General features: G+C 63.0%; 53 protein-coding genes and 1 riboswitch (2 of these 54 only partly in view). Of the genes, 21 read left to right on the top strand and 32 right to left on the bottom strand.

The window, feature by feature from the left end:
• Positions 1-20, bottom strand: the start of a protein-coding gene (gene ald, locus QRN04_RS04620) for an alanine dehydrogenase (RefSeq protein ID WP_284974983.1). The gene continues 1099 nt to the left of window position 1, outside the view; only the first 20 of its 1119 coding nucleotides appear in the window; its start codon is at positions 18-20; its stop codon lies off the left edge, out of view.
• 209 nt (positions 21-229) lie between these two features.
• On the opposite strand from ald, the gene QRN04_RS04625 reads away from it, so the two are divergent.
• Positions 230-1444 carry a PucR family transcriptional regulator gene (locus QRN04_RS04625; protein ID WP_284974984.1) on the top strand — a complete coding sequence of 405 codons (1215 nt, stop codon included), beginning with the start codon at positions 230-232 and terminating at the stop codon, positions 1442-1444.
• A 144-nt stretch (positions 1445-1588) separates the two neighbouring features.
• Here QRN04_RS04625 and QRN04_RS04630 read toward each other — a convergent pair whose 3' ends face one another.
• Positions 1589-2740, bottom strand: a complete 1152-nt coding sequence (locus QRN04_RS04630) for a hypothetical protein (RefSeq protein ID WP_284974985.1) — start codon at positions 2738-2740, stop codon at positions 1589-1591.
• 2 nt (positions 2741-2742) lie between these two features.
• Positions 2743-2892, bottom strand: a riboswitch (cyclic di-AMP (ydaO/yuaA leader).
• A gap of 195 nt (positions 2893-3087) precedes the next feature.
• On the opposite strand from QRN04_RS04630, the gene QRN04_RS04635 reads away from it, so the two are divergent.
• Positions 3088-4152 (top strand): ATP-dependent DNA ligase, encoded by a 1065-nt coding sequence (locus QRN04_RS04635; RefSeq protein ID WP_284974986.1) that lies wholly within the window; start codon positions 3088-3090, stop codon positions 4150-4152.
• Between the two features lie 20 nt (positions 4153-4172).
• Here the strand turns inward: QRN04_RS04635 and QRN04_RS04640 are convergent, their stop codons facing one another.
• From QRN04_RS04640 to ptsP, 4 genes are all read right to left on the bottom strand, one after another.
• On the bottom strand, positions 4173-4433 hold the full coding sequence (locus QRN04_RS04640; protein ID WP_284974987.1) for a DUF6480 family protein: 261 nt from the start codon (positions 4431-4433) through the stop codon (positions 4173-4175).
• A gap of 122 nt (positions 4434-4555) precedes the next feature.
• The gene (locus QRN04_RS04645; protein WP_284974988.1) at positions 4556-5386 is read right to left on the bottom strand and encodes an alpha/beta fold hydrolase; all 831 of its coding nucleotides are present in this window, start codon (positions 5384-5386) and stop codon (positions 4556-4558) included.
• Entirely contained in the window at positions 5383-5811 is a 429-nt protein-coding gene (locus QRN04_RS04650) for a helix-turn-helix domain-containing protein (protein ID WP_284974989.1), read from the bottom strand. Before QRN04_RS04650 ends, QRN04_RS04645 begins: the two co-directional genes overlap by 4 nt.
• A gap of 127 nt (positions 5812-5938) precedes the next feature.
• Positions 5939-7639, bottom strand: coding sequence for a phosphoenolpyruvate--protein phosphotransferase (ptsP, locus tag QRN04_RS04655; protein WP_284974990.1), 1701 nt, complete (start codon positions 7637-7639; stop codon positions 5939-5941).
• Positions 7640-7767: 128 nt separating this feature from the next.
• Between ptsP and QRN04_RS04660 the strand changes: the two genes are divergently transcribed.
• From QRN04_RS04660 to QRN04_RS04670, 3 genes are all read left to right on the top strand, one after another.
• Complete coding sequence (locus QRN04_RS04660) at positions 7768-8490, top strand: TetR/AcrR family transcriptional regulator (RefSeq protein WP_284974991.1); 723 nt, start codon at positions 7768-7770, stop codon at positions 8488-8490.
• 66 nt (positions 8491-8556) lie between these two features.
• On the top strand, positions 8557-10557 hold the full coding sequence (locus QRN04_RS04665) for a PTS mannitol transporter subunit IICBA (protein ID WP_284974992.1): 2001 nt from the start codon (positions 8557-8559) through the stop codon (positions 10555-10557).
• Entirely contained in the window at positions 10557-11705 is a 1149-nt protein-coding gene (locus QRN04_RS04670) for a mannitol-1-phosphate 5-dehydrogenase (protein WP_284974993.1), read from the top strand. Before QRN04_RS04665 ends, QRN04_RS04670 begins: the two co-directional genes overlap by 1 nt.
• A gap of 88 nt (positions 11706-11793) precedes the next feature.
• Here QRN04_RS04670 and QRN04_RS04675 read toward each other — a convergent pair whose 3' ends face one another.
• From QRN04_RS04675 to QRN04_RS04690, 4 genes are read right to left on the bottom strand one after another with little or no spacing between them, the layout of a single operon-like run.
• Positions 11794-12555, bottom strand: a complete 762-nt coding sequence (locus tag QRN04_RS04675; RefSeq protein WP_284974994.1) for an ABC transporter permease — start codon at positions 12553-12555, stop codon at positions 11794-11796.
• Positions 12552-13361 (bottom strand): ABC transporter ATP-binding protein, encoded by an 810-nt coding sequence (locus QRN04_RS04680; RefSeq protein WP_284974995.1) that lies wholly within the window; start codon positions 13359-13361, stop codon positions 12552-12554. Before QRN04_RS04680 ends, QRN04_RS04675 begins: the two co-directional genes overlap by 4 nt.
• Positions 13358-13723 (bottom strand): DUF1048 domain-containing protein, encoded by a 366-nt coding sequence (locus QRN04_RS04685; RefSeq protein WP_284974996.1) that lies wholly within the window; start codon positions 13721-13723, stop codon positions 13358-13360. The genes QRN04_RS04680 and QRN04_RS04685 overlap by 4 nt, the downstream gene beginning before the upstream one ends.
• Position 13724: 1 nt before the next feature.
• Positions 13725-14054: a PadR family transcriptional regulator gene (locus QRN04_RS04690; protein ID WP_284974997.1), complete on the bottom strand. Its 330-nt coding sequence runs from the start codon at positions 14052-14054 to the stop codon at positions 13725-13727.
• 164 nt (positions 14055-14218) lie between these two features.
• Between QRN04_RS04690 and QRN04_RS04695 the strand changes: the two genes are divergently transcribed.
• Together QRN04_RS04695 and QRN04_RS04700 are read left to right on the top strand one after the other, a co-directional pair.
• Complete coding sequence (locus QRN04_RS04695; protein WP_284974998.1) at positions 14219-14662, top strand: MarR family winged helix-turn-helix transcriptional regulator; 444 nt, start codon at positions 14219-14221, stop codon at positions 14660-14662.
• A 24-nt stretch (positions 14663-14686) separates the two neighbouring features.
• Entirely contained in the window at positions 14687-15913 is a 1227-nt protein-coding gene (locus QRN04_RS04700; RefSeq protein ID WP_284974999.1) for an MFS transporter, read from the top strand.
• A 62-nt stretch (positions 15914-15975) separates the two neighbouring features.
• Here QRN04_RS04700 and QRN04_RS04705 read toward each other — a convergent pair whose 3' ends face one another.
• Together QRN04_RS04705 and QRN04_RS04710 are read right to left on the bottom strand one after the other, a co-directional pair.
• Entirely contained in the window at positions 15976-17445 is a 1470-nt protein-coding gene (locus QRN04_RS04705; RefSeq protein ID WP_284975000.1) for a sugar porter family MFS transporter, read from the bottom strand.
• Positions 17446-17648: 203 nt separating this feature from the next.
• Positions 17649-19301, bottom strand: coding sequence for an MDR family MFS transporter (locus QRN04_RS04710; RefSeq protein WP_284975001.1), 1653 nt, complete (start codon positions 19299-19301; stop codon positions 17649-17651).
• Between the two features lie 226 nt (positions 19302-19527).
• On the opposite strand from QRN04_RS04710, the gene QRN04_RS04715 reads away from it, so the two are divergent.
• Positions 19528-20826 carry an MFS transporter gene (locus QRN04_RS04715; RefSeq protein WP_284975002.1) on the top strand — a complete coding sequence of 433 codons (1299 nt, stop codon included), beginning with the start codon at positions 19528-19530 and terminating at the stop codon, positions 20824-20826.
• A gap of 17 nt (positions 20827-20843) precedes the next feature.
• Here the strand turns inward: QRN04_RS04715 and QRN04_RS04720 are convergent, their stop codons facing one another.
• The 3 genes from QRN04_RS04720 to QRN04_RS04730 form a co-directional block, all read right to left on the bottom strand.
• Positions 20844-22118 carry an FG-GAP-like repeat-containing protein gene (locus QRN04_RS04720; protein ID WP_284975003.1) on the bottom strand — a complete coding sequence of 425 codons (1275 nt, stop codon included), beginning with the start codon at positions 22116-22118 and terminating at the stop codon, positions 20844-20846.
• A gap of 149 nt (positions 22119-22267) precedes the next feature.
• Positions 22268-23419: an FG-GAP-like repeat-containing protein gene (locus QRN04_RS04725; RefSeq protein ID WP_284975004.1), complete on the bottom strand. Its 1152-nt coding sequence runs from the start codon at positions 23417-23419 to the stop codon at positions 22268-22270.
• Between the two features lie 51 nt (positions 23420-23470).
• Positions 23471-24595, bottom strand: a complete 1125-nt coding sequence (locus QRN04_RS04730) for an FG-GAP repeat domain-containing protein (RefSeq protein WP_284975005.1) — start codon at positions 24593-24595, stop codon at positions 23471-23473.
• Between the two features lie 264 nt (positions 24596-24859).
• Here QRN04_RS04730 and QRN04_RS04735 point away from each other — a divergent pair, with 264 nt between their 5' ends.
• The 3 genes from QRN04_RS04735 to QRN04_RS04745 all read left to right on the top strand — a co-directional run bounded on the left by QRN04_RS04735 (position 24860) and on the right by QRN04_RS04745 (position 27535).
• Positions 24860-25468 (top strand): TetR/AcrR family transcriptional regulator, encoded by a 609-nt coding sequence (locus QRN04_RS04735; RefSeq protein ID WP_284975006.1) that lies wholly within the window; start codon positions 24860-24862, stop codon positions 25466-25468.
• A 258-nt stretch (positions 25469-25726) separates the two neighbouring features.
• Positions 25727-26926, top strand: a complete 1200-nt coding sequence (locus QRN04_RS04740; RefSeq protein ID WP_284975007.1) for an NAD(P)-dependent malic enzyme — start codon at positions 25727-25729, stop codon at positions 26924-26926.
• 105 nt (positions 26927-27031) lie between these two features.
• Entirely contained in the window at positions 27032-27535 is a 504-nt protein-coding gene (locus tag QRN04_RS04745) for a DUF456 domain-containing protein (RefSeq protein ID WP_284975008.1), read from the top strand.
• A 12-nt stretch (positions 27536-27547) separates the two neighbouring features.
• Here QRN04_RS04745 and QRN04_RS04750 read toward each other — a convergent pair whose 3' ends face one another.
• A complete protein-coding gene (locus QRN04_RS04750) occupies positions 27548-28495 on the bottom strand; it encodes a polysaccharide deacetylase family protein (protein WP_284975009.1) in 948 nt (315 codons plus the stop codon).
• Positions 28492-30051, bottom strand: a complete 1560-nt coding sequence (locus tag QRN04_RS04755) for a purine-cytosine permease family protein (protein WP_284975010.1) — start codon at positions 30049-30051, stop codon at positions 28492-28494. Before QRN04_RS04755 ends, QRN04_RS04750 begins: the two co-directional genes overlap by 4 nt.
• A gap of 109 nt (positions 30052-30160) precedes the next feature.
• Between QRN04_RS04755 and QRN04_RS04760 the strand changes: the two genes are divergently transcribed.
• Positions 30161-31621 carry a PucR family transcriptional regulator gene (locus QRN04_RS04760; RefSeq protein WP_284975011.1) on the top strand — a complete coding sequence of 487 codons (1461 nt, stop codon included), beginning with the start codon at positions 30161-30163 and terminating at the stop codon, positions 31619-31621.
• 12 nt (positions 31622-31633) lie between these two features.
• Here the strand turns inward: QRN04_RS04760 and purU are convergent, their stop codons facing one another.
• Genes purU through glyA form a run of 7 tightly spaced genes read right to left on the bottom strand, consistent with a single transcriptional unit; the run spans position 31634 to position 40513 of the window.
• The gene (purU, locus tag QRN04_RS04765; RefSeq protein WP_284975012.1) at positions 31634-32530 is read right to left on the bottom strand and encodes a formyltetrahydrofolate deformylase; all 897 of its coding nucleotides are present in this window, start codon (positions 32528-32530) and stop codon (positions 31634-31636) included.
• A 2-nt stretch (positions 32531-32532) separates the two neighbouring features.
• Complete coding sequence (locus tag QRN04_RS04770) at positions 32533-33924, bottom strand: L-serine ammonia-lyase (protein WP_284975013.1); 1392 nt, start codon at positions 33922-33924, stop codon at positions 32533-32535.
• Entirely contained in the window at positions 33924-34568 is a 645-nt protein-coding gene (locus QRN04_RS04775) for a sarcosine oxidase subunit gamma (RefSeq protein ID WP_284975014.1), read from the bottom strand. The genes QRN04_RS04770 and QRN04_RS04775 overlap by 1 nt, the downstream gene beginning before the upstream one ends.
• Positions 34561-37506: a 2Fe-2S iron-sulfur cluster-binding protein gene (locus QRN04_RS04780; protein WP_284975015.1), complete on the bottom strand. Its 2946-nt coding sequence runs from the start codon at positions 37504-37506 to the stop codon at positions 34561-34563. Before QRN04_RS04780 ends, QRN04_RS04775 begins: the two co-directional genes overlap by 8 nt.
• Positions 37507-37508: 2 nt before the next feature.
• On the bottom strand, positions 37509-37874 hold the full coding sequence (locus QRN04_RS04785) for a sarcosine oxidase subunit delta (protein ID WP_284975016.1): 366 nt from the start codon (positions 37872-37874) through the stop codon (positions 37509-37511).
• A gap of 27 nt (positions 37875-37901) precedes the next feature.
• Positions 37902-39122: a sarcosine oxidase subunit beta family protein gene (locus QRN04_RS04790; protein ID WP_284975017.1), complete on the bottom strand. Its 1221-nt coding sequence runs from the start codon at positions 39120-39122 to the stop codon at positions 37902-37904.
• Positions 39119-40513: a serine hydroxymethyltransferase gene (gene glyA / locus QRN04_RS04795; RefSeq protein WP_284975018.1), complete on the bottom strand. Its 1395-nt coding sequence runs from the start codon at positions 40511-40513 to the stop codon at positions 39119-39121. Before glyA ends, QRN04_RS04790 begins: the two co-directional genes overlap by 4 nt.
• A gap of 152 nt (positions 40514-40665) precedes the next feature.
• On the opposite strand from glyA, the gene QRN04_RS04800 reads away from it, so the two are divergent.
• From QRN04_RS04800 to QRN04_RS04815, 4 genes are all read left to right on the top strand, one after another.
• Positions 40666-41337 carry a GntR family transcriptional regulator gene (locus tag QRN04_RS04800; RefSeq protein ID WP_284975019.1) on the top strand — a complete coding sequence of 224 codons (672 nt, stop codon included), beginning with the start codon at positions 40666-40668 and terminating at the stop codon, positions 41335-41337.
• Positions 41338-41550: 213 nt separating this feature from the next.
• Positions 41551-42906, top strand: a complete 1356-nt coding sequence (locus tag QRN04_RS04805; RefSeq protein WP_284975020.1) for an MFS transporter — start codon at positions 41551-41553, stop codon at positions 42904-42906.
• Positions 42907-42934: 28 nt separating this feature from the next.
• On the top strand, positions 42935-44191 hold the full coding sequence (locus QRN04_RS04810; RefSeq protein WP_284975021.1) for an aminopeptidase P family protein: 1257 nt from the start codon (positions 42935-42937) through the stop codon (positions 44189-44191).
• Between the two features lie 83 nt (positions 44192-44274).
• Positions 44275-45108, top strand: coding sequence for an IclR family transcriptional regulator (locus QRN04_RS04815; RefSeq protein ID WP_284975022.1), 834 nt, complete (start codon positions 44275-44277; stop codon positions 45106-45108).
• 105 nt (positions 45109-45213) lie between these two features.
• Here QRN04_RS04815 and QRN04_RS04820 read toward each other — a convergent pair whose 3' ends face one another.
• On the bottom strand, positions 45214-45690 hold the full coding sequence (locus QRN04_RS04820) for a DUF4383 domain-containing protein (RefSeq protein ID WP_284975023.1): 477 nt from the start codon (positions 45688-45690) through the stop codon (positions 45214-45216).
• Positions 45691-45847: 157 nt separating this feature from the next.
• On the opposite strand from QRN04_RS04820, the gene QRN04_RS04825 reads away from it, so the two are divergent.
• On the top strand, positions 45848-46819 hold the full coding sequence (locus QRN04_RS04825; RefSeq protein ID WP_284975024.1) for a hypothetical protein: 972 nt from the start codon (positions 45848-45850) through the stop codon (positions 46817-46819).
• 3 nt (positions 46820-46822) lie between these two features.
• On the opposite strand, the gene QRN04_RS04830 is transcribed toward QRN04_RS04825, so the two are convergent.
• Positions 46823-47470, bottom strand: a complete 648-nt coding sequence (locus QRN04_RS04830) for a LysE family translocator (RefSeq protein ID WP_284975025.1) — start codon at positions 47468-47470, stop codon at positions 46823-46825.
• Positions 47471-47571: 101 nt separating this feature from the next.
• Here QRN04_RS04830 and QRN04_RS04835 point away from each other — a divergent pair, with 101 nt between their 5' ends.
• Entirely contained in the window at positions 47572-48027 is a 456-nt protein-coding gene (locus tag QRN04_RS04835) for an Lrp/AsnC family transcriptional regulator (RefSeq protein WP_284975026.1), read from the top strand.
• Positions 48028-48033: 6 nt separating this feature from the next.
• Here QRN04_RS04835 and QRN04_RS04840 read toward each other — a convergent pair whose 3' ends face one another.
• Complete coding sequence (locus QRN04_RS04840) at positions 48034-48492, bottom strand: Lrp/AsnC family transcriptional regulator (RefSeq protein ID WP_284975067.1); 459 nt, start codon at positions 48490-48492, stop codon at positions 48034-48036.
• 402 nt (positions 48493-48894) lie between these two features.
• Between QRN04_RS04840 and gluQRS the strand changes: the two genes are divergently transcribed.
• On the top strand, positions 48895-49782 hold the full coding sequence (gene gluQRS, locus QRN04_RS04845) for a tRNA glutamyl-Q(34) synthetase GluQRS (RefSeq protein WP_284975027.1): 888 nt from the start codon (positions 48895-48897) through the stop codon (positions 49780-49782).
• A 39-nt stretch (positions 49783-49821) separates the two neighbouring features.
• On the opposite strand, the gene QRN04_RS04850 is transcribed toward gluQRS, so the two are convergent.
• The gene (locus QRN04_RS04850) at positions 49822-50433 is read right to left on the bottom strand and encodes a TetR/AcrR family transcriptional regulator (protein ID WP_284975028.1); all 612 of its coding nucleotides are present in this window, start codon (positions 50431-50433) and stop codon (positions 49822-49824) included.
• A gap of 117 nt (positions 50434-50550) precedes the next feature.
• Here QRN04_RS04850 and QRN04_RS04855 point away from each other — a divergent pair, with 117 nt between their 5' ends.
• Both QRN04_RS04855 and QRN04_RS04860 read left to right on the top strand, forming a co-directional pair.
• Positions 50551-51339 (top strand): SDR family NAD(P)-dependent oxidoreductase, encoded by a 789-nt coding sequence (locus tag QRN04_RS04855; protein WP_284975029.1) that lies wholly within the window; start codon positions 50551-50553, stop codon positions 51337-51339.
• A 70-nt stretch (positions 51340-51409) separates the two neighbouring features.
• Entirely contained in the window at positions 51410-51946 is a 537-nt protein-coding gene (locus QRN04_RS04860) for a phosphohydrolase (RefSeq protein WP_284975030.1), read from the top strand.
• 30 nt (positions 51947-51976) lie between these two features.
• Here the strand turns inward: QRN04_RS04860 and QRN04_RS04865 are convergent, their stop codons facing one another.
• The 4 genes from QRN04_RS04865 to QRN04_RS04880 form a co-directional block, all read right to left on the bottom strand.
• Entirely contained in the window at positions 51977-52852 is an 876-nt protein-coding gene (locus tag QRN04_RS04865; protein ID WP_284975031.1) for a fumarylacetoacetate hydrolase family protein, read from the bottom strand.
• A gap of 130 nt (positions 52853-52982) precedes the next feature.
• Positions 52983-53654 carry a FadR/GntR family transcriptional regulator gene (locus QRN04_RS04870; RefSeq protein WP_284975032.1) on the bottom strand — a complete coding sequence of 224 codons (672 nt, stop codon included), beginning with the start codon at positions 53652-53654 and terminating at the stop codon, positions 52983-52985.
• Positions 53655-53781: 127 nt separating this feature from the next.
• On the bottom strand, positions 53782-55290 hold the full coding sequence (locus QRN04_RS04875; protein WP_284975033.1) for an amino acid permease: 1509 nt from the start codon (positions 55288-55290) through the stop codon (positions 53782-53784).
• A gap of 139 nt (positions 55291-55429) precedes the next feature.
• Positions 55430-56544, bottom strand: the 3' portion of a protein-coding gene (locus QRN04_RS04880; RefSeq protein ID WP_284975034.1) for an aspartate ammonia-lyase. The gene runs 319 nt beyond the window's last position; the window shows 1115 of its 1434 coding nt (coding positions 320-1434); its start codon lies beyond the right edge, outside the window; it ends in the stop codon at positions 55430-55432.

Here is a 56544-nt window from a genome sequence, read left to right on the forward strand (position 1 = left end):
TTGGGGACGCCGATGATCATGTGGGGGCTCCATTGTTCGCGGCCTTTTTCGGCCGAATCCTTGCTGCGGGCTGTGATTCCAGAATAAATCCGGCTGTGAGGCAGGCGACATCGTTGCCTGAAAGCGGTAACGGGAAAACCCCGGAAAATCAGGGTTTTCTGTGTACGACGTTCGACATTTGTCGATTGCTGGGCCGTCAGGTGTCGTCTGGTGTTGGTACGCTTTCGGGATGCAGCAGGACGTGGAGCAGATCGTTGAACAGATAGCGGCCAAACTGGGTCGGGGACTGTCCTTGGAAGACCTCGACGGGCTGCTTCTTGCGTACAGCTCCAACCAATCCCACGCCGATCGCGTCCGCGTGAACTTCCTCCTCAGTAAACGGGTTCCCTCCGACGTCAGCGTGTGGCAGCTATCGCACGGAATCTCGACGGCGGTCCGCCCCGTCGTCGTCCCCGCCAACGAGGAACTGGGCATGTTGGGCCGCGTCTGCGTCCCCCTGCTTGTGCGAGGCTTCCGGGTTGGCTACCTTTGGGTGCAACAAGACGCCGAGGAACAAAGTGCGACGGCGATACTCGCCCAGTTGCCGGGCGTACGTGACGAACTGGACCTGTTGGCCGGTTTGCTCCTCGATTCAAACACCGCAGAGTCCGAATTCCGGCGACGCCGGGAACAGGAGTTCATGGCGGCCTGCAGCGGGGAATCAAACGCGGTCGCAGCCGTTGCGGGGTGGAAGGAAATCCAAGGCCGGGGTCCGTGGCAGCTGGTGACCATCCTCGATGCGGACGGTGCGAGGTCCGACGTCGACCCCCTCGCCGCGACCCTGACGCACCGTTCGGCAGCGCTGCAGTCCACTATCGGGGTCAACCCGGCCCTCTTCAGTGCCGGCACAGAGACCCACTCCGTGGTTTTGTTCCGCGAATCCGGCGGCAGGGCCGATCACGCCCAGGTCTTGGTGCACTACCAGCTGGAGCTTGCCAAGCGCGCCGGACGAACCGTGGACCGTGTCATTTTGGGGATCAGCGAGCCGTTCAATGTGATCCGGCAACTTGGCGCTGCGTACCGGCAGTCAAAAGTGGCTGCGCAAGCTGCCGCTGTGGATCCGCCGTTGGGCGAGCTCGTGGACGTCAGGGCCGTAGGCGTTTACCAACTTTTCGACCGACTTCAGGCGCCGGGCGGCTGGGATGACACAGGCAGTGTGCATTTCCGCGCTTTGGAGGATCACGACCGCAACGGTGAACTCCTACCGGTGCTGGAACTCCTTTACGACAACGACAGTTCGGTCCAAGATGTCGCCACCAAGCTTCACCTTCACAGAAGCAGCATCTACAACAGGCTCGGCCGCATTCGGCAACTCATTGGCGCGGATCCCTTGAATGGTGCGGTCCGGCTTGAGTTGCACGCGGCATTGAAGGCACGGCGTTGGGCCGGAAGACCGCGGATCTAATCTTGCGGCCCTGCGCTTATCAGGAGCGCTGGAGCCGTTGGCAACTCCAGCGGCCAAGCCGGCCCCGAACCGGGGCGGTGCGGCTCGCGCGGCAGTACCGGCCATGCCAGCCAGTGTGTCCGAAAGCCGTAGGCAGTCGAGGGCTCATCGGAGCGCCTTCTTGACTGTGCCGAGAAGGGATCCGAGCGCCGACTGCCCCGAGGATTGCGGTGCAGGGCTCGGGGCCTGGGTGGCGGTGGGCTGAGGTGTGGGTGTTGCAGTAGGCCGCGGCGTTGAGGTGGCAGTAGGCGTCGAGGTGGGCGGCGTCGTCGGAACGTTGTCCGAAGCCGCGCCGCTCGCAACTGGCTGGGCGGGAACTGGCTGGGCAGGAACTGGCTGGGCGGGAACAGGCGCGGGTGCGGCTGGCGTGCCCGGCGCTGCTGGTTGGGCTGCCGAAGGAACCCACACCGGCGGCGCAAGGGAAACTGTGGGAGTGCCGGAGGCCGCGGGCGACGACGACGCCCCAGTATCCGGCGCGCCCGAAACAGTGGCGGCTTGGCTGACGTCTGATGACTCCGCAGTAGGCGTTGCACCCGCCGAGGCAGCGACAGCGGATGCGGCGCTGGAACCGCCGGGCACGCCGGAGATCGAGGCCGTGGTTTGTGCGATCGTGGCACCGGCGCCGCCGCCACTGGCGTCCGTGACCTTGCTTTCGCTGCCAAAGAACGGAAGATCGAGAGCGTGGCCCACCGTGCCCACAGTCAAGGCCAGGCCCAATGCCCCTGCCACCATGGCCATGCGTTGGCTCATGTGGCGGACTGACGCGGCCTTGTGTAGTACCGCGTATGGTTCGCGACTGTATTGGCGCGGCCGGTGGTGCGGAAACGAAGAGACCTCGGCAGCTTGGAGCGGGATGGCTGCCGTGACTGCTGCGGCGACTGGTTCCGCGGTCGCTTCAGTAGGGGCGGGCTGAACGGCTGGAATCTGAACTGTGGCCAGATCGTCGCCGGCCAGATCTGCTCCGGCCGGTGCTTCTCCAGCCAGGGCCTCGGGGACGGTCGCGGTTTGCTCGAACGCGGTTTGCACGGGCTGGGGCCCAGCGGCGGCGGGTCGTTCGGCGTGGCTGGCGTCGTCGTCGACGCCCACGCCGGAAGCGTGCTCGCGTTGCCGCTCGGCGGCACGCCGTGCCGCACGGGTCATCGGTAGTGCCGGGTCCGCAAGTGCGGGACTGTCAGTAGACGCCCGACGGCGGCCTGTTGGTTTGGCGCGCTCGCTCTCACGCAGGGCGCGTCGCGGCTGATCCATGGTTGGGGACATGGTTGTTGCCTCTCGACGCCTTCGAGGTTAGCTGTCGGGTTCGGACGAGGCCGTCCGGCCGCGGTTGGCGGCTACACCCCAAGGGCTTGTCGGGGAACAAGCCCGGAACACTGGGTCCCCCGTCTCTGCCGTGGGTCTAGCGGAATCCCGGATTGCGGCAGAGCTCGGCGTCAGCCCGGAAACGGCCCAGCGGAGTTCCGGGTCGCCCTATGAAGTTACCCTAGCCGGAAAACAAAGTCACATTAATGTAACGGCTGCGCGGCCGTCACGGCTCCCGCCCGCAACACGGCCGGATATCCATCGCCCAACACTAGCTTCACTGGGCCAGGGCAGGTAGACATTGACCTATGGACCTGCCCGTGATGCCGCCCGTCTCGCCCATGCTCGCCAAGTCAGTCCCTGACATCCCGGATGTTGGGCACTACGAGCCCAAGTGGGATGGCTTCCGGACCATCGTCTTCAAGGATGGGGACGAGATAGTCCTCGGCAGCCGGAATGAGAAGCCCATGACCCGGTATTTCCCGGAGCTTGTGGCGGCGCTGCAGGGGAACCTTCCGGACAAGTGCGTCATCGACGGCGAGATTGTCCTGATCCAAGGCAACAGGCTTGAATTCGAGGTTCTCCAGCAACGCATCCATCCTGCCGATAGCAGGGTCCGGATGCTGGCGGAGAAGACCCCGGCGTCGTTGGTCGCCTTCGACATCCTTGCCCTAGGTGATGACGACCTGACGGGCCGGCCTTTTTCGGAACGCCGAGCAATCCTGGAGCAAGCACTCTCCACGGCCGAACCCCCTGTGTACATCACCCCCGCAGTGACCGACTTGGAGAGGGCCAAGGAGTGGTTCGTCCAACTGGAAGGCGCAGGGCTCGACGGCGTGCTGTCCAAACCACTGGACGGCACATATCAACCCAACAAGCGCGTCATGTTCAAGACCAAGCACGTGCGAACCGCGGACTGCGTGGTGGCGGGCTTCCGTTGGCACAAGACGGCAAAGGTCGTCGGGTCCATGCTGCTGGGCCTTTACGACGACGACGGGCGGCTTCACCACGTGGGGGTGGTGGCATCGTTCCCCATGGCCAAACGGGAGAGCCTGGTGGCCGAGTTGGAACCGTACCAAGTGGACCTCGGCGACCATCCGTGGGGTGAGTGGGCCACGCAAGATGAAGCGGCGGGTGGTTCCAGGATGCCCGGGGCCCAGAGCAGGTGGAGCGGCGGCAAGGACTTCTCTTTCGTCCCGCTTCGCCCTGACCTGGTGATCGAAGTGGCGTACGACTATATGGAGGGCGATCGTTTCCGGCACACCACCCAGTTCCGGCGGTGGCGGACGGACCGGACACCCGACAGTTGCACCTACTCGCAGCTGGAGGAACCGGCCGACTACGATCTCGGCAAGATCCTGAAGCTCACGTAGCCCGGGCACGCTGGCGTGCGTTACTCGTCGTGTCCTTGATCCATGCTCATGCTGTCCTCGGCGGGCGGGGTTTCACCCGGCGGGACGCCCCCTCCCGGTTCCAACCCGGTGATGTTGCCGTTGAGGGGGTCGGGGTTTGCCGAGGCTGCGGGATCATCGTCACGATCCCGGCGCATGTCCGGGTCTTCATGGATGCTGTCCGCTGGGGCCGTGGTGTCCACGGGTCCCTTGGCACCGGTTACGCCGAAGCCTTGTGTTTCTTCCTTCGAGTCCTTGGTCACGAGCAACCCTTTCGTAAGCAAACTTACTATTGCGCTGACATGGCAAGCTTAGCCGGGCAACACGGACCCAACAAGGGCAGGCGGGGTGACCGGCCGGCGTCGTACGCTTCCGGGGCCGCCGCTCAGCGGTGGCGGGCCGTGGCGGAGACGAAGCTGCGAATGGCATCGGCCACTGCCTTGGGGCGCATATGCTGGGCCACATGTCCGACGCCGGGAATCTCCACCAGGCGTCCTTGGGGGACAGTCCTGGAGAGTTGCAAGCACCACTCCGGACCGGCCACGTGGTCGCGGCTTCCGCGGAGGATCAGCACCGGCACCGTGATCCCGGCCAACCGTGCATGGGTTGGATACTGCATCATGACGGGCAGCTCGGTGAGGTACCAGCGGGGTCCGCAACGCAGGTAATCACTGATGACCAACCAGTTGGACGACGGGCTCTCGCGCAGCAGGCCATCGAGGCCGAGCGCGACGGACTGGCGCCACAGGTTCTTGTGTTTGGCGTCGACCACCGGGCCCATCAAGACCACCCGATCGGCTCGCTCCGGTGCATGCAAGGCAGCCTCGATCGCGAACTGCACCCCCATTGAATGGCCCACCAAGACGTAGGACTCGATTCCGCAGGACGCCAAGGCCTCGGCAATGAACGCCCCGTAATCTTCCACCTGAAGTCGCCGTCCCGGCTTCGGTGTGCCTGCGAAGCCTGGCAGGTCCAAGGAATAGGTGGGGGAACCCGCGCCAAGGACCGCATGGAGCCGGGCGAGGTACCTGTGCGATACCCCGATGCCGTGGATCAGGATGTAGGCCGGCTCGCTGCTCGCGCTGCCGTGGCTTGATGCGGGCGTTGGTGCTGTCGCTGTTGCGGGTGCTGCAGTTGGGGCAGGGGTTCCGTCGGCCCAGTAGATCCGGCCGGTCAGGCCCAAGGCTTCGACGTCGGCGGAGAGGAGTGCTGTCATGCGTGCTTGGGTCCCGTTTCCTTGGTCCCGGTTTCCGCGGGGGTGGCGGCCTCGGCCTCGGAGCGTTTCTGCTTTTCCAGCCACTCGATGATCGCAGCTTGCCGGATACGACGATGCGTTCCCCTGTATTCCACCGGGATTTCGCCACGATCCGTCATGTTGCGCAGGTAGGTGTGCGAGATGCCGGCCAGTTCCGCAGCTTGGGACGTGGTGAGCATTTCCTCCACGCTGCTGACCGTCACCGTTTCACCCCGGCCAAGCCGTGCCAAGAGGTCCACGACGGCGTCCCTTGCCTGGCCGGGCAGGCGGTGGACAGTACCGTCCACGAACACCGTGACGTCGTTGCTGTCCTGGAGGGAACGCGCGAGATTCCTGGCGTCGTCGGCGGGAAGGCCTGCCGTGACGCGGGGAGCTATCAATGCCATGGCAGAAGCCTAGCGTGTGGCGTCCAACGGGTGCGGACGTGCCCAATTCGATGGCCCGCTGCGGGCAGTGCCGTTCGCACGGCATGCTCCGCAGCGAAGCATCGAAACGGGCAGGGCGGCCGGACTGTTAAAGCCCGAGCTCGTCCAGCACGGGGAGCTTTGCGCGCACCCAATCGCGGGCTTCGATGGCGCTGGGGGCCGAGAGCGCCAAGCGGGCGAGCTCTTGGGCCTGTTCCAGCGTGACCGTCTTCAACACCGTCCCCACCGCTGCTAGCGAGCGCGCCGTCATGGACAGCGTGGTGACACCCAGCCCGGTAAGCACGACGGCGAGTGCCGGGTCCGCTGCCGCCTCGCCACAGACTCCTACCGGTTTGTTGTCGCCTTCCCGGCCGGATCCTTCGAGCGTCGAACCTTCCACGGTGAGCTGCACCAGGCGGAGAACTGCCGGCTGCCAGGGCGTGTTGAGCTCGGCGAGGGGCCCGAGTTGGCGGTCGGCGGCCATGGCGTACTGGGTGAGGTCGTTGGTGCCCAGGGAGGCGAACTCTACTTCGCGCAAAACCGCGGCGGACGTGAGGGCGGCAGAGGGAACTTCCACCATGACGCCCGGGGTCTGGATTCCGGCGGCAGCGCACAATGAAGCAAAGCGTCCTGCTTCGGCGGCGGTGGAGATCATCGGGGCCATGACCCACACATCTGCCTCGGACTCGGAGGCAGCCCGGGCGATCGCCTCAAGTTGGCGCTCCAAGACGCCCGGGGTGGTGAAGTCGGTGCGGTAGCCACGAACGCCGAGGGCAGGGTTGGGTTCGCTGGCGTCCGTGAGGAATGGCAGCGGCTTGTCGGCCCCGGCATCCAAGGTGCGGAGGACAACTTTCTTGCCCGGGAAGGCGTCAAACACGGCCTTGTACGCCGCTGCTTGTTCATCGACGGATGGCTCGGTGTCCCGCTCCAGGAAGCAGAATTCGGTGCGGAACAGTCCCACACCCTGCGCCCCGAGGCCTGCTGCTGCCACGGCATCCTTGGCTCCGCCCACGTTGGCGAGGAGCGGCACCAAGTGGCCGTCCGCCGTCGTGCCGTTGCCGTCAAATTCCGCCAGGGTGGCGGAGGTTTCCGCCCAGGCTGTGGCCGCAGCCCGATGCTCACCCGAAGGCGACTCTGCGACAAATCCAGCCGCGCCGTCCACGTACACCTCTGTGCCGTCGGCGATGGCGTCGACACCCTGGGCTGCGACTACCGCGGGCAACCCCAGCGAGCGGGCAATGATTGCCGTGTGCGACTGGGGTCCGCCACCGGATGTCACCAGTGCCAGGACCACTGCGGGATCCAGCGTCGCGGTGTCTGCCGGTGCCAGATCTTCAGCGACCAGGATGAAAGGTGTGTCAGAGGAGGGGATGCCGGGTGCAGGGACGCCACGGAGTTCGGCCACGATTCGGGCGCGGACATCCAGCACATCGGTAGCGCGCTCGGCCATGTAGCCGCCCAGGTTGTGCAGCATTTCGGAGACCGAGGCGCCGGCCTCCCAGATGGCCCGCTCTGCCGACGAACCGGCATTGATCAGCTTCGCGGCAGATTTCAGGAGCATGGTGTCCTTGGCCATCAGGGCCGTGGCTTCCAGCACCGCTTTGCCGTCCCCCGAGGCGGAGTCCGCGCGCCGCTTGAGTTCGTCATGCACGGACTGCGCGGCGGCCTTCAGGCCTGCGACGGCGTCTTCCGGGCTGGTGTTCGCGGCCAGGCGCTCGCCCGACGCCGGTTCGCTCACCGGCTTTGGCATCTGGCGGACGGAACCAATGATGCGGCCAGGGCTGACCCCGACGCCTTGGAAATTCTGCACTGAATCCTCTGTTCCTGCTTGTTGGTTCAACCCGCCGACGACGGCATCGGGAGCCTACGGGATTAGCTTACAAAATACTCTTGTGAGCCACTTCATATAGCAACGCTATAGGTGTTAGGGTAGCGGTTATGAGTTTCGATGACCAGCTTCCGCCGAAAATTCGGTTGCTTCGTGCAGCTGCCGAATTGCTGGCGAATTCGGAGGGGTCAGCGGTCTCAACGCGCCAGATCACCAAGCTCGCCGGAGTCACGGCCCCTACGCTCTACCACCACTTTGGCGACAAAGAAGGTCTTTTTGACGCCGTCGTTTCCGCCGGTTTCGAAGAATACGTGGCGGGGGAACGGGATTTTGCGCCGTCCGGGGAGCCCCTGGAGGACGTCCGGCGGATGTGGGATAACCACGTCCAGTTCGGGCTCACCCAGCCCCATCTGTATCTGGTGATGTTCGGCAATATCCGGCCGGAAAGCCGCCCGGCAATCGTGGCCGATGCTGAGGCGCTCCTGGAGGAGATGCTGAACAAGGCGGCCATCGCAGGCCAGATCAATGTGCCGCCCCGCGAAGCGGCACGCAGCATTTTGGCGGCCAACGTGGGTGTCACGCTCATGTTGATCGCCGAACCGGTAGAGGACCGGAATCTCGAGCTCTCAACGATGACCCGGGATTCCATGATCTTTGCCGTCTCCACGGACACCGCCCGTGGCGCCGCAACGGACGACTCAGGCAAGTCATCGGTAGTTGTTGCGGCAATCGCACTGAATGCGGCATTGCAGGCCTCGCATTCGGACCAGCTTTCCAGTTCTGAATTAAAGCTCTTCCTTGAATGGCTCCACCGTATTTCCAGCAGCTCCTAAGGCTGTTATCTCTCGATCTATATCGACTGACCCCGCGCCGCAGCGGGACACACGTTAGGAATTCACATGGCAACAGAGACCGTTGCGAAGCCCCGCACCAGCGTGCGCGTTGGCGTCCAAAAGTTCGGAACATTCCTTTCCGGCATGATCATGCCCAACATCGGCGCGTTCATTGCCTGGGGCCTTATCACGGCCCTGTTCATCGAAAAGGGGTGGATACCCGTAGCTGCCCTGGGTGGCTTCGGTACTAACGCCGATGGTGCCCCTAACGTGGGCCTCGTCGGGCCCATGGTGACGTACCTCCTCCCGCTGCTGATTGCTTACACGGGCGGCCGGATGGTCTACGACGTCCGCGGCGGCGTGGTGGGTGCCATCGCGACGATGGGCGTCATCGCGGGAACCAGCTCCCCGATGTTTATCGGTGCCATGATCATGGGGCCGCTGGGTGGCTGGACCATCAAGCAGCTCGACCGCTTGTGGGACGGCAAGATCCGTCCCGGCTTTGAGATGCTGGTGAATAACTTCTCCGCTGGAATCTGGGGCGCCGCGCTGGCCCTCGGCGGCTTCTATGGTCTGTCAGCTGTTGTGAAGTTGTTCACCACCGTAGCTGGAAACGTGGTCCAGTTCCTCGTGGATAACGGCTTGCTGCCGCTGACATCCATTTTCATTGAGCCCGCCAAAGTACTCTTCCTCAACAACGCCATCAACCACGGCGTCCTGACGCCGCTGGGCATCCAACAGTCCCTGGATCACGGCAAGTCCATCCTGTTCCTGCTCGAAGCCAACCCCGGCCCGGGCCTTGGCATCTTGCTGGCGTACATGTTCTTCGGCCGTGGTGCTGCCAAGGCGTCGGCTCCCGGCGCGGCGCTCATCCACTTCCTCGGTGGGATCCACGAGATCTACTTCCCGTACGTGTTGATGAAGCCGATACTGATCCTGGCCGCCATTGGCGGCGGCATGACCGGTATCGCTACCTTGGCCATCACCAACTCAGGCCTCGTGGCACCGGCTGCACCAGGTTCCATCATCGCCGTCCTCGCCCAGACCTCGCGTGACAGTTATGTCGGCGTCATCCTGGCGGTCATCCTCGCCGCCACGGTTTCCTTCCTGATCGCGTCGGTGATCCTGCGCACCTCCAAGGACAAGGGCGACGACGACCTGACGGCAGCCACGTCCCGCATGGAAGCCATGAAGGGCAAGAAGAGCTCGGTTTCCTCGGCACTGGTTGGTGAGCGGGCCGGGGGCCGTGATGGCAACGTCCTCACCCGCCCCATCCAGAACATCGTGTTCGCTTGCGATGCCGGCATGGGTTCGAGCGCCATGGGCGCATCGGTCCTGCGCAACAAGATCAAGGCCGCCGGCTTCCCGGAGGTCAAGGTGACCAATTCCGCGATTGCCAACTTGAGCGATACTTACGACGTCGTGGTTACTCACCAGGACCTGACCGAACGGGCCCAGCCGAGGACTTCCAGTGCCATGCACTTCTCGGTGGACAACTTCATGAACAGCCCCAGGTACGACGAGATTGTGGATCTGGTGCGCACCAGCAATTCCGAGGACGCAGGAGCCACGGCTCCCGCCGAACCCGCCAATCAGGGAGCGCATGCCGCGGAACCGGCTGCCGGCGTCGAAGGCAAGGACATCCTGCTCAGGGACAGCGTGGTGCTTCTCGGGTCCGCCCGGGACCGAGACGCGGCCATCGACGAAGTCGGCCGACTCCTCCTTGACCGTGGTGCCGTGGACATGAGCTACGTCCACGCCATGCACGAACGCGAGGAATCCGTATCCACCTACATGGGTAGCTTCCTTGCCATCCCGCACGGCACCAACGATGCCAAAGAGCACATCAAGCACTCGGCCGTTTCCATCATCCGTTACCCCGAGGGTATCGATTGGGGAGGCAAGCAGGTGAAGTTCGTCGTCGGCGTCGCCGGTATCAACAACGAACACCTCCACATCCTGTCCTCCATTGCCAAGATCTTCACCAACAAAGCCCAGGTGGCGCAGTTGGAGGAAGCCACAACGGTGGATGAAGTCCTGGAACTGTTCGGAAAGGTCAACGCATAGTGAAGGCAGTCCATTTTGGGGCAGGAAACATCGGCCGCGGCTTCGTGGGGCTGCTGCTTCACGAGGCCGGCTATGAGGTGGTTTTCGCTGACGTCGCTGATGCGCTGATCGGCCAGTTGGCCTCGGCTGAAAGTTATGACGTCCACGAGGTCGGCGAAAATCCTGCCGTCAAAACCGTGGAAGGGTTCCGTGCCCTGAACTCGGCAACGCAGGAGGCTGCGGTCGTGGAGGAAATCTCGACGGCGGATGTGGTCACCACTGCGGTGGGCCCGCACATCCTGAAGTTCGTGGCTCCAGTCATCGCCCGCGGCTTGGCTGCCCGTTCCACATCGTTGCCTCCCCTGCAGGTGATGGCGTGCGAGAACGCGATCAACGCCACGGATCTTCTTCGCACCGAGGTCAGGGCTGCGTGGGATGATTCGGCAGGCGACCTGGGCGGTGTGGCCGTGTTCGCCAACACCGCCGTGGACCGAATCGTTCCCAACCAAGCTCCGGGCCAAGGCCTGGACGTCACGGTGGAGACGTTTTACGAGTGGGTCATCGATCGCACGCCCTTCGGGGACAATGCACCGGTGATTCCGGGAGCGACGTTCGTGGACGAGCTCGGCCCGTACATCGAACGCAAGCTCTTCACGGTCAACACCGGCCATGCGTCCGCGGCTTACTTCGGCTACCAGGCGGGCCTGGAGAAAATTTCGGACGCCATGGCCGATGCCTCCGTGGCCGCCAAAGTTCGGGCGGTACTGGAAGAAACCAAGGAGCTCCTGGTTGCCAAGCACAGTTTCGCCGAGGCGGAGCAGGAAGCGTATGTTCAGAAGATCCTGTCCCGCTTCAGCAACCCTTACCTGCCGGATACCGTGATCCGGGTAGGCCGGGCACCCCTGCGGAAGCTGGGACGCCACGAGCGCTTCGTCGGGCCTGCGGCGGAGTTGGCCGAACGTGGCGTCACTCCTGTGGCGTTGCTCGCGGCAATGTCTGCGGCGCTGCGCTTTGATGATGCCTCTGATGTCGAAGCGGTGGAGCTGGGCAAGTTACTTTCCGAGCTGGAGCCGGGTGCCGCCGTCGAACGCTTGACGGAACTGAAGCCGGAGCACCCGCTGTTCCCGGCGGTGAAGAAGCTCATAGAGGACCGCCAAGCCGAAGTGTAGGCGTCCGGTACTTGTGTTTCGTGAAGCTCCCCGGCGGGGAAGCGAGTGCGCTCGCTGGCCTCCGTCGGGGAGTTTTTTCAGCTCAGCCTTAGGCCATTTTGCGGCGGTACGCGGCATTGGCGAACGCGTATGCGATGACGAGGATTCCCAGACACCAAGCGAGGGCGATCCAGAGATCGCTTCCCACCGGACGCTGGGCAAACAGGTCCTGGATGGAGTTCACGATCGAGGTAACGGGTTGGTTCTCTGCGAACCAGCGGACCGGTCCTGGCATGGTCTCGGTAGGCACGAAAGCAGAGCTGACGAATGGCAGGAAGATCAGGGGATAGGAGAAGGCGCTGGCCCCTTCGATGGTGCTGGCGCCGAGTCCCGCGATCACGGCGACCCAGGTCAGGGCGAGCGTAAACAAGATCAGGATGCCTCCCACAGAGAGCCACGCCAAGGGACCGGCCGAGGTGCGGAAGCCCATCAGTAGGCCCACCAGCACGATGATCACCACCGAGAGGAGGTTGGCGATCACGGAAGTGAGCACATGGGCCCACAGGACCGAGGAGCGGGAGATGGGCATGGAATGGAACCGCTCGAAGATACCGCTTTTCAAATCCATGAAGAGCCTGAAGGCGGTGTAGGCGATGCCGGAAGCGATCGCGATGAGGATGATGCCGGGCAACAGGTAGTTCACGTAGTTGTCCGTGCCTGCTTTGATGGCTCCGCCGAGTACGTATACGAACAGCAGCATGATCGCGATCGGGGTGATCGCAGTGGTGATGATGGTGTCCACGCTGCGGAAAATATGCCGCAACGAGCGCCCCAGCAACACTGAGGTGTCGGAGAAGAAGTGGGTGCTCATGACATGTCCTCCACAGATTCCCGGCTTCCCGCTGACGCCCTATCGCCCACCGACGCCCTGTTGCCGACGAGCGCCAGGAAGATGTCCTCTAGGCTCGGCTGCTTCTCGACGTATTCGATTTTGGCTGGCGGTAACAGGCCTTTCAGTTCGGCCAGGGTGCCGTTCGCGATGATGCGCCCCGAGTGCAGGATGGCGATCCTGTCCGCGAGTTGCTCCGCTTCGTCGAGATACTGGGTGGTGAGCAGGACCGTGGTCCCTTGGTTGGCCAGCTTCTTCACGATTTGCCAGACCTCGAGGCGGGCTTCGGGGTCCAAGCCGGTGGTGGGCTCGTCGAGGAAGATCACCTTCGGGTCGCCGATGAGGCTCATGGCGATGTCCAACCGCCGTCGCATCCCGCCCGAGTACGTGGCGACCCGGCGGGAGCCCGCATCCACCAAGTCGAACTGTGACAGCAGGTCCTCGGCAACGTGGCCGGGGTTCCCTACGTGCCGCAGCCTAGCCACGAGAACCAGGTTCTCCTTGCCGGTCAGGATTTCATCCACAGCCGCGAATTGCCCCGTCAGGCTGATGGACTCCCGTACATGCCTGGCGTCGCCCACGACGTCGAAACCCTCGACGGCGGCTGAACCGGCATCCGCTTTCAGCAGCGTGGACAAGATCTTCACGATCGTCGTCTTGCCGGCGCCGTTGGAGCCGAGGAGGGCGAAGATAGTGCCGGAGGCCACCTCGAAGTCGACGCCGCGGAGCACATGGAGATCTTTGTACGATTTCTCCAAACCGCGCACGTGGATAGCCGTTGCGGTCATGACTCAGCCTCTTTCGCCTTGTCGACTGCTTCAGTGAGACGGGCCTTCTCCTTATCGATCCAGCGTTTCCCGCCGTAGGCCTGAGCGAAGCTCTCGGCAAACTCGACGGAATCTTCGCCCACGATCTCGCTGACGGGCGTGCCGTCGATGGCGGCGCGTTCCCAGAGGTCCGCGAGATCCGAGAACATCTGCACCATAGTGTCGCCCTCGGTGACACCGGCGTAGTACATGAGGTAGCGGTTGAACGCCGTGGCCACGGAAAGGTAAGGCTGCGGGAGGGCTTCCATCCGGGCCTTGGCTTGCTTGTACTGCTTTTTCTGTTCGAGCGAGCCGGTCACCAACTCGATCCACTTTGCCGCCATGTCAGTTTCCTTCCCTGCGGAGCTGTTCAAGCCGTTCGGACAAGAAGCTCCAGGTGTTCCAAAATTCGTTGAGTTCTTTTTCGCCGCGGGCGTTGAGCGTGTACACCTTGCGGGACGGCCCCTTTTCGGATGGTCGCTTCTCCACGTCCACCAGGCCCTTTTGCTCGATCCTGACCAGCAGCGCGTACACGGTGCCCTCAGCGATCTCGGTGAAGCCCTGGGCCCGGAGCGAGGTGGTGATCTCGTACCCATAGGCGGGGTTTCCGGTCAAGAGAGCTAAAACGATGCCCTCCAGCGTGCCCTTGAGCATCTCGGTCATTTGCTTGCCCATCGGACACCTCCTTGCTACTCAGTACTGCTAACTACCACTACATAGTAAAACTAGGTACCACTACTTAGCAATACTGATAACCCGAGGTTGCTTGACGGGGTGGGTGCGAGTACACACTCTGAAGGCTTGACTGTTAGGGGTCCTAACTATTAGGCTACCTAAGTATGAACGGTAATTTTGATCCTCGTCTTCTGGAACTCGCCAAGGGCTTCCGTGAAGCCCTCCGGCTAGGCGTGTATATGTTCCGCCGGCTGGACCCCGAGGGCGAACTTACTGCCGCGCAACTCAGCCTGTTATCGATGATTTACGACGGCGGCCTCCGCGTGGGGGACATCGCCAAGAACCTGGGCATCAGGGTCCCAAGCGCCACTGAACAGATCATCAAGCTCGAACGTGCCGGACTGGTCGGCAGGCAGCCGGATGCGGATGATTCCCGCGCAGTCCGGGTGGTTATCAGCAGCGCCGGAAGTTCCGCCGTCGAATCCGCCAACCAGCGCCGTAACGCCATGGTCGCCGGGCTGTTGCAAGACCTAAGCACCGAGGAAATCGAACAGCTCGAAGCTGCGCTGCCCGTCATCAGCAAACTCAACAGCGCCTTCCAAAACTAGATGCAAACCGACAAGGAGCCTTTCATGTCACGCCAGCTGGCTGACGCCTCAGCAAGCGCCGGATCCACCCTTGAGGCCGAAAAAGCCTCGTTCCTTAAGCAGCCCAAGGCGGTGTGGGCAACTGCCCTCGCCGCCGTCTTCGCGTTCATGGGCATTGGGCTTGTGGACCCCATCCTCCCGGCCATCGCCAAGAACCTCCAGGCTTCCACCAGCCAGGTCTCGCTCCTGTTTACCAGCTACTTCCTGGTTACAGCAGTAGCCATGTTGATCAGTGGCTTCGTCTCCTCCCGGATCGGAGGCAAGAAGACGCTGCTGATCGGCCTGGTGATCATCGTGGTGTTCGCGTCCTTGTCCGGTTTGTCCGGCAGCGTCGGGCAACTGGTGGGCTTCCGCGCCGGCTGGGGCCTCGGCAACGCCCTGTTCGTAGCAACGGCCCTGGCCGTGATTGTCGGAGTGGCCAGCGGTGGTACGGGAACCGCGATCATCCTCTACGAGGCAGCGCTTGGCTTGGGCATTTCACTCGGCCCGCTGCTGGGCGCGCTGTTGGGTGGATGGCAGTGGCGTGCACCGTTTTTTGGAACCGCTGCTTTGATGGCTGCGGCCTTCATCGCGCTCCTCGCGTTGCTCCCCAAAACTCCCGCACCCGCTACCAAATCGCGTCTGCGTGACCCGCTCCTTGCCCTCGGCCACAAGGGCCTGCGTACCACCGCCGCCAGTGCCTTGTTCTACAACTACGGCTTCTTCACCATCTTGGCCTTCACGCCCTTCATCCTGGGCATGGACGCCTACGGCATCGGGGGAGTGTTCTTCGGTTGGGGCGTGGCCGTTGCTGTGTTCTCGGTGTTTGTGGCTCCTGCGCTCCAAAAGCGCTTCGGGGCGGTCAAAGTCCTGACGGGAACGCTTGCGGTGCTCATGCTGGACCTGATCGGGCTGGGCCTGGCAGCGGGGCACTCGGTGCCCGCCGTCGTCGTGCTTGTCATTGCGGCCGGCGCCCTGCTGGGGATCAACAACACGATCTTCACCGAACTTGCCATGGGTGTCTCGGATTCACCCCGCCCCATTGCCTCGGCCGGTTACAACTTCGTGCGCTGGATGGGTGGCGCGCTGGCCCCGTTCATGGCGGCGCAGCTTGGTGAGCACTTCGGCCCGCAGGTCCCGTTCTTCGCCGGCGCAGTTGCCATGGTGGTGGCGATCCTCATCGCTTTCGGGGGCCGGAGCTATCTGAAGTCGCACGAGCCGCATCTCGTGTAAACCCCCACCAAGTAGCGGCAGAGCGCGTTGTGAGATCCATCTCGCAGCGCGCTCTGCGCTTTCTAGTGGGAGTCGCCGGCGGTGGTCGGCAGGGGTGGGACGTTACGGCCTTTAGGGACGAATAAGGTCTCGGCTTGTTCCAATGACATGCCGTTCGTTTCGGGGACCTTGAACATCACAAAGAAGAACGACGCCGCTGCAAACGCTGCGTACATGGCGTACGTGAGGGGCAGCGAACCTGCTGCCATCACGGGGAAGCTGAGTGTGACGGCGAAGTTGGCGATCCATTGGGCGGCAGCCGCCAAGCCCAAAGCGCGGGCACGGATGCGCGAGGGGAAAATCTCGCCAAGAAGCACCCAAACGAGCGGGCCCCAGGACGCGCCAAAGCTCACCACGAACACGTTGGCTGCAATCAGGGCGGCCGGGCCCCAACCGCCGGGCAGGCTGATGTTGGCTCCCGAACCGGTTGCTGATGAAAATGCCAAAGCCATCACGCCAAGGGAAAGAGCCATGCCGATGGATCCCGTGAGCAGGATGGGCCTGCGGCCCACGCGGTCCACCAGGGCGATGGCCACGAGCGTCACCAGGATGTTGGTGATCGATGTGGCAACAGAGATCGTCAACGAGTCCTTCTCATGGAAGCCCACGGCTTTCCACAATGTAGTGGAGTAGTAGAAGATGACGTTGATCCCAACGAACTGCTGCAGGACGGACAGGATGATGCCGATCCAAACCACCGGTTGCAGGCCGAACCGCTTGCCCCGCAGGGAGCCTTTCCTGCTGGAGAGCTTGTCTTCTTGAATGGACTCACGGATTTCGCGGATGTGGCGCTCGACGTCGTCACCGGGAATGAGGCGCTCGAAAACCTCCCGGGCGTTGTCCTCCTTGCCGTTGAGGACGAGGAAGTGCGGGGATTCCGGAAGGCGGAAGGCGATCAACCCGTAGACCGCTGCGGGCACAGCGCAAGCGATGAACATCCATCGCCAGGCCTCAATGCCCAACCAAAACTCTGACCCTGCCCCACCCGCGGAGTTGGACAGAACGGCGTCGGACAGCAGCGCCGCGAAGATGCCTGTGGTGATGGCGAGCTGCTGGAGCGAGGCCAGCCGCCCACGGACGTGGCGCGGGGAAATCTCGGAGATGTACGCGGGGGCGATCACGGACGCGAGCCCGATGCCTAAGCCACCCACCAATCTCCAGAAGATGAGGTCCCACACGCCGAAGGAAAGCCCTGTGCCTACCGCGCTCACCAAGAAGAGGACCGCGCCAAGCTTCATGGCGGGGATGCGACCGTAGCGGTCTGCCACCCGACCGGCCGTGTACGCGCCAACTGCGCAACCGAGCAAAGCGACGGCAACAGCAAAACCTGTCACCGCCTCGCCAAGGGCGAACTGGGCTTTCATAGCATCCACGGCCCCATTGACCACGGAAGAATCGAAGCCAAAAAGGAAGCCGCCCACTGCACCGGCGACTGCCAAGCCGATCACTTTCCGGGAAACGTGCGCAGTGGCTTCGGTACTGGGTTTGGACAATGGAACTCCCTGATGCTGGTCTTGTGGAAGCGGCTGCGGGACGTCATTGGCTGCTCCGGCTGGGATGCCGGCGCACTCGCGCTACACAGTGTGGCATGGAGTTCCACCAACTGCCAGTCACGCGGAACCAACGAAGAAGCGGCAGGCGGCCCGTAGGCCGCCTGCCGCTTTGTTCAGGGATGAAAACCCTTTGTGCTGATTCCCTAGTGGGCCGGGACGGAGTCCTTGGCCGCAGCCTTCGGGTCCGTCAGCTTCTTGTTGGGCAACGCGAAGCTGATCAGGAATGCGACGATCATCAGGCCGGCAGCGGTGAGCATGACGACGTCGATCGACTGGGCAAAGCCCTCTGTAATCGGCCGGGTGAGCGTGCTGTTTGCCGAGTGCAGCCAGCTCGTGTCGTTCAAGGAATCGTTGCTGGCACCGTTCTTGAAGAAAGCAAACAGCTTCGCGTTGGCGGGATCGGACGCGACTGCCGGATCATGCATGACAGCCAGGTAGTCCGGGCTGGCTGCTGCAGTCTTCATGCCGTTGGCGATCTTGTCCGCAGCCGTGCTGAACAGCATGGAAATGAACACTGCCGTGCCTACTGCTCCGCCCATGGACCGGAAGAACGCGGCCGTGGACGTACCTACTCCCATGTCCTTCGGCGGCACGGAGACCTGCATCGCGAGGGTGAGCGGCTGCATGCAGAAGCCAAGGCCCACACCAAAGAACACAGCGATCAGCCCGGGAACCCACAGGCCTGTATCTACTCCGAGGACCAAGCCCATAACGCCGGCCGCACTTGCCAGTATCGCGGTGCCCAGGATCGGGAAGACCCTGTAAACGCCCGAAGAGGAGATGGTCCGCCCGGCAGTAATGGAGCCGAACAGGATTCCGACAGTGAACGTGATCATCATCAGGCCTGCCTGGGTGGGGGTAAGCCCCTTAACCAGTTGCAAGTACATGGGCAGCATGGCGATAGCGCCGAACATGCCCACGCCGATGATGAAGTTCAACAGGGACGACAACCCGAAGGTCACGTTCTTGAAGAGGCGCAAGGGGATCAATGCGTAGTCGCCCGCACCGCGTTCGATCAGCAGGAACGCCACAATGCCTACGACGCCGAGTCCGTAGCAAAGCCATGAACCACCAGAGGACCAGCCCCATGTGCGGCCCTGTTCGGCGACCAGGAGGAGGGGGACGATGGCCAAGGTGATGGCAGCCGCGCCCCAGTAATCGATCTTTTGCTTGACGTGCCGGGCAGGCAGATGGAGGTGGAGGAAGACCACCACGAGTGCCGCCAAGCCGATGGGCAGGTTGATGAAGAAGACCCAGCGCCAGCCATCGAAGCCCAGGATATTGGAAGCACCAGCGAAGGCACCGCCAATCACAGGGCCCAAAACGGAGGAGACACCGAAGACAGACATGAAGTAGCCCTGGTACTTGGCCCGGTCCTTCAGCGCGACGATGTCGCCGATGATGGTCAGGGCCAGAGCCAGCAGGCCACCGGCGCCAAGGCCTTGGATGCCGCGGGCCACGGCCAGTTCGGTCATGGAGTGGACCGAGCCGGCGTAGAGGGAGCCGGCAAGGAAAATCACGATGGCCGTGAGGTACAGCGGGCGTCGTCCGAAGATGTCGCTGAGCTTGCCGTACAGCGGAGTGCTGACGGTCGAGGTGATGAGGTACGCGGTGGTGGCCCACGCCTGGAGGGACAATCCGTCAAGGTCGTTGGCGATGGTGTAAATGGACGTGGACACGATGGTCTGGTCCAGGGATGACAGGAACATGCCGAGCATGAGTCCTACCATGACGGTGAGCGTCTGACGATGGGTCAGCACTTCACCAGCGGCCCTGACGGGCGTGGATTTGGACATATCTACTCCAAGGTGGCAGGGAGGGGAATAAGCACGATAGTTGCTTTCAGTAACTATCCTAATGCCAGTTTGATTCCCGGAAGTACTTAATTCTTTTTCAGAAGGCCTACGACGTCGGAGGAAGGTCGCCGAAGAGGGCTCACTAAATGGGGCGCACTGCCGCACCGCTAGGCTGGGTGCAGTCATTGAATGGTTCGGGATCGTCGAACATAGGGGGAAACCAGCAATGAGCCAGTCCGACGTGCCGGAACCACATCCGTTCGAGCCCGGTCATGGGCCCGCTTCGGCGCTCCTGGAACCAGTAGAAAAAGTCCGGGCGGTGTGGATCACCGGCGTCGTCCTGGTGAACCTGGGTATCAACGCGGCATTCTTTGGGCCGTTGCAAGTGCTCCTGGGCCAGCAGGCTGCCCACTTCGATGAGGGGCAGAAGGAAGCGATCCTGGCCTTGGTTACCGGCTGCGGTGCAGTAGTTTCCCTGGTGGCAAACCCGTTGTTCGGGGCGTTCAGCGACCGGACCGCTTCCCGCTTTGGCCGTCGGGTTCCCTGGGTCGTTGTCGGCGCCATTCTGGGAGCGACGGCGCTCGTTGCGCTGGCAGGCGCTCCGAACGTGGCCGTCATGACAGTTCTGTGGTGCCTGGTCCAGGCAGGAGCCAATGCCATGTACGCGGCCATCACGGCCGCTGTGCCGGACCGCGTCCCCGTGCCTCAGCGCGGAACCGTGGGAGGTCTGGCCGCCATGGGACAGACCGTCGGCATCCTGCTCGGCGCGGTGATTGCCGCCGTCGTTGCTGGAAACTTCGCCGCAGGTTACTGGCTCTGCGCCGCTGCCTTGCTGGCCGGCGTCGTTCTGTATCTTTTCAAAAACGACGATCCCCAACTCCCCCTGACTGCGCACCCTACCTTTAGGCTTGGGGCGTTCGCCAAAGGGTTCTGGATATCCCCGGCCCGCTACCCGGACTTCGGCTGGGCTTGGATGACCCGACTGTTGGTGAGCACCGGAAACCACATGATCACGCTGTACCTGCTCTTTTTCCTCATCGATGCCGTGCACCTGCGGGAAACAGAGAACATTGATCCCGCGTTCGGTGTTCTTATCCTCACGGGGCTCTATGCCATCACGGTGATCATCACCAGCGTGCTGGGGGGACGGCTGAGCGACAGGATGGGGAAGCGGAAACCGTTGGTGATAGCGTCATCCGTCATCATCGCCGTCGCCTCCCTCATCTTGGCGTTTGCGCCCACGTGGGCGGGCGGTCTGACCGGCGCGGTGGTCCTCGGCATCGGCTTTGGGGCCTACCTCGCCGTGGATTTCGCGCTCATCACCCAGGTCCTTCCGACGGCGGCGGACCGCGCCCGCGACCTGGGCGTGATCAATATCGCCAACTCGCTGCCACAGGTGATCGCCCCGCTCATTGCCTTCCCGTTCGTCACGTACTGGGGCGGCTATGTCTCCCTGTACATAGCCGCCGCGGTCATAGGCCTGTTGGGGGCGGTGTTCGTGGTGAAGATCAAGAGCGTTGACTAGGGCTGGTACGGATAGGCCTAGAAGACGGCGGTGAAGGCGCCCCAGCCCCAGCCGACTACCGGTGAGCCCTTCCACCGGTAGCCGTAGATTCCAGCGGTCGAATAGCCGCTGGTGTCCCCGAGGTACATCGTCATCCGGCCGGCCCTGTCGATGCCGTAGAGGTCAGGTTCGCCGTCGCCGTTGAAGTCCCCGGCCACTCCGAAGCGAGCCACATACTCCCACCCCCAGCCGATGTTTCCGGCGTAGCTGCCTGGGGCGCCATAATCCTCAAACCAGCCGTTGCGGTGCCCGGTGTGGGCGCCGATGCTTCCTGCGTTGTCCCGCGCTAAGACCACCAGATCCGGCGTGTTCAGGAAATGGCCTGCACCAACGGCGTCGAAGCCGTTCCAACCCTGGCCGATCTTCTGTGGTGCGAGCCAGCCGCCGTGGCCATCACCTGGGTAGAGGAAGATATTCCCGCCGAAGTCCTTGGCGATGATGTCATTGGTGCCGTCACCGTTGAAGTCCCCGGGTGCGATCAGGTCTGCGAACCCCTGCCAGCCCTGCCCGATCTGGAAGGTCTGTTTCCACCCACCCGAACCGTTTCCTTGGTAGAGGAAGAGCCGGCCTTGGTTGTCGCGCGCCATCACATCCACGGTGCCGTCGCCGTCGAAGTCACCGGGAGAAACCAGCAAGTTGAAGCCGTTCCAGCCCCAACCGATGACTTGGGTAGGTTGCCAGTTACCGTGACCGTCGGTGGGGTACAGCAGCAACCTGCCCGAGGAATCGCGCGCGAAGATATCCATGGTGCCATCTCCATTGAAGCCCCGTTCGCGGGCGGTTGCAGCGATCCTCAGGGGGTTGGCTGCTTGGACGGTGGTCTGTGACACGGAGTCGTAAGTAACCGTGAGGTTACCGGCCACCACGTGGCCCAGATCAGACGCCGTCGGCCGATACGTCCGTCCAGTCACTCCTGGTATGACGGCGCCGTCCCGCGTCCACGAATACGAGATCGACGGCGTTCCACCTGCAGGAGAGACGAAAGCCCTGGTCTGAGACACATCGATCGTCAGGAGTCCTCCCACGCTTGCGTCCCCCCGTAGTGCAGGTGCGAAGTTGATGAAGACATACCGGGAAGGGGCAGCCCCGCCCGTGGCAGCCTGCGCCGGCAACGCGGCACCTACGAGTCTCGCGGGCGCTAAGGTGTCGTCGGCAGTCGCAGGAGATGCGGCGCTGAGGCCCGCAACCACGACGATGCTCGCCATCAAAGTGGCAAGCAGGCCGCGGACGCGGCGAGGTGAAGTGCTCTCCAAGGATTCCCCCAAGTCAGGTCGGCCAGAATGGCCGGCGAGTATAAATGACTTGAGAGTACAGCTAAGGAAATGAAATCTGGGAATTACCTGAGAATATTTCCAACCCGGTGCGTCCCACGCTCAGAAAACAACCGGAATCGGGTGCGGAACTAGAAGATCCCGTTGAATCCGCCCCAGCCCCAGCCGATCACCGCGGACCCGTTCCAACCGCCGTCGCCGTCGCCGTAGTAAGCGAGCAACTGGCCGGAACCGTCCACTGCGTAGACGTCCACATTCCCGTTTCCATCGATATCGCCGGCCGCGCCAATGGTGGACATGCCACCCCAGCCTTGGCCGATGACGCTCATGCCGCCCCAGCCGCCGGAACCATTGCCACGGTAGAGGCGCAGGTTGCCGGACGTGTCCCTGCCGAGGACATCTACGGTGTTGTCACCGTTGAAGTCGCCCGGAGTGACCACTTGATTAGCCACATTCCATCCCGTGCCCACCACGGAACGGGTGAGCCACCCGCCGTGTCCATCGCCCGGGTAGAGGTAGAGCACGCCGTTGGCATCACGGGCCAGGACGTCGTTGTTGCCGTCGCCGTCAAAGTCGCCCGGTGAAACGATCGACGTGAAGCTGTTCCAGCCGCTGCCTACCTGGCGGCCGGTCTGGAAACCACCGTCGCCGGTTCCCGCGTAAAGGAACAAGCGGCCCGCCGAATCGCGCGCCAGGATGTCATTGGTGCCGTCGCCGTTGAAGTCACCGGGGGAGAGGATGGTGGTGAATCCATTCCAGCCGGGTCCGATGGTGCGGGGAGACTCCCAGTTGCCGCCCACCCGTGCGTACATCAGCAGGGTGCCGTCTTGGCGTCGGGCCAGCAATTCGAACGCACCCCGGCCAGTGAAACCGTTGGCCCGGTTGGAGGCAGAGATAGGTGCGGTTTCTGCGCTGGCGACCTCGACGGGGTCGCAACCGTTTTGGCTGGCCACGAGGTGGGCGACAATTGTTGCTCCCCGGTCATCCTCCGTGACGACGTAGTTCGGCCACTGCCGGGAAACGGTGACGCCGTCGCGTGTCCAGTAGATGCTGTAGTCCGGCCCGGCAGCAGCGCCGCAGCCACTGAAGGAGCCCGGTTCGATTTCAACGGTCAGCGTGGAACCGACAAAAGGGGAGCCATGAATCACCGGGGGTTGCGGGTTCATCGTCGCCATTGCGGGAGCGGCGGAAGATGCGACGGCGGTGACAACGGCGGCCATAACGGCAGCGGCAGTTCCCAAGACCCGGCGCACAGCGGACGTCGGGCGTGATGGAGCTTTCATGGTGTCCTCCCCAGACTTTGTGCGATTAATGGTACCGCGGCTGGGATTTTGCTAAAAGATTGCTGTGAATCCGCCCCATCCGTCGCCCACGACCTCAGAGCCCTTCCAGCCCGTACGCCCGTCGCTGTAGTAGCTCACCAAGCGGCCTTGGGCGTCAACGCCATAGACGTCCGCAAAGCCGTCGCCGTTGAAGTCACCGGCTGCCCCGAGGAACCTCAGGGCACCCCATCCGGTACCGATCAACCAGGACCGGGTCCAACCGCCGGCACCGTTGCCGCCGTAAAAGTACAGATATCCATTTCGGTCACGCGCCAGCACATCGACCTTCCCGTCCCCGTTGAAGTCCCCCGGAGTCAGGATGGCGTCCATGACATCCCAACCGGTTCCGACGACGGTGCGGGGCAACCAGCCCCCGGCACCATTTCCGGGGTACAGGTAGAGAGTGCCGTCTTTTCCGCGGGCGAGAATGTCGTTGTACCCGTCGCCGTTGAAGTCGCCCGGACCCACGATGGAGTCGAAAACGTCCCACCCTGTGCCGATGACTTGCGCCGGTTTCCATCCGCCCGTTCCGTCTCCGGGATACAGGTAGAGGACCCCCGAAGCATCGCGTGCGATCAGGTCGCTCTTCCCGTCGCCGTTGAAATCACCGGGCGAGAACACAAGGTTGAAACCGTTCCACCCCCATCCCACGGTGCGTGGGGCGTCCCACGCTTTGCCGGTCCGGCCGAACAGGGACAGGGTGCCGTCAGTTCCGCGGGCCAAGAGTTCGAAGGCCCGCCCGGTAAAGCCGCTCGCCCGGTTAGCTGCTCCGACAGGGCTGGTTTCGGCGCTGTTGATTGTTTCGGCGCTGCACGCTGTTCTGCTGGCAGACACGTGGACAGCCATGCGGGAGCCTGCGTCACCGGGCCGGAGTACGTAAGTGCGGCCGGTTTCACCCGCCACCAGGAACCCGTCGCGCGTCCAGTAAATGGTGAAGTCCGGTCCTGTTCCGCCGCCGCAGCCATAGAAGGTGTAGGGGCCGATCACGGTGCCCAGCGTCTGGCCCACGATCGCGGTACCCGTAACCACGGGATCGGGACCGCTGGGCGCCGCCGACGCCGGCAATGGGCTGATTGCCATGGCAGTGACGACCGCCGTGAGAAGCGCGGCTGCCATCCGGCGTCGAAGTGTTCCCATGCTGTTCCTCCTGTGCGTATCCAACCAGCCAGGGATAAACCCGGAATGGCTCCCTAGGGGGTGGCGTGGTTGGGGTCAAGTCTTCATGAAGTGTATGTGGGGCACGTAGCGATCGCGGGCAGCGGCATGGCCAATGGCCGGACCGACCTGGCTGCTCTCAGGAAACGGTCACTTTGCTCCCGTATCATGGATGCGATCGGCCAGCCCTGTCCATTGGGACCGAGCAGGCCGCTTCCTTGTCAGCTTGCCAAAAGATCGCCGGAAATGACCGCACCGAACTCACTGGAACCGTACTCCCTTGATCTGACCACGGGCTTGCCCCGCATGGCTGCCGCGCCCACCACGCCGCGACAGCAATTGCGCTATGCCCGCATCTTGAAGACCGCGGCGGGATTTGCCCAACGTCAATTCGACACGCTAAGCCTCTCCGATGTCGCTTCACGGGCGGACGTTCCGCTTGGCACGCTGTACCGATACTTTCCCTCCACTGCCCACCTGATGCTGGCCGTGTACCGGCAACAACTGCGCGAATTGCGGGACGGGTTGCGCAAGCGAGTGGGTAAGGGCCATGACCTTGCCGGTGTGATGATGGAGATCTTCCACCTGAGGGTCATGCAACCCGGTGTTGAACATTGTTTGATCCGCCCCGCAGGCAGGGACGAGGACACTACCCAGTTGCTCCGGGAGATCGACGCACTGTCCGTCGAAGCGGTCGGCTCCCTGAGTAAGGACACCGCCAACGACGCCGTCAGGGCCCGAATCTTGCTACATCTGGTCAGCGGTTTGGTCCAGGCTGTCCGCTGCCGCCGGCTTTCGCTGTTCGAAGCCGAGAAGGACCTGAAGAAGGCCTGCACGCTGCTGACCGCCGGCTAGCGCCGGGGTTCGCACCTACCGAAACCTGCATGAAGCACGTCACACTGACCGATGGTTTATCGTTTTACTCTCGAATCATCTCTGTTGGTATTGAATCTTGTCCCCGTTGCAACTCCTTAGGCTGGAGACACCGAAGCGGCTAGCAGCCCCCTTATCTGCAGAAGCAACGCCGGGCCAGTCACCCTTGGCCCGCTACCGCAGTTCTGTTCCTGCCCGAATCATGCCGTGGGTCCACGGCTAGCCTGAGGAGACAAAGACGTGTCCATCGAGACAATTGCAACTGATAATGACGCCCTGGTACTGAGCGAGGAAGAGATTTTCGCAGCCCACGTAGGCGGCAAGCTCAGTATTTCCAGCACCGTTCCGCTGAATAACAAGCGTGACCTTTCCATTGCGTACACCCCCGGCGTGGCCCAAGTCAGCCGCGCCATCCACGCCAACCCCGAACTTGCCCGCACACACACCTGGGCAGAGCGCCTTGTTGTGGTGGTCAGCGATGGCACCGCCGTTTTGGGCCTTGGCAACATCGGCCCCAGCGCTTCCTTGCCAGTCATGGAAGGCAAGTCCGCCCTGTTCAAGTCTTTTGGCGACCTGGACTCCATCCCGTTGGTTCTGAACACCACCGACGTCGACGAGATCATCGAGACTTTGGTACGCCTCCGCCCGAGCTTCGGTGCGGTAAACCTCGAGGACATCTCCGCACCCCGCTGCTTTGAACTCGAAGAGCGGCTCATCGAAGCACTCGACTGCCCTGTCATGCATGATGACCAGCACGGCACCGCCGTCGTGGTTCTCGCAGCCCTGACCAACGCCGCCAAGGTGACCAAGCGTGAGCTGGCCGGCTTGAAGGTTGTAGTCTCCGGCGCAGGTGCCGCAGGCATCGCCATCGCAGAAATCATGCTTGCTGTTGGAATCAAGGACGTGATCCTGCTCGACTCCAAGGGTGTGGTCAACGCCGAGCGCGCGGACCTCGTTGCCGATCCGCACAGTGTGAAGGCCCGGATGGCCCAGCGCACCAACCCCCGCAGCGTGAGCGGTGGCCCCGGGGAAGGCCTCACGGGGGCCGACGTCTTCGTAGGCGTTTCCTCCTCCAAGGTCGATGAAGCGCACCTGAAGCTGATGAACGATCAGTCGATCGTGTTCGCCCTGTCCAACCCGGACCCGGAAGTTCTTCCCGAGGTCGCGCAGAAGTACGCAGCCGTCGTTGCCACGGGCCGGAGTGACTTCCCGAACCAGATCAACAATGTCCTCGCCTTCCCCGGCATTTTCCGCGGCGCGTTGGACGCTGGCGCCCGTCGTATTACCCAGGCCATGAAGATCGCTGCCGCCAACGCCATTGCTGAGCTGGCTGGCGAAGACCTGTCCGCGGATTACATCGTGCCCAGCCCGCTGGATGCCCGTGTGGCACCCGCCGTCACCGCTGCGGTCGCCGCAGCCGCCTCGGCGGCGGACGCTTAACGCGTCAAGCAAGACCGACGACGGCGACGCCTCCCGTGCTGGGGAGCGTCGCCGTGGTCCTTGCTGAAGAACAGAACCAGCCTTTCCCGACCGTAGACTGGGCCCATGAATGCCGAACTCGCGGTGACAGTCTTGTGTGGCCTGGCCATTGCGGTGGGCGTGGCCGGAGTCATCATCCCTGTCCTGCCAGGCAGCATGCTCATCGGCGCGAGCCTGTTGGCTTGGGCCATATGGGGCGGTGCCGGCCCACTAGGCTGGATTGTCTTCGCAGTGGGCATGGTGTTTGTGGTTGCCGGGATGGCTTCAAGCGCTGTCTTGACTGGGCGCAGGCTCAAGCAGCACGGCGTTCCGAACAGGTCGGTGCTGATCGGTGTTGCGCTGGCGGTGGTGGGCATGTTTGTGATTCCGGTGCTGGGCCTCTTCATTGGTCTCGCCCTTGGTTTGTTGCTCAGCGAAGCCCAACGCACCCGTGACTTCCGGGCTGCGCTCCGGTCGAGCGGTGCGGCGCTGAAGGCCACCGGCGTCGGAATACTGGTGGAGTTTGGCCTTGCCTGCGCCGCGGCGAGTACGTGGATCATTGGTGCGTGGATCCACGCCGCGACTGGCTAAAGCCCGGATGGGTTAGAGCAGTGAGGGAGCGCTGACTTGGGCCGGGCGGAATGTTGCTCCGGCGCCCGGGAACAGCGGCACATCGATCCGGGCGTGCGTGTGAACTTCCTGCACAGTGGACTTGGTATGCCCGGCGATCGCCGCCAACGTGGTGACCCACATTCCTTCAAGGTCTTTCACCCGCTCGATCAGTTGTTCCAGGGCCACCGCACGTGACGGCCTACCGGAGATAAACGGATGGTTGGTCAGTACGAAGCAACTGCCTTGGGCGTGGTGGGCTTGGGCCTCCAGGGTCCACATTTCCAAAGCCTTGGCCGGGCTCTCGATCACGCCGCTGCCGCTTACGCCGGGGTAGAACGCGTACTGCTCCCAGTCGTCCAATGCCCAGTCGACAGGAATCTCCACGATGTCCCGGGAGTCGTCTTCGGCGACCGTCATTCGGTAAGGGGCATCGCCGTCGAGCAGGCTTGAATCGTAGAGGAAGCCGCGGTCCGCCAACAGGGCCGGGGACTGCCAGTTCAGTTCCCACCAGGGTGCCCGGTAACCTACCGGCCGCACGCCGGCCACACGGGCGAGCGCCTCCAGGCCGCGATCGAGGTAGTTGGCTTCGGTGGCCGCATCAATTCCCTGCATGGGCTCATGGAGGTAGCCGTGGTGGGCGATCTCATGCCCGGCGTCCGCGATCCTGCGGACGACATCGGGGTAGCTGTCAGCCGTGAACCCGGGAACGAAGAATGTTCCCTTGATGTCCTGGCGGTCCAGGATCTGGAGGAGGCGCGGCACGGCGATTTTGGGCCCGTACGACTGGTGGCTCATGAGGGACATCCGCCGCGTGCTTGCCGGATCATGGGCGATGGTGCAGGACTCGGCATCGACGTCGAAGGTGAAGGAGGCTGCGGCTTTGAAGCCTTCCGGCCATACGACCGGATGGAGCGAATCGGCGAATGCGGGCTGGTTCATGCTGTGGTCCTTTCCGGAACAGCCGGTGAGCCAGATGTTGCCGGCGTTGGCTGTGTGACTGAAACGTGGTTCGCATCGGCAAGCAGGAACTTCCGGTGGGCCCGCGGCCCGAGGAGTGCGTAGGCTCCGGCGCTGGTGAGTCCGCCGGCCAGCCATGAGAGGTCCCAGCCGCCCAAAGCCACCGCGATGGGGCCTTGCATGATGGGAATCAGCCCATACATGAACAGCCAGGTGGCGAAGATGCCGAGGATCAGGGAGGTGATTCCTGCCCAGTTGACGACGGGGAGCCGGCGGGTACCGATCGGATCAAAGAGCCGGTCGACCTTGGCGGGCCAGCGCTTCTCAAGCCAGAAGTAGTGCACCAGCATGATGCCTCCCCACGCAGCTACCCAGGCGACGAGCCCGATCAGCCAAGCATCCAGTACGGAGGCGAAGTCTTCCTGGAAGATGAAGAACACCACAGCAAGAAGCGAGAAGACGCCCACGAAGAGGTTGAGCTTGCGGCGGTTGATGTTGATATCCAGCGCCTGCGTGGCCACCGAAAAGGTGTAGATGTTGAGGATGTTCGTGGCGATTGGGCCGTGCAGTACAAGGAGGAGCACGGGCAGTGCCATGGCGCCGAAGTTTTGCACGATCAGTTTGCCGGGATCAATCTCGCCGCTGTTCGTTGCAAGGCTTGCGCCGAGGACACCGAGCCATACAACGGGAATGAATTGGCCCAGAACAGATGCGAGGTAGACCTTGCGTTTGGGAACCGAGGTACTCACAAAGCGTGAGTAGTCTGCTGCGTAGGTGAACCAGGTGATGCCCCAACCGATTCCAATGGCGGTCATCACGGCGCTCATTGCGGCAATCCGGTCAGGTCCTGCCAGGATGTGTCCGGCAGGGCCGGGGTAGCCCCAGTCGATTTTCATGCCGAACCACGCGACGGCCGACATCACGGCAAGGATGATGATGGTTGGCGGAACCGTCCACTTCTCAAAGGCGGCAATGGCCTTGTAGCCGAACCAGGCGATCGCCACCTGTGCTGCCATGATCACCGTGGCGACGCCGATCTTCCAGGCGTAGTTGTGGGCGGTGGGATCCACCCAGCCGAGCGTTCCGAAAAGGGCCATGACCAAGTCCAGGATGATCCACGTGTTGACGGCACACCAGCCGATCACCAGAAGCGCCTGGATGGCAGCCGGCAAGTAATTGCCGCGACGCCCGAACGCCGCACGCGCCAGGACCATGCCGGTGGCGCCGGTCTTTTGCCCCAGGAGCACGAAGCAGCCGAACAGCAGCATGCCGATCAGGTTTCCCAGGACCAGGACGGTCACGGTGTCCGCGAACCCGAGTCCGAGGTTGATTCCGAGCGCCCCGAGCACCCAGTTGATGGGCGCGAGGTTGGCCCCCGCCCATATCCAGAACTGGCCGGAGACCTTGCGGGTGCGGTCTGATTCGGGGATGGGTTGGAGCCAGGCTTCGCTGTCATGGCCCGACGCCGTTGCCGGACCTGACTGGGCTGGGTTGTCTTGGGAAGAATTTGGTGGCGCAGGAGAGAGGTTGTCTTGCATGGGGAGAGCCTCCGTATTTGAAAGGGACCCCCTAAGGCTATGTGCCCCAGATCACAGCAACAAGATACGATGTGTCTAAAGAAATACCGTTCACATCTTACGGAGTGTCATGACAATTCTGCTTGGGCAAGCCCTGAAAAGCGAAACCCTCAAAGGTGCGGATCCCCGCATCATGTCCGCGGCAGACGGCGCCCTTACAAGGGCCGTCCGTTGGGTTCACTCCAGCGAGGTCTTGGACATCGCGCCGCTGCTGCGTGGCGGGGAACTGCTCCTGAGCGGGGGCCAAGCGCTCGCGGGTCAACCGGCGGAACGCCGCGTCGAGTATGTCCGGGGGCTGGCCGGCCGGGGCATCGCGGCCTTGGCTCTGGAGACCGGCCCAGCCCTGCCGGCCATCCCCGCCGAAATGTTGGAGGTCGCCCAGTCCGCGGGGCTGCCGATCATCGAGCTCCGTCACGTTGTCCCGTTCGTTGCCGTCATGCAGGAAATCAACTCACTCCTGGTCAGCGAGTCCGTGGAGCATCTCCAGCGCGGCGATCAGGCAAGCCATGCCATGGCCGCCGAGCTGGCCCACGGCGGCGGGCTGGATCAACTGCTGGCTGTCTTGGCGGAAACCACGGGGGCTGGCACGAGGCTCGTCTCGCCGTCGGGCATTACCCTCGGGGCGGCCGCTGGACCCGGCGCGGGCGGGACGGTCACCACCGTCGATGTCCCGGTCCGCGGCGTGCTGGCCGCCCGCCTCGAGTTGGAAGTGCCCGACGACGGCGACAGCGGCCTTGCGCGCGTGGCAGGCGAGAGGTCCGTGGACATCCTTGGCCTGGCCCTGTTGCAACGGATGCCGCCGGGATTGAAGGAATTGGCTGGCATTGAGTTGATGCGCGCCATCAATTCGGGCAGCCAAACGTGGCAACTCCGGCAACTGGGGCCGGCGTCGGGTTTTTCGGTTGATGGGCCCGTCGCTGCCGTGGTGATCCGGTCTGCACGGGCCGGGCATCTTCGAGCCGGTTTGGATGCGTTGATGCGCGAAGTCGTGTCCCACAGTGCCAGTTATGCCAACAACGCGGAGCTGATCGCGCTTGCCTCACTCAGCGGTGGCGCATCGACACGCGCTGCCTTGGTGGTGGGGCTGCGGGGTTTGGCGTTGCCCGCTGGATCAGCCATAGCCGTGGGCCCCCTTGGCAATGGCATCGATGAGGCACCGTGGTCCCTGGCTGAAGCCCGCCGCAGCCTTGACATGGCCGTGGACGAAGGCAGCCTGGTGGACGCCGAAGCCTACGCCGTGGAGCGGCTTGCAGGGGAACACCTGGACGTTGCCTCCCGGGGCGCGTTCGTTCAGCGTCAGCTGGGGGCCGTCGTCGAACATGACCGGCTGAGGCGGTCCGAGCTCCTCCGCACGCTGACAGTGTGGCTGGATACCGGGTGCAACACTGCCCAGGCGGCGCGCGAACTGCACCTGGAGCGGCAGTCCATGCACCACAGGCTGCAGAAGATCTTCGAGCTCTGTGGGGGCGACCCCAGGGGGACCGGCCGGCTGGCCGGACTCCACCTGGCAACGAAGTTGGCGCGGCTGTAGGTCCTGAGGGGCCTACTTCAGCACGATCGTACGGTTCCCGTTCAGGATGATCCGGCCCTCGCAGTGCCAGCGAACCGCGTTGCTCAGCGCCTTGCACTCGGTATCCCGTCCGGCGGCCACCAGGTCATCCGGTCCGAAGGTGTGGTCCACCTCCACCACCTGCTGGGCGATGATGGGTCCTTCATCCAGCTCGCCGTTCACGTAATGCGCCGTGGCGCCTACGGTTTTCACTCCCCGCGCGTAAGCCTGGTGGTAAGGCTTGGCACCCTTGAAGCTGGGCAGGAATGAGTGATGGATGTTGATCGCACGGCCGTCGAGCTTCCGGGCCAGGTGATCGCTGAGGACCTGCATGTACCGTGCCAGCACAATGAGCTCCACGTCCAGTTCGTCAATAATCTCCAAGAGGCGCCCCTCGGCTGCGGGCTTCGTGGCGGCCGTGACCGGCACGTGGAAGAACGGAATCCCGTGCCACTCCACAATCCCGTGGTGATCGGTGTGGTTCGACACCACCCCCACCACATCAATGGGCAGCTCGCCGATCCGGGCACGGAACAGGAGATCGTTGAGGCAGTGCCCGAACTTAGACACCATGATCAGCACTTTGCGCTTGTAGCCCTGGCGTTCCAGCTGCCACGACATGCCGTACTTTTCGGCCACCGGAGCGAAAGCATTCCGCAATTCATCCAGTGTGGACGAATCACCGGCGGACGCGAAGTGCACGCGCATGAAGAAGTGGCCTTCTGCGCGGTCGCCGAACTGCTTGTTGTCGATGATGTCGCAGCCGTGCTCCAGCAGGAAGCCGGACACCGCATGCACAATCCCTGGGCCTTCGGGACAGTCAAGGGTGAGCACATGCTCCACCGTGGTGTCCGGCGAAACAGCAGTAGTTTCAGTTTGGATGGCAGTCATGGCTAGCACTCCACTACGTTGACGGCGAGGCCTCCACGGGAGGTCTCTTTGTACTTGGTTTTCATGTCTGCGCCTGTCTCGCGCATGGTCTTGATGGCTTTGTCCAGGGACACCTTGTGGCTGCCGTCTCCGTGCAAGGCAAGACGGGCCGCATTGATCGCCTTCACGCTGGCAATGGCGTTGCGCTCGATGCACGGGATCTGAACCAACCCGCCCACGGGGTCGCACGTCAAGCCAAGATTGTGCTCAATGCCCACTTCTGCCGCGTTCTCCACTTGCTCGGGCGTTCCGCCCAGCACCTCGCAGAGACCAGCGGCGGCCATGGAACAGGCAGAACCCACCTCGCCCTGGCAGCCCACCTCGGCACCTGAAATGGAGGCGTTGATCTTGAACAGAATCCCGACGGCGGCAGCCGCGAGCAGGAAGCGAACAACGCCGTCGTCGTTGGCTCCCGGAACGAACTTCATGTAATAGTGCAGGACAGCCGGAACGATGCCCGCAGCCCCATTGGTGGGTGCGGTGACAATCCTGCCGCCCGCCGCATTTTCCTCGTTGACCGCCAAAGCGAACAGGTTCACCCACTCCATGGCGAGCAACGGGTCGGCTGATCCTGCACCCTTCAGGTCTGCGTCAGTGGCAGCCAGGGTCTTAAACAACGACGGCGCCCGTCGCCTCACCTTCAAACCTCCCGGGAGGATTCCCTCGGCCGAGCAGCCGTTGTCCACGCATTCACGCATCACGGCCCAAATGCCCAGTAACTTTTCGCGAAGCTCGTCCTCGGATCGCCACACGAGTTCGTTGGCCAACATGATGTCCGAGATGGACTTGCCTTCGCGCTCGCAGATGCCCAGGAGCTCGTCGGCGGTGGTGAAGGGGTAAGGAAGCACGGTGTCATCGGCTACTACTTTGTCGGCTCCGGAGGCATCGCCGTCCACCACGAAGCCGCCCCCGATGGAGTAGTAGCTGCGCTCGCGCAAAACTGCGCCCGTGTGGTCCAATGCCCGGAAAGTCATGCCGTTAGGGTGGGCGGGGAGCGATTTGCGGCGATGCAGCACAACGTCCTCGTCCCAGTTGAAGTCCACCCTATGATCGCCACCGAGGTGCAGCTCGGCGCCGAGGGCTGCTGCTGCCACCTGGTCATCAGCTGTCCGCGTGTCCACTGTCTCGGGTGATTCGCCTTGCAGCCCGAGCACCACGGCCTTGTCCGAGCCGTGGCCCCGGCCGGTGGCGCCCAGCGAGCCGAAGAGCTCAGCCTGGACGCGCACCGTTGCCGAGAGCTGGCCCGACGATTCAAGGCCATCCGTGAACTGCTTTGCCGCCCGCATCGGGCCCACCGTGTGGGAGGACGACGGCCCGATGCCAACAGAAAACAGGTCAAGCACACTCAATGCCATCAGGGGACCTCGGGCGAGGCGTACTCCCGCATGGCGTCAAGGATCCAGCGTCCCAGGAAGTCGGCAAAGGATGCCCGCGGGAAGATCCGGTAGCTCTCCTCGCCTGTCTTCCACAGCAACACGGGGATGTGCGCCAGCTCAGTGGCCAGAGCAGTTCCGGCCTTGAAGACCCGCGGGTGCAAGTCCAAGGAGCAGGTCTTCTCAAGGACTGCGCGTGCCCGGCTGCCCGAGAGTTCATACGTGGTCCGGTTAGCGGAGAGGTCCACCACCTGGCCGGGTTCACTGCCCAGCGCCGCGGTCAGGTCGGCAACCAGGGAACCACCCAATGAATCGTGGGTCTCTTCCGGCGCCACAACCAAGAACTCGGCCGGGCCGAGCCACAGTGCGTTGATTGAACCTGCGCCCGTTACCTCACCGCACGCGGCCGGCAAGCCGCCGGTCAGCGACGCCACGCGCGCACCGCCGTCGGACTCCCTGCCTACCCGGATACCCACCATGGTTTGGTACGGAATCTCGGTGAGCGTCACAGTGCCGGGCACTGAACCGGAGGCGAAGGCGTCAGCCAGGTGCTGGCCGGGGCTGCGCCGCGCCGCCCTGACATGGTCGACGTTTGCGGTTTCTGCTGGTGTTGCTGTTTCAGCCATCTTTGCGGGTCCCTTCAACATCGAAAAGTACGGTTTCGCCAACAACCACGTCCACCAATTGGTCTCCCAACGAGGCCACCAAGGTCTCGCCGATGCGGTTGCGGCCATTGTGAATCAGGGCCAAGCCGAACGAACGGCCCAACGCGGCGCTGTGGTAACTCGAGGTCACGAAGCCTTCCATGGGAACCGGTCCGTAGGCCGGGTTGACCGGAATGCCCTTCTCCACAAGCTGGGTACCTTCGGGCAACCTCAACGAGTGGTCCACTGGCAGGACGCTCACCAGGTGCTTGCGGTCCTCCCGGCTGGCGTCGGCCCGGAGGTACGAACGCTTCCCGATGAAGTCCTTGGCCTTGGAGACGATCCATTCCATTCCGGCGTCCTGTGGAGTCACCGTGCCGTCGGTGTCCTGCCCGACGATTGGGTACCCCTTTTCGGCGCGGAGAACGTGCATGGTTTCCGTGCCGTAGGGCGTGATGTTGAACTCGGCACCGGCGGCGGCGACTGCCTCCCAGGTGTTCAAGCCGTACCAGGACGGAACGTTGATTTCGTAGGCGAGCTCACCCGAGAAGGAGATGCGGCAGATCCGCGCCTGCACTCCGGAGGCCAACGTGGTCTCGCGGAACGTCATGAACGGGAAGGCCTCAGTGTCCAGCCCGCCATTCCCGGCAAGCTGCGGGGACACCTTTGCGATCACCGCACGGGACTTCGGGCCGACGACGGCGATAGTGGTCCACTGCTCTGTCACGGACGTGAAGACCACATCCAAACCCGGCCATTCGGTCTGGTGCCATTCCTCCAACCAGTCCAGTACCTTGGCAGCACCGCCGGTGGTGGTGGTCATGAAGTAGCGGTCCTCGTCCAAGCGGAGCGTGACGCCGTCGTCGAAGATCATGCCATCGAGCGTGCACATGACGCCGTAGCGGGCGGAGCCGGGAGCCAACTTCTTGAAGGCGTTGGTGTAGACGCGGTTCAGGAACTCCCCCGCGTCCTTGCCGCGGATCTCGATCTTGCCCAAGGTGGTGGCGTCCATGAAGCCAACGGATTCCCGGACTGCGGCGCACTCACGCAGGACCGCAGTGTCCATGTCTTCCCCACCTTGGGGGTAGTACCAGGGGCGCCTCCACTGTCCAACGTCCTCGAACAGGGCGCCCTGGGCGACGTGCCACGGGTGGATGGAAGTTACGCGGGCGGGGTCGAACAGTTCACCGCGCTGCCGGCCGGCCAAGGCAGCGAAGGCCACGGGTGTGAACGGCGCACGGTAAGCCGTAGTGCCGATTTCACCGATCCCGGGGACAGCGTCCGCTCCGCCGTACTTCAGCGCGGCGGCGATGACGCCGATCGCGTTGACGCCGGAGGTTTTGCCTTGGTCATTGGCGGTGCTGATGGAGGTGTACCGCTTGACGTGCTCCACCGAGCGCATTCCCGCTCCGGTGGAGCGGAGGACGTCGGCTACGGTCTGGTCGCGCTGGAAATCGACGAAGTGCTGGTGCCATTCGCCCGGTTCACCGGTTTGGCCGGGCACCAGCCAGAGTTGACGGGTCGGGGCGCTCGCCACCGGCGCCGGAAGTTCAACGGGGGTGGTCGCGGACTCGAAACCAGCGGCGATGGACGCGGCCGCTCCTGCGGAGATGCCTTCCGCCAAGCAGTCCTGGAGTTCGAAGCTCCCGCGGCCCGAGCCCACCACCTGCTGGTCGCGGACCGGCTTCGCGGGAACGAACGCCGCGAGCCCGTCATCCCAACGGAGCTTGCCTTGGCGCTGGCTGTGGAGGTGGACCACCGGGCTCCAACCACCGGAGACTGCCAGCAGATCGGCAGCCAACTTTTCGATGCCCGAGGTGAGTTCGCCGTCGTCGTTAATACTGCGGACGGTGACGCCGTCCAGGCGGCCGCTGGCATCCGCGGAGGTGTCCGCCACCGCGCTGCCAATCAGGACCCGGATACCGGACTCGACGGCGGCAGCAGCTTCGGCGCTGATCTGCGGACGGGCATCGACGACGGCGGCAACCGACACGCTTGCAGCCAACAAGTCCGCGGCAAGAGCGTAAGCGGAGTCGTTGGTGGTGCTGATGACGACGCGCGATCCGGCTGCAACCGCGTAACGGTTGAGGTAGGTCCGCACCGCCGAGGCGAGCATGATGCCCGGGCGGTCGTTGTTCTCGAAGACCAGAGGACGCTCGTGGGCTCCGGGGGCCAGGACAACCTGCTTGGCACGGATGTGCCAAATACGCTGGCGGGAGACACCGGACGCCGCGGGGACGCCCAGGTGGTCGGTGCGGTTCTGCGCCGCGATGAAGTAGTTGGAATCGTAGGAGCCGAAGGCCGTGGTTCGGTTCAGGACCGTGCATTCAGCGGCGGAAACGAGCTCGGACTCGACGTCGGCTACCCATTCCAATGCGGGCATGCCCTCGATGGTTTCGGCAAGGCCCTCGGCGGTGGAACCGGAGAGCAGGGAGCCGCCCAATTCGGGCTGGTCGTCGATGAGGATAACCCGGGCACCCGTGCGCACGGCTTCCCGTGCAGCTGCCAGGCCGGCAACCCCGCCACCGACTACCAAGACGTCGGTGTGGACGTACTTCTTGTCGTACTCAGCCTTGTCCTCGGCAGGGTCCAGCTTTCCCAGGCCGGAGAGGAACTCCACGTTCATCCCGTCCACCAAGGAAACGGCTGTGGCGGGGAGCATGGATTCTGCCACGTGGCCGGGGAACCGCGGCGCGATCTTGACCAAGGCGTTGGACTCTTCGACGCCGGCGGACATGATGCCGCGCGGACGGTCCTCGTAGAGGGAGTTGCCTGCGTTAATGCGGCCGTTGGCCAGCAGGGCAGAAGCAATGGTGTCGCCGGGGTGGCCAACGAACTCCTGACCGTCCACGGTGAATCGCCAGGAGATGCTGCGATCAATGCGGCCGCCTGCAGCGAGACGTGCGTTCTTGCTTGTCATCTCTAGACTCCTTCCGAAGAGGTGGGGGTGGTGGCGGACGAAGCCGAGGTGGCTGCACCTGGCGCGAGGCCCGGTGCGCTGGCTTGGTCGGCCGGGTAGTCGGGGCGGGGCTGACCCATTGCGTAGATGGCGTGGATGTCATAGCTCACGGTGTCGCGGAGCATGTTGAACCACTGCCTGCAACCGGTGCTGTGGACCCAACGTTCGGCGAAAGTGCCTTTGGTGTTCTCGCGGTAGAACAGGTACTCGGCCCACTCGCGGTCGCTAAGGTCGTTGGGGTTCTCCGGGTAGGCGATGTGCGCTTGGCCGCCGTAGTGGAATTCGGTTTCGTCACGCGGCCCGCAGTTGGGGCATGAGATGAGGAGCATGTCTTTCCTGTCCTGTGCTGGAGGCTGCTAGTGGGCTACGGCTGCGGCGCCGTGTTCGTCTATCAGGGCACCGGTCTCGAAGCGTTCAAGCGCAAAAGGCTTGTTGAGCTCGTGCGGAGCGCCCGTGGCAATGGTGTGCGCGAACGTCAGCCCGGCCGCCGGGGTGCCCTTGAATCCGCCGGTTCCCCAACCGCAGTTGACGAACATGTTCTCCACCGGGGTGACTCCAACGATGGGGGAAGCATCCAAGGTGGTGTCCACGATCCCGCCCCACGTCCGGAGTACGTGTGCACGGGCGAAGATCGGGAAGAGCTCAACAGCTGCCGCCATCTGCTCCTCGATCACGTGGAACGAGCCGCGCTGGCCGTAGCCGTTGTAGGAGTCGACGCCGGCACCCATCACCAGTTCGCCCTTGTGGGCTTGGGAGACATAGACGTGGACGTGGTTGGACATAACCACCGTGGGGTGGACAGGCTCGTGGAGTTCGGAGACGAGTGCCTGGAGCGGGTGGGACTGGATCGGCAACCGGAACCCGGCCATCTCCGCCAGGACCGAGCTGTGCCCGGCGGCGCAGAGGCCCACCTTTTCGGTGTTGATGGTTCCACGGCTGGTTTTGACGCCTGTGACTTTGTCGCCGTCTTTGATGAAGCCGGTGACTTCGCAGTTCTGGATGATGTCCACGCCGAGCTCATCGCACTTTCGTGCAAACGCCCAAGCCACGTGGTCATGCTTGGCGATGCCGGCACGCGGCTGGTACGTGGCGCCCATGACGGGGTAGCGGATGTTGTCGCTGGTGTTCAGGATGGGACAGAGCTCCTTGACCTGCTGCGGGTCAAGCCATTCAGCATCCACGCCGTTGAGCCTGTTGGCGCCCACGCGGCGGATGCTTTCGCGAACATCGCCTAAGGTATGCGCCAGGTTCATGACACCGCGCTGGCTGAACAGGAAGTCGTATTCGAGTTCCTCGGGGAGGATCTCCCACAACTTGAGGGCGTGCTCATAAATGGCTGCGCTCTCGTCCCAAAGGTAGTTGGACCGGATGATGGTGGTGTTGCGAGCCATGTTGCCGCCGGCGAGCCAACCCTTTTCCAGGATGGCGATATTGGTCATGCCATGGTTCTTGGCCAGGAAGTAGGCGGTGGCAAGCCCGTGCCCGCCACCGCCAACAATCACGGCGTCGTACGACTTCTTGGGGTCAGGGTTGCGCCAGAGGAAGTCCGGGTGCTCTGGGAGGTGGTCTGCACTCACTGGGCTGCTCCAATCATTTCTGCGTCCAGTTCGGTGAGGGCGCCATTGCCATTGCCATTGCCATTGCCGGTGGAAAGGTGCGGGTAAAGGGGGAACCTGTCAGCCAGGGCGGTGACACGGTTGCGGAGTTCGACGGCGGTCTCCTCAGCCAAGGTGCCGCTGACCGCTGCTTCGTCTCCTTCGGAGTTGCTTGTCGCTGCGGCGATCAACGCCGTCGCAATAATGTCGGCGACTTCCGTGAATTCCGCAGCGCCGAAGCCGCGGGCGGAGAGGGCTGGAGTGCCGATCCGCAGCCCCGAGGAGACCATCGGCGGGCGCGGATCGAACGGGACCGCGTTGCGGTTCACCGTGATGCCGATCCGGTGCAGGGCGTCTTCTGCCTGCTGTCCGTTGAGTTCGGAGTGGCGCAGGTCGGCGAGGACAAGGTGCACATCCGTTCCACCGCTGACCACGGAGATGCCGGCGGCTGCGACGTCCTCCTGCAGGAGCCGATCGGCCAGGATCTTGGCACCTTCGAGGACGCGTACCTGGCGCTCCTGGAACTCGGGCTCGGCGGCCATCTTGAACGCCACGGCTTTGGCTGCAATGACGTGTTCCAGTGGTCCGCCTTGCTGGCCCGGGAACACAGCTGAGTTGACCTTCTTGGCGATGTCGGCGTCGTTGGTCAGGATCACTCCGCCGCGCGGTCCGCCGAGTGTCTTGTGAGTGGTGCTGGTAACGATGTGGGCGTGCGGCACCGGGCTCGGGTGCAAGCCCGCAGCCACCAGGCCGGCAAAGTGGGCCATGTCCACCATCAGGTATGCCCCCACGGAGTCCGCGATGCGGCGGAATTCGGCGAAGTCGAGGTGGCGGGAGTAGGCAGACCAGCCCGCCACGATCAGTTGTGGCTTGTTCTCGACGGCGAGGCGTTCCACCTCAGCCATGTCGATGGTGTGGGTGTCTTCGCGGACGCTGTAGGGAACAACCTTGTACAGCTTTCCGGAGAAGTTGATCCGCATGCCGTGGGTCAGGTGGCCACCGTGTGCCAGGTTCAAGCCCATGATGGTGTCGCCCGGGTTGATCAGCGCGTGCATGGCGGAGGCATTGGCTTGTGCGCCCGAGTGGGGCTGCACGTTGGCGAATTCGGCTCCAAAGAGTGACTTCAGCCGGTCGATGGCCAGCTGCTCGATCACATCAACGTGTTCGCAGCCGCCGTAGTACCGCTTGCCGGGGTAGCCTTCGGCGTACTTGTTGGTCAGCACCGAGCCCTGGGCTTCCATGACTGCGGTAGGGGCAAAGTTCTCCGACGCGATCATCTCAAGCGTGCTTTGCTGCCGAACAAGTTCTTGGGCGATCGCCTGATCAACCTCCGGGTCCGCCTGTGCGAGTGGGCGGATCAGCGGTTCAACCATGGTGTTCTCCTTCGGAAGAGTGTGTAGTGGCCGACTGTTGGGCAACTGATATATTAGAACTGTTGCCATAGTATGTTGGAGATCACAGGGTCGTCAACAGGTCTACGGCAACTCGTCCAGCAGACTGGATGGTAAGGCGACGGGAGAGGCTCATGAGCGCGGCATTGGAAGCATTGCAATCAGCACCGGAAGGCACCTCCTTGGCGGAGAACGCTTACCTGCTGTTGCGCGACAGGCTCATCATGCTCGACATCAAGCCGGGTGATCCCATCAATGATGGCCAGGTTGCTGCCGAGCTCGGCATTGGGCGCACTCCTGTGCGTGAGGCGATTAAGCGTCTCGAGGGCGACCACCTTGTGGTCTCCTATCCCCGCCGCGGCACCTTTGCCACCGGCGTCGACATCACCCAGCTTGCGGAAGTCTCGGAAATCCGCGAGCTTTTGGAGCCCCTCGCTTCACGCAAAGCTGCCCGAATGGCCAGCCCCGCCATGCGTTTGGAACTCCGCTCGGTGGCCGCCGCCATCCGTGAGCTTGAAGGCCAGGATGCGTCCTCGCAGGAACTGATGCGCTACGACATCCAGGTGCACCGGCTGATCTACAAGGCCTCCGCCAATGCGCATTTGGAAGATGTCCTGATCCGTTACGACAACCTCTCTACCCGCATCTGGTGCCACATGCTCGAGAAAATGCCGTCGGTATCCGGGCACATCTCCGAGCACGCGGACCTCTTGGGCGCCATTGCCGACGGCGACGAAGACCGCGCCGCCGAGCTCGCGCTGCATCACGTGGTCAGCTTCGAGGAAACCATCCGCAGCGTGCTCTAGGACCTCACACCTGACGGAATCGCCACTCCGTCGCAACATAGTTGCTGTGTGCGCAACTCACTTGCTGGTTCCTCAGCTTCTCATCGCCCGTGCAGGGCCGCCCGCCTAAGTCCGCGAACCATTTGTGGCGAGCCCTTGACCGTGATCCACTCCACACTTAGTCTGGTGCAACAGCGTTGCGATAAATGCAACCATCTAGATTTTGGTGGACACATGAGTAATGAATCCTCTGTGGCAGCCGAACAAGGCAGCCCTTCCTCCAGCTCGAACCCGCCAACCGCCCCAAACTACAAAGTCAGCAAGGACACTCGACGGCGAGTAGTCACCGCGAGCTTCATCGGAAACTTTGTCGAATGGTTCGATTACGCGGTCTACGGTTACCTGGCTGGCGTTATTTCAACAGTCTTCTTTCCCCAATCCGACCGCCAAACCGCACTATTGGCGACGTTCGGAGTCTTCGCCGTCAGCTTCTTCGTCCGGCCGCTTGGAGGCTTCATTTGGGGCCATATCGGGGACAGGCTTGGCCGCAAGCGGGCCCTCAGCCTATCGATCGTCCTGATGTCGATAGCCACCTTCTGCGTTGCACTGATCCCCGGCTACGCAACCATCGGGGTCATGGCGCCCATCCTGCTCCTGCTGGTTCGGGTAGTCCAAGGTTTCTCCGCGGCGGGCGAATACGCAGGCGCATCGGCCTTCCTCGTGGAGTACGCGCCGGCCAATCGCCGTGGGCTCTATGCCGCCGTCGTGCCTGCAAGCACCGCAGCGGGACTGCTGCTGGGCTCTTTGTTGGCTGCCCTCCTTAGCTTGCTGCTCAGCTCGGAGCAGCTGGGCGGCTGGGGATGGCGACTGCCGTTCCTGCTGGCCGCGCCCATGGGCCTGATCGGCCGGTACATCCGGACGAAACTCGAGGACACTCCGGCCTTTCGGGAGTTGGCCGTGAAAGATCACAACGCTAAGGCGCCGGCATTGGCGATGTTCAGGACCTACCGGAAACAGCTGATTATCGCCACGGGTGCTGTGCTGCTCAATGCAGTGGGCTTCTACGTGATCCTCAGCTACATGCCCACATACGTGTCCGAAGAGCTGGGGTTCGGTGCCACGGAATCGTTCCTTGCCACCACCATTGCCTTGGCCAGCTACATCGGCTTCATCTTCTTGACGGGCATCGCTTCGGATAAGTTCGGCCGCAAACGCATGCTTCTCAGTGCATCCGTGCTCTTTATCTTGTTGACCGTTCCGGCCTTCCTGCTCTTGGACACCCGCAACTTCCTGGTGATCGTGCTCGTCCAGATCCTGCTCGGCGGCATGCTCACGCTGAATGACGGGACCTTGCCGAGTTTCCTCGCCGAACTGTTCCCCACGAAGGTCCGTTACACAGGTTTCGCGGTCAGCTTCAACCTCTCGAACGCCCTGTTCGGTGGTACCGCCCCGTTTATGGCAACCCTCCTGATTGGCATGACCCACAGCAAGCTGGCCCCCGGCTGGTACCTCGTGGCCGCCTCCATAGTTTCCCTCATCGCGGTCCTGTTCGCTTCCGAGACTTCCAAGAAGCCTCTGCAGCAGGGCTGACTACACCCACCCATTGAAAGGAATACCCATGACCATCACCCAGAACGAGGCTGTCAACGACGTCGCCAAGCTCGAACGCACCAAGGTCCTCAACAATGGCGCGAAGGTCTCATTGACCTTCTCGGAAGCCGAGTTCGAGCGCCGCCTCGCCGGCCTTCGCAGCATTATGGCCGAGAAGGAACTCGACGCCGTTATCCTCACCAGCTACCACTCCATCAAGTACTACTCCGACTTCCTCTTTACCTATTTCGGCCGCTCGTACGGGATGGTGGTCACCAAGGATGACACGGTCACCATTACCGCAAATATCGACGCCGGCATGCCCTGGCGCCGTAGCTACGGCGAGAATCTGGTCTACACGGACTGGCGCCGCGACAACTACATCCACGCAATCCAGGAAGTCCTTCGCACCCGCGGTATCAACCCGCGCCGCATCGGCGTCGAAGATGACTCGCTTCCCCTGGATAACCGGAACAAAATCCAAGCGGCCTTCTCCGGAGTGACCCTTGTGGATGTTGCACAGGCCGCCATGCGGCAGCGCATGATCAAGTCGGCCGAAGAGATTACTGTCATCAAGCACGGTGCGCGGATCGGTGGCCTGGGCGGTGAGGCCATCCGCAACGCCATCACAGCCGGAATCACCGAGTACGAGGTCGCCCTCATCGGCACCGAAGCCATGGTCCATGAGATTGCCCGCACATTCCCTGACTCCGAAATTCGCGATACTTGGGTCTGGTTCCAGTCAGGCATCAATACGGACGGGGCACACAACTGGGCCACGACGCGCAAGATCCAAGAGCACGACATCCTGTCCCTGAACTGTTTCCCCATGACCAGCGGCTACTACACGGCACTGGAGCGCACCCTGTTCTTCGGTGAGCCGGATGCCCGCTCCCTCGAACTGTGGAACATCAATGTGGAAGTCCACAAGCGCGGCCTGGAACTCATCAAGCCGGGCGCCGTCTGCAAGGACATTGCCGCCGAGCTCAACGAGATTTACGTCAGCCACGGCTTGCTGGCCAACCGCACCTTTGGCTACGGCCACTCGTTCGGTGTCCTCAGCCACTACTACGGTCGGGAAGCCGGCTTGGAACTACGCGAGGATATCGACACAGTCTTGGAGCCGGGAATGGTGGTCTCGATGGAACCGATGATCACCGTCCTGGACGGCCAGCCGGGCGCCGGGGGATACCGGGAGCACGACATCTTGGTGGTGGGCGAAGACGGTGCCGAGAACATCACCAAGTTCCCGTTCGGCCCCGAGCACAACATCATCGGAGCCTAGGTGAGGGGCCGGCGGACGCAGTGCACGGTGTCCGCTGGCCTGCGCCGGGACATCCGGCCGCTCCGGGCAAATATAGTGAACCCATGACTCCCTCGGAATCCAGCGACACTCCTGACAACGGAAACAGCAACGGTGACAGCAAGAGCACTTCCGTCATCGTCAACGCCATTGCGGTCCTGAGGAGCTTCACTGCCGATGAGCCACTCTTGGGAGTGACCGAAATTGCCGGGCGGATTGGCTTGCACAAGAGCACTGTTTCCCGCATCCTGGCCACGTTGGAGCAGGAGAACCTGGTGGAGCGCGACGTCGATTCACGCAGGTTCCGCTTGGGGCTGGGGATGATCGCGATGGCCGGCCCGCTGCTTGCCGAGCTCGAAGAGCGCCGTGTTGCCTACCCGGTGCTGCGCGAGCTGACCGAGAGAACAGGGGAGACCAGTGCACTCATGGTCTGGAACGGCAGCGAATCCATGTGCGTGGAGCAGATTCCCAGCCGCCACCAGGTCAAACACCTGGCCCCCTTGGGTGCCCGTTACAACGAGGCCTTTAGCTCATCTGTGCAGGTGTTCCTTGCGGCCGAGAACCAGGACAGGGTGCGTCAGCTGTTGCGCAGTGGTTCCATCAGCCTGCCCGGTGCGGACGACGACGCCGTCGAGTCCTACCTCGTGCGGCTGGAGGACTCGGTCGAGCGCGGTTGGGCGGTGAATTTCGGTGAAACCTCCATCGAGGAAGTGGGTGTAGCCTCACCGGTCTATGACCACAGGGGTGACATCGTGGCTTCTGTACTGATTCCGGCGCCCAAGTTCCGCGTTTCCCCGGACACACTAAAAAGCCTCGGCGAAGCCTGTGCCGAGGCTGCGGCGAAAGTCACGGGCCGCCTGGGTGGCCGCGCCCCGCGCCCGTCTCCATCCGCACACTAGTCTCCAACCGCCGTCGAGCTGGCATTTATTGGCAATCCCAATCCTTGGGACTGTCGCTAAATGCCAGCTCGACCGGAGGTGACTGATCTCTACATACGCCTCTCTCTACATGCGCCTCCGCGCGGCGGTCCCCTCCATGGCATCCCGTCCGAGCCACAAGCCAACGCCGATCATTGCAACGCCGAGGATGAGGTGCAGCCAGTTGTCCGCCGTGTTGAACGGAACGAAGTTGGCTCCCGTGTCTTGGTTGATGACCAGGCCGTAGATCCAGAGAACGAGGTAGACAGCGCCGCCGCCAATCAGGAACAGGCGGGCAATGCGATCGTTCCGAGCCATGGCCAAGCCGGCAGCGCCGAACAGCATGTGGACGATGTTGTGGAGTATGGACACTTGGAAGACTCCAAGCAGCATGGCGCCGGATTCATGCCCCGCGAAGGTCATAGCGCCGTAATTGGTGGTGATTCCCGGGATGAAGCCCAGGATGCCTACCAGCAGAAATACAATGCCGACGCCCATGGCGGTGTTGTGAAGCGTTAACCCCATCATGTGGTGGTGTTCGGTGGGATGCGAAGCGGTGGTCATCAGTCCTCCCTTTCACGCGGTTACCCGGCTCTTCTCCTTGGAGAGCCGACCTGCGGCAAGGGATGTGGCAAAACCTTGCCTACGCCGCCATAATACTCCTGAATTGCCTGCAATAGCAGGGGTTCGGCCGCAGTTCGACGGCGGCTAGCATGGGTTCATGAGCCAAGTACCCAACGGCCGTACGCACTCGGTGTTCCACGATACCCGTGACCTCACGCCCTTCCGCGAAGGGTATGTCCGCACTCCTGTCCGCGGCTTGGCTGACGGCGTGGGCGGGATGTTGTCCGGCGTCCTCAGCGGGCGCGATGGCGCGAGGCTTTCAGTCCTCGGCACGGTTCCCCGGCCCCGGATGATGGCTTCCAGGCCGGCCAAGGCAATGCACGATGCCGTTTTCAGCGCCACCGAGCCGGAGCGCCTGATTGCCTTGGGCCGGATGTACCCGGGGTGGGCCGGGCTGTGCCACATCATGGCGGGCCTGCTGGCCTACAAGCAAGGCAGTTACTTGCGCGCGTCCGAACTGCTCCGGCGAGGACTGACAACAAGGATCGACGACGACGCCAGCCAGTTCTCGGCGGCCTACCTGGGCCAGGTGGTCACCCGGGTTGAGGTGGCCGAACGCATCGAGGTGCCTGTCTTCTTCAGCGAGGAATCCGTGTTCCTGGCGCTGTCCCACTGCCTCCGCGAGATGGGTTTGACGGAGTCCGCCCTGGAAGCCGTGGTGGGCCTGCCGCCGTCGTTGCCGTCGGCCTTGGCGCGCTGCACGGCGGCGTATTCGCTGGGACGGTACGGGGACGTGGTGGTGTGGACCGAGGGCTTGCTGAATACGGACGACCTCTCCGCGGCCTTGCTGCTCATCCGGGCGCGGGCCCAGCGGACGAGGGGCGATCTTGAGGGTGCCCAATCGGCACTCAAGGAAGTTTTGCGGCGTCGGAAGACCAGCTTGGCCTTGCGCAACGACGCTATTACCGACCGCGCACTCCTTGCTTTGGACCAAGGCCGGCGCACTTTGACTCCCTGGTCCAAGCGGCAGTTACCGCCGGCGGAACTCGAAACAGTGGACGTGATCCGCAAGGACGCTGAGATGCGCCGTCTATGGGAGAGCGACTTCAGGGAACTGGGTGGGCAATAACCCCTAGGTGCTTGCCAAGGGAATGAGGGGGAGGAGCTGTTCGGCCAGCAACACTGCACCCAGCCCCATCATGATGATGCCGCTGGACAGGGTAACCACGCGTGCCGCGCCCGGCCGTGAAGCCAGCAGCTTGCGCGACGTCATGGCCACGCCGGTGTAAACCAAGCCGGCAAGAATGACGAACGTCAGGCCCAGAAGCCCCGATTGCACCGGAACGGGAAGGGAGGCCTCGGGGCTGACGAACTGCGGCACCAAGGCCACGAAGAACAGTAGTCCTTTGGGGTTGACGCCGCTGGTGCCCATGCCCTGGAAGAAGGTGCGGACGTGGTTGTGGGACTGCACGACGCCGGCTTCTGCACTGAAGGTGGCACCCCGCCAGCCGCGCACGGTGGTGAAGCCAAGCCACAGCAAGTAGGCCGCTCCGGCTATGGTCAGCCAACCGAGGAGCCCGGGAACCCCGGCGAGCAACGCGGCCAGCCCTGCAGCCATGAGCAGCGTGTGGATGAGGTACCCGCTGCAAAGGCCCGCGACCGCAGGAACAAAACTCCGCTGGCGGAGCCCGGCCGAAATGGAATAGGCCCAGTCGACGCCGGGTGTGCAGGCCAGGGTGACCGCCACCAGCATGAAGGCGAGGAACAACTGCGGGTTCACGATCTCTCCAAGAGTAGTTGGTAGCAAAACTCTAGAAGAAAGAGCCCGATAAGTGTTCACTGATTTAGCCCAATTACCGGCCGCATGAGTAAGATTATTGCGTGATTGACGGTATTGATAAAAGTATTTTGCGTCACCTTAAAGAAGACGGCCGAATGACCGCTACGGCACTGGCCTCGAAGGTGGGTTTGACGGTGGCGCCCTGCCATCGCAGGCTCCGGGACCTCGAGTCCTCGGGGGTGATCCGGGGCTACCGCGCGGAGATTGATCCCGCTGCCGTGGGCCTGGGCTTCGAAGCGATAGTCTTCGTCACCCTCCGGCAGGTGGACCGGGGAACCATGGCCGCTTTCGAAGCTCGAGTGACCGCAAGTCCCAACATCGTGGAAGCGCAGAGGTTGTTCGGTTCGCCGGATTACCTGCTGAAGGTGATTGCTGCGGACCTTCCCGCATACCAGCGGTTTTACGACGACGAGCTCGCGGCTCTACCCGCCGTCGAGCGCCTTACTTCAACGTTGGTGATGAAGAATCTCAAGACCAACATCGGCCCCCCGGTCTAGGGGAGGCTATTCCCCAAGCAGGCCGGTGGTTCGGTAGGGAATCACTTCCCTGAGGAACATGCTGGTGGAAGTGCGTACGATCCCGGGGCATAACCGGATCTCTTCCGAGACGCGGTAGAGATCATCAGGGCTCTTGGCAACCACCCTGATGATGAGGTCGGTGTCCCCGGCAGGCGCGTGGCATTCGAGCACTTCCGGTATCTTGCGGAGGGCCGCGATGGCCTCGTCCAGGTGGCTCTGGTCGAGTTCGGCGCTGACCGCTGCAGCAACTCCGCGGCCCAGCGCCGAGGGTAGTACGCGGCTGCTGTTCAACCGAAGAGCTCCCGATCCCGCCATGCGCTCCAGTCGTGATTGGACCGTGCCCCGAGCCAAGTGCAGTTTCTGCGCCAGGACCATGATCGGTACCCGTGGGTCCTCGTCCAATGCCGCGAGAATACGGCGGTCCGTGGAGTCGAGTTCCTGCAAAGTGACCACTTCCTGTCTGCTGGATGTTCTTGGGATGGTCAGATTGACCAATAATATGCCAGCCCGTTGCGCCAACTGTATGTCTCCTGCTGAAATAGTGGCAACGAAGCAGGGCAAGGCTACCGCCGGATCCTGCAGGCAGCAGGGACGTGGCACACCACCCGCAAACCTGTACGGATTCCCGCAAGGAGACCGCCGCTGATTGACTCTTGTTCACAGCATCGTCATTCTGCATCTCGCCCGTCGTGGGGCGGACACCTCAAGAGCCCCTGAGCCACCGGATCGTTGCGGTCGCTGAGGGGCTCTTGTGTTTTCCGGTCCCTGCCATCCGGGCCTGCCAACCTCCCCTGCCATCCGGGCCGCAGCTCCGATCTTGCAACTGAGGCCACATAGGCTAGGTTCATGACTTCCGCAGGCCGATTTGCCCCGAGCCCTTCCGGGGAACTCCATGTGGGGAACCTGCGCACGGCGATGTTGGCTTGGCTCTTCGCCAAGTCCACTGGCCGGAACTTCCTCGTCCGTGTTGAGGACCTGGATCGGGCGCGCTCCGGGGCCGAGGCCGGGCAGCTACGTGATCTCCAGGCCGTGGGCGTTAGTTGGGACGCCGCCGTCGTCCGCCAAACGGAAAGAACCGCTTTATACCAAGACGCCATTGCGCACCTTGCGGCCGATGGCCGCACGTACGAGTGCTTTTGCACCCGCAAGGAAATCCAGGAAGCGCCGTCCGCCCCGCACGCACCCCTGGGGGCCTATCCGGGGACGTGTCGGCGGCTAACCAAGGCCGAACGTGAGATCAGGCGAGCCTCGCGTCCGGCCTCCATCCGCTTACGTTCCGACGTCACAGAGTGGGCTGTTGAGGACAGGTTGCAGGGCCGCTACGTCGGCGTGGTGGACGACTTCGTGCTGCGTCGGAATGACGGGGTGACGGCCTACAATCTCGCCGTTGTTGTGGACGACGCCGCACAAGGGATCGACCAGGTGGTGCGCGGCGAGGATCTTCTTCCGTCCACACCCCGGCAGGCGTACCTGGCGAACCTGCTCGGCCTACCCATCCCGGAATTTGCCCATGTTCCCTTGGTGGTCAACCACGACGGCGCGAGGCTGGCGAAGCGGGACGGCGCGGTGACGCTGGCGGATCTTGCCGCCGTCGGACTTTCCGCAGAGCGTGTGCGGGACCTGATCCTGGAGTCGTTGGGGTTGCCACCGGGCCCGCTGCCATCAGCACTAGGGGAGTTCACGCCGGATCTGTTGCCTCAGCAAGCATGGGTATGGAAAACGCCGGTCAGCTGAGTTGCTGGCCGGCTGTGTCAGCGAGCCCCCGACCCGAAATCAGCCAAGCTGGGCTGCTGTAACCCCCGCGGCCATGCCGGACCATAAAGTGTCCGTGGTGGCTCGGACGATGTCCGACACGTCCATCCCGTCAAGATGCTTACCGGCCGCCAGGAGGGCGGCGCCGTGCAGGCTCACGAAACAGACCTTCGCCAGGGTATCGGGATCTCCCGGAGCTAACGCCCCTGCCTCTTGGGCCTCGGCGATGAGGGCTCGGGCCATCTCGATACTCTGCTCCCCGGTGGTGCGAAGCTCGGTGCTGGAACCGGGATGGTGCTTGGTGGAATACATGACGTTGACGAGGGCCGGATGGGCCACCGCGTAGTCCACGTAAACCTTCGCGACGCTGAGGAAGCGATCTCGCAGATCCTCGCCTGAGGTAGATGCTTCAGATAACAGGTGATTCATGGAGCGAAATCCGGCCAGCGCCATGGCGTCGATCAATGTTTGCTTATCCCGGAAGTGCTTTGCCGGGGCACCATGGCTAACGCTCATGTCCCGCGCCAACTGCCGGAGGGATAGCCCCTCCAGTCCGGCTTCTTCGATGGTTTCCATGGCTCGCTCAAGGAGTGCCTCGCGCAGCTTGCCGTGGTGGTAGGGCTGGTCGGTCATGTATCAAGCCTAAAGCAATGTTGGCATTGACAACAAAGTAGTCGGTGCCTACCATGTTGTCAGCGACTACATTGCTTTGATGCACCTTCCAGCCCCCTCTCCATAATCGGACACACCATGACCATGACTTACCGTGGCACCACGGCACTCATCACCGGAGCGAGCTCCGGCCTCGGCGCCGAGTTCGCCGAGCGTTTCGCTGCCCGTGGCGCAAACCTCGTGCTGGTAGCGCGGCGCGCTGACCGCCTCGAAGAGCTGGCGGAGGAACTCCGTTCCCAGCACGGGGTGACCGTGACAGTACTGCCCATGGACTTAGCCCGTCCTGGCGCGGGGCGGGAGTTGGCTGCAGACCTCGGCAGCCGGGGAATCACCGTGGATACCTTGATCAACAACGCAGGTTTCGGCACCCGGTCCCCTTTCGCGGAGGAGGACCCTGACGCGATTGCATCCGAGATATCACTGAACGTCGCCGCCTTGGTGGACATCACCCGCGCTTTCCTTCCAAGCATGCTGTCATCAGCAAAGGGCGCGCTGGTCAATGTTGCGAGCACCGCAGCGTTCCAGCCCATCCCGGGCATGGCTGTATACGGCGCTACCAAGGCTTTTGTCCTGAGCTTCACTGAGGCTGTAGCGCACGAAACCAGGGCTTCGGGCCTCAGTGTGCTGGCCCTTTGCCCCGGAGCTACGAGCACCGAGTTCTTCGAGGTACTCGGAAGCGAGTCTGCCGCGGTGGGCCGTATGCAAATGCCATCGCAGGTTGTGGAAACCGCGATCAAAGCCCTAGACCGCAGCGGTACGCCCGGCAGCGTGGTGTCCGGCTGGGCAAACCGCTTGGCCGCTGGGTTTGCCCAGCGCCTGCCTCGGGCAGTCACTGTGGCGATCGCAGCCAGGGCCGTACAGGATTAGAAGCCCGAAGACCGGCTAGCCTGAGGGGAGGGCCGATCCCCCAGGCACGTCATCAAACCGGAGGCAATACATGACCGAACCACGCTTCACCGTCGAGACCGCCCGGGTCCTGGCCGAGGTGGCTCACAACCGTCAGAAGGACAAGCTCAAGCGTCCATACCGCGAGCACGTCCTGGCCGTCGGAGATGCGCTCGCCGACTTCGATGACGATATCCAGATCGCCGGATACCTCCATGCCATCGCCGAAGATACTCCCATCACGAGGCAGGCCCTGCTGGATATGGGCGTTTCAGAGCGGGCCGCGGACATCATCGAACGCGTGACCCAGCGCTTCCACGAGGATCCCGATGACTACGCAGCCTTCATCCATGACGTAGCCAAGGACCATGACGCGACACTGGTGAAAATTGCCGACAACGCGCACAACTCCCTGCCTGAACGGGTCCAAGCGTTGGCTGAGAAGTGGCCGGACAAGCCCCCGGTGTCCCGTCATGACGACGCCCGGCCCGTGCTTTATACCGCGGTTCCCCGCGAGGAGGTGGAGGCGATCCTGCGCCGGATCAACCCGCACTTGCTGCCGGAACTTGACGAACTGGTGAGCGAGTAGGGGCTCTCTCGAGCCGCGGCAGTTGCTATGTCAGCAGACTTCTGCCCGGAAGTACTGCTGGCTTTGACGTCCCAAGCCCTCGATTTCCAGTTCCACCACGTCACCAGGCTGGATGAACGGGAAGCGCCCGGACATCGCGACGCCCTCGGGTGTTCCCGTGATGACCACGTCGCCAGGTTCCAGGACCATGTACTGGCTGACGTGGTGGATGATCGTCGCCGGATCGAAGATCATGTCCGAGGTAACCGAGTCCTGTCGCGCGTCGCCATTGACCAGGGTCCGGAGGCGCAAGTTGTTCGGGTCCACGTCCGAGGCCGGTACCAGCCACGGGCCCAAGGGCGTGGATCCGGGAAGCGACTTGCCCTTGGTCCACTGTCCGGCGGCCCCGGGGATCTGGTAGTCACGCTCGGAGAGGTCGTTCGCAACGGCAAAGCCAGCGATGCATTCCTCCGCCGCGGCAACGGAAGAAAGGTACGACGCTTCCCGCCCGATCACAATGGCCAGTTCCACTTCCCAGTCGTACTTTTCCGACGACGGCGGGATGGGCGCGGCGTCGAACGGACCGGCGATGGTGTTGGTTGGCTTGAGGAACACAACGGGAGCTTCGGGCGCGGCGACACCCGATTCTGCAGCGTGTGCGGCGTAATTCAGTCCGATGGCCACCACGGCACCGGGGCGTGCAACAGGAGCCCCAACGCGTAGTCCCTCCGGTGAGATCTCGGGAAGTTTGCCCGTATTGAGGGCTTCGCGGGTGCGTTCGATGCCGTCCGAGGCCAGGAAGCCGCCGTCGATGTCCTGAGTCAGTGACGTGAGGCGGAAGTACTTCTCCGAACCGTCTGCGTCCGGGGCAATGACAACGGGTTGTTCGTTTCCGGCGCTACCCAGCCTGGCGAATTTTAAGGTCATGGCTTCCTCCGTGCGATCGGGACTGACATCCGGACTCCAGTGTCGCTGCATCCCCCAGGATTTCGGAAATGTGACCCAACGCAGGTTACCGATCTGATGTTTAGCCGCTTTTCCTTCGAGGAAGCCCGGCTCAAAAGGTTTGCCGCAGCCACTTCTCCGCTGCGCTGATGTGCACGGTCATGAGGGCCCTCACCAGGTCAGCGTCGCGCCGTTGGAGTGCGTCCGCGATGGCGCGATGCTCGTCCAACATCTTCGCTACGGCATTTTCCTGCACCAATCCACGCCAGATGCGGGTCCGCGCCGTGCTGCTGGACAAAGCCTCGAGCAGGCCGCCGAGGTACTCATTTCCTGCCGCATCCGTGATGATGCCATGGAAGGTGAGATCGTGGGCCACCAGTTCCTTGACGTCCGTGTTTTCGTCGATGCCCTCCAGGGTGCCGCGCAGGGCGTCCAGTTCATCGTCGCCGATCTTTCCAGCCGCCACCTGGGCAGTGGCCGGTTCCAGGATCCGACGGACTTCGAAGAGCTCAAGGATCGAGCGGTCTTGGTGCAGATCCACCACGAAGGCGACTGCCTCGTTGAGCAGTCTTGCGTTCAGGCTGGTCACGTACGTGCCGTCTCCGCGGCGGACGTCCAGCACGCGGATCAGCTCAAGGGCTTTAACCGCCTCGCGTAGGGAACTGCGGGAAAGGCCAAGCCTTTCGCTCAGTTCTTTCTCCGGCGGAAGGCGGTCGCCAGCCTTGAGCTCACCGCGGATCAGCATGTCCTTGATCTTGCTGATCGCTTCGTCTGTGACAGCCATGGACCAATAGTAGGCACGAGTCATCGGACGTCTGCCCTGCGACGCGTTAACTTACGACGGCGGCACCCGGGTTCCGAAAGTACGGAACCCGGGTGCCGCCGTCGTAAGTCGGTAGCTGGTACCGGTGCTACTTATCGCCTGCCGGAAGCGGGCGGTTCGCAATGACAGGGGCGCTGCCTGTGTAGCCGTCGCGGGTGGCGGCGAGCTCGTGGATCTGCTTACGGCACATGAACCAACCAACGATCATCAGGGCGCAGGCGATGGCCGTGACGAGCATGGTGAGGGGAGATTCGATGAAGACCATGACCAAGACGCCCACCAGGAACAGCAAGGCAAGGTAACCGGTGTAGGGAGCCCCGAACATCCGGAAGGACGGCCGCTTGAGCCAGCCCTTTTCGGACCACCGCTTGAGCTGCATCTGGCACAGGACGATCGTGGCCCACGTGACGATGATGCCTACGGACGCTACATTCAGGACGATTTCGAAAGCGTCGGCCGGGACCAAGTAGTTCAACGGAACGCCCAGCAAGGAGACACCTGCGGTGATGGCGATGCCACCGTACGGGACACCGGCCTTGTTCATCCGCTGGGCGAACTTTGGTGCCGACCCGGCAACCGACATGGAACGGAGGATGCGTCCGGTGGAGTAAAGGCCTGCATTCAATGAGGACAACGCGGCCGTCAGGACAACGAGGTTCATGATGACATCCACGCCCTGGATGCCGATGGAACCAAAGAACGTCACGAACGGGCTGACACCCTTCTGGTACGAGGTGTAGGGGAGCAGCAACGCGAGCAGGATGACGGAACCTACATAGAAAACGCCGATGCGGAAAACCACAGAGTTGATGGCCTTGGGCATGATCTTCTCCGGGTTGGGCGTTTCACCGGCCGCAGTGCCTACGAGCTCAATCGAAGCATAGGCGAAGAGCACGCCTTGCATGAGGATGATCATCGGCAGAATGCCGTTGGGGAAGATCCCGCCGTGGTCAGAGAGGAGGCTGAAGCCCACTTGCTGGCCGGAGACCGGGGTGCCGAAGATGACGAAGTAGGTGCCCACCAGCAGGAACGAAACCAGGGCCGCGACCTTGATCAGCGCGAACCAGAATTCCATCTCGCCGAAGACCTTGACCGAAACCAAGTTCAGGCTCAGCACCACAACCAAGGCAATGAGCGCCCAGGCCCACTGCGGCACGGCGCCCATCCAGGGCACGTATTTACCGAAGAAGTTCATATAAAGGGCCGCCGCCGTGATGTCCACAATGGTGGTGGTGGCCCAGTTGATCCAGTAGAACCAACCGGAGATAAACGCGGCCTTCTCACCGAAGAACTCGCGGGCGTAGGAGACAAACGAGCCCGACGACGGGCGGTGGAGGACCAGTTCGCCGAGGGCACGGAGAATCAGGAAGGCGAAGAAACCACAGACGGCGTAGGCGATGACAAGGGACGGGCCAGCAGCGTTCAGTCGGCCTCCGGCACCGAGGAACAGGCCGGTACCGATTGCACCGCCGATCGCGATCATCTGGATCTGCCGGGGTTTTAGGTCTTTGTGGTAGCCGGAGTCCTCCGTGTGGAGTGCCTTCTCGGTTGCGTGCGCTTGCGGCGGGACTGTGTGGTCCGTGATGGGGTTGCTCATGTGAATCCTTAGGGATGTCCTATTTGGGTGTCCTGACGCGTCCGGCTGGGTTCCGGGCTCACTGGACACTGCCACGTGGGGTGTAGCTTATCGAAGGGACGGATAGCTCAAGCCGTTGGGGCTGGCTGGAGCTCCCGGATCATTGGCTGGGTTCAGCCTGTTTACTCAGATTTGCCAGACGTTCAGGGCTGAGCAGATCCTCCAGCTGGCCAGCTGTCAGCAGGCCATGCTCCAGGACCAGCTCTGCTACGCCCTTACCGGTTGCCAGCGCCTCTTGGGCTATGGCGGTTGCGGAGGCATAGCCGATATGGGGGTTCAATGCCGTGACGAGACCGATCGACTGCTCCACGGTAAGCCGTAGCCGTTCGGTGTTTGCGGTGATGCCCCGGACGCAGCGTGCTGTCAGGGTGCGGCAGGCTGCTTCCAGATGGGAGATGCTCTTGTGCAAGCTGTGCACAATGATTGGTTCAAAGGCGTTGAGCTGAAGCTGTCCCGCCTCTGCGGCCATGGTGACGGTGACATCGTTGCCGATGACCTCGTAGGCCACTTGGCTGACCACTTCCGGGATCACCGGGTTGATCTTGCCGGGCATGATCGACGAACCTGACTGCACTGCCGGAAGGTTGATCTCGCCCAGTCCCGCGCGGGGTCCGGAGGAGAGCAGGCGGAGGTCGTTGCAAATCTTGGACAGCTTCACCGCGACGCGCTTCAGCACGCCGGACAGGTGTACAAAGGCACCAACGTCCTGGGTGGCCTCGATCAGGTCCACCGCGGTAAGGAGGGGAAGGCCGGTGATCTCAGCCAAGTGGCGGCAGGCGGCTTCCGCGTAGCCGGCAGGGGCGTTCAAGCCCGTTCCGATGGCTGTGGCGCCAAGGTTTATTTCGTGGATGAGCATGTTTGACTCATCCAGCCGGGCCCGGTCCTCGCCGATGGTTACGGCGTAGCCGCCAAACTCCTGGCCCAGCGTCATCGGAACAGCGTCCTGCAATTGGGTCCGGCCCATCTTCACTACGGTTCGGAACTCGCGGCCCTTTTCCGCGAACGCCAGCTCCAACTCTTCGAGGGCCAGGAGCAGCTCCTTGACCGAGAAGATCGTGGCGAGGTTCACCGCCGTCGGGTAGACGTCATTGGTGGACTGGCTCAGGTTGACATGATCGTTCGGGTGGAGCCTGGAGTACTCGCCCTTGGGGTAGCCCAGGATCTCCAAAGCGCGGTTGGCAATAACCTCGTTGGCGTTCATGTTGGAACTCGTGC

The organism is Arthrobacter sp. efr-133-TYG-104 (assembly GCF_030208915.1).
In the GTDB taxonomy this organism is placed as follows: domain Bacteria; phylum Actinomycetota; class Actinomycetes; order Actinomycetales; family Micrococcaceae; genus Arthrobacter.

Coding starts and splice junctions, on each gene's coding strand:
- QRN04_RS04625 (WP_284974984.1), top strand. CDS start 230: ATGCAGCAGGACGTGGAGCAGATCGTTGAACAGATAGCGGCCAAACTG.
- QRN04_RS04630 (WP_284974985.1), bottom strand. CDS start 2,740: ATGTCCCCAACCATGGATCAGCCGCGACGCGCCCTGCGTGAGAGCGAG.
- QRN04_RS04635 (WP_284974986.1), top strand. CDS start 3,088: ATGGACCTGCCCGTGATGCCGCCCGTCTCGCCCATGCTCGCCAAGTCA.
- QRN04_RS04645 (WP_284974988.1), bottom strand. CDS start 5,386: ATGACAGCACTCCTCTCCGCCGACGTCGAAGCCTTGGGCCTGACCGGC.
- QRN04_RS04650 (WP_284974989.1), bottom strand. CDS start 5,811: ATGGCATTGATAGCTCCCCGCGTCACGGCAGGCCTTCCCGCCGACGAC.
- QRN04_RS04660 (WP_284974991.1), top strand. CDS start 7,768: ATGAGTTTCGATGACCAGCTTCCGCCGAAAATTCGGTTGCTTCGTGCA.
- QRN04_RS04665 (WP_284974992.1), top strand. CDS start 8,557: ATGGCAACAGAGACCGTTGCGAAGCCCCGCACCAGCGTGCGCGTTGGC.
- QRN04_RS04675 (WP_284974994.1), bottom strand. CDS start 12,555: ATGAGCACCCACTTCTTCTCCGACACCTCAGTGTTGCTGGGGCGCTCG.
- QRN04_RS04680 (WP_284974995.1), bottom strand. CDS start 13,361: ATGACCGCAACGGCTATCCACGTGCGCGGTTTGGAGAAATCGTACAAA.
- QRN04_RS04685 (WP_284974996.1), bottom strand. CDS start 13,723: ATGGCGGCAAAGTGGATCGAGTTGGTGACCGGCTCGCTCGAACAGAAA.
- QRN04_RS04690 (WP_284974997.1), bottom strand. CDS start 14,054: ATGGGCAAGCAAATGACCGAGATGCTCAAGGGCACGCTGGAGGGCATC.
- QRN04_RS04695 (WP_284974998.1), top strand. CDS start 14,219: ATGAACGGTAATTTTGATCCTCGTCTTCTGGAACTCGCCAAGGGCTTC.
- QRN04_RS04700 (WP_284974999.1), top strand. CDS start 14,687: ATGTCACGCCAGCTGGCTGACGCCTCAGCAAGCGCCGGATCCACCCTT.
- QRN04_RS04710 (WP_284975001.1), bottom strand. CDS start 19,301: ATGTCCAAATCCACGCCCGTCAGGGCCGCTGGTGAAGTGCTGACCCAT.
- QRN04_RS04715 (WP_284975002.1), top strand. CDS start 19,528: ATGAGCCAGTCCGACGTGCCGGAACCACATCCGTTCGAGCCCGGTCAT.
- QRN04_RS04725 (WP_284975004.1), bottom strand. CDS start 23,419: ATGAAAGCTCCATCACGCCCGACGTCCGCTGTGCGCCGGGTCTTGGGA.
- QRN04_RS04730 (WP_284975005.1), bottom strand. CDS start 24,595: ATGGGAACACTTCGACGCCGGATGGCAGCCGCGCTTCTCACGGCGGTC.
- QRN04_RS04735 (WP_284975006.1), top strand. CDS start 24,860: ATGACCGCACCGAACTCACTGGAACCGTACTCCCTTGATCTGACCACG.
- QRN04_RS04745 (WP_284975008.1), top strand. CDS start 27,032: ATGAATGCCGAACTCGCGGTGACAGTCTTGTGTGGCCTGGCCATTGCG.
- QRN04_RS04750 (WP_284975009.1), bottom strand. CDS start 28,495: ATGAACCAGCCCGCATTCGCCGATTCGCTCCATCCGGTCGTATGGCCG.
- QRN04_RS04755 (WP_284975010.1), bottom strand. CDS start 30,051: ATGCAAGACAACCTCTCTCCTGCGCCACCAAATTCTTCCCAAGACAAC.
- QRN04_RS04760 (WP_284975011.1), top strand. CDS start 30,161: ATGACAATTCTGCTTGGGCAAGCCCTGAAAAGCGAAACCCTCAAAGGT.
- purU (WP_284975012.1), bottom strand. CDS start 32,530: ATGACTGCCATCCAAACTGAAACTACTGCTGTTTCGCCGGACACCACG.
- QRN04_RS04770 (WP_284975013.1), bottom strand. CDS start 33,924: ATGGCATTGAGTGTGCTTGACCTGTTTTCTGTTGGCATCGGGCCGTCG.
- QRN04_RS04775 (WP_284975014.1), bottom strand. CDS start 34,568: ATGGCTGAAACAGCAACACCAGCAGAAACCGCAAACGTCGACCATGTC.
- QRN04_RS04780 (WP_284975015.1), bottom strand. CDS start 37,506: ATGACAAGCAAGAACGCACGTCTCGCTGCAGGCGGCCGCATTGATCGC.
- QRN04_RS04785 (WP_284975016.1), bottom strand. CDS start 37,874: ATGCTCCTCATCTCATGCCCCAACTGCGGGCCGCGTGACGAAACCGAA.
- glyA (WP_284975018.1), bottom strand. CDS start 40,513: ATGGTTGAACCGCTGATCCGCCCACTCGCACAGGCGGACCCGGAGGTT.
- QRN04_RS04800 (WP_284975019.1), top strand. CDS start 40,666: ATGAGCGCGGCATTGGAAGCATTGCAATCAGCACCGGAAGGCACCTCC.
- QRN04_RS04805 (WP_284975020.1), top strand. CDS start 41,551: ATGAGTAATGAATCCTCTGTGGCAGCCGAACAAGGCAGCCCTTCCTCC.
- QRN04_RS04810 (WP_284975021.1), top strand. CDS start 42,935: ATGACCATCACCCAGAACGAGGCTGTCAACGACGTCGCCAAGCTCGAA.
- QRN04_RS04815 (WP_284975022.1), top strand. CDS start 44,275: ATGACTCCCTCGGAATCCAGCGACACTCCTGACAACGGAAACAGCAAC.
- QRN04_RS04820 (WP_284975023.1), bottom strand. CDS start 45,690: ATGACCACCGCTTCGCATCCCACCGAACACCACCACATGATGGGGTTA.
- QRN04_RS04825 (WP_284975024.1), top strand. CDS start 45,848: ATGAGCCAAGTACCCAACGGCCGTACGCACTCGGTGTTCCACGATACC.
- gluQRS (WP_284975027.1), top strand. CDS start 48,895: ATGACTTCCGCAGGCCGATTTGCCCCGAGCCCTTCCGGGGAACTCCAT.
- QRN04_RS04850 (WP_284975028.1), bottom strand. CDS start 50,433: ATGACCGACCAGCCCTACCACCACGGCAAGCTGCGCGAGGCACTCCTT.
- QRN04_RS04855 (WP_284975029.1), top strand. CDS start 50,551: ATGACCATGACTTACCGTGGCACCACGGCACTCATCACCGGAGCGAGC.
- QRN04_RS04860 (WP_284975030.1), top strand. CDS start 51,410: ATGACCGAACCACGCTTCACCGTCGAGACCGCCCGGGTCCTGGCCGAG.
- QRN04_RS04865 (WP_284975031.1), bottom strand. CDS start 52,852: ATGACCTTAAAATTCGCCAGGCTGGGTAGCGCCGGAAACGAACAACCC.
- QRN04_RS04870 (WP_284975032.1), bottom strand. CDS start 53,654: ATGGCTGTCACAGACGAAGCGATCAGCAAGATCAAGGACATGCTGATC.
- QRN04_RS04875 (WP_284975033.1), bottom strand. CDS start 55,290: ATGAGCAACCCCATCACGGACCACACAGTCCCGCCGCAAGCGCACGCA.